Annotated in this window: 74 protein-coding genes; 50 read left to right on the top strand and 24 right to left on the bottom strand. The window is 41.8% G+C overall.

The window, feature by feature from the left end:
* The first annotated feature begins 1 nt into the window (after window position 1).
* On the top strand, window positions 2-61 hold the full coding sequence (locus GKR71_RS20490) for a flagellar hook-basal body complex protein FliE (RefSeq protein ID WP_442959404.1): 60 nt from the start codon (window positions 2-4) through the stop codon (window positions 59-61).
* Between the two features lie 20 nt (window positions 62-81).
* Here the strand turns inward: GKR71_RS20490 and GKR71_RS00355 are convergent, their stop codons facing one another.
* From GKR71_RS00355 to GKR71_RS00275, 18 genes are all read right to left on the bottom strand, one after another.
* Window positions 82-1,365: a site-specific integrase gene (locus GKR71_RS00355; RefSeq protein WP_154633741.1), complete on the bottom strand. Its 1,284-nt coding sequence runs from the start codon at window positions 1,363-1,365 to the stop codon at window positions 82-84.
* Window positions 1,366-1,372: 7 nt separating this feature from the next.
* The gene (gene xisR, locus GKR71_RS00350; RefSeq protein WP_006661963.1) at window positions 1,373-1,609 is read right to left on the bottom strand and encodes an excisionase family protein; all 237 of its coding nucleotides are present in this window, start codon (window positions 1,607-1,609) and stop codon (window positions 1,373-1,375) included.
* Between the two features lie 216 nt (window positions 1,610-1,825).
* Entirely contained in the window at window positions 1,826-2,032 is a 207-nt protein-coding gene (locus GKR71_RS00345) for a DUF4060 family protein (protein ID WP_154633740.1), read from the bottom strand.
* 54 nt (window positions 2,033-2,086) lie between these two features.
* The gene (locus GKR71_RS00340; protein WP_154633739.1) at window positions 2,087-2,275 is read right to left on the bottom strand and encodes a lipoprotein; all 189 of its coding nucleotides are present in this window, start codon (window positions 2,273-2,275) and stop codon (window positions 2,087-2,089) included.
* Between the two features lie 144 nt (window positions 2,276-2,419).
* Window positions 2,420-2,629, bottom strand: a complete 210-nt coding sequence (locus tag GKR71_RS20265; RefSeq protein ID WP_154633738.1) for a winged-helix domain-containing protein — start codon at window positions 2,627-2,629, stop codon at window positions 2,420-2,422.
* A gap of 157 nt (window positions 2,630-2,786) precedes the next feature.
* Window positions 2,787-3,056 (bottom strand): hypothetical protein, encoded by a 270-nt coding sequence (locus GKR71_RS00330; protein WP_154633737.1) that lies wholly within the window; start codon window positions 3,054-3,056, stop codon window positions 2,787-2,789.
* Complete coding sequence (locus GKR71_RS00325) at window positions 3,049-3,297, bottom strand: hypothetical protein (RefSeq protein WP_154633736.1); 249 nt, start codon at window positions 3,295-3,297, stop codon at window positions 3,049-3,051. Before GKR71_RS00325 ends, GKR71_RS00330 begins: the two co-directional genes overlap by 8 nt.
* Window positions 3,298-3,331: 34 nt before the next feature.
* A complete protein-coding gene (locus tag GKR71_RS00320) occupies window positions 3,332-4,024 on the bottom strand; it encodes a hypothetical protein (protein WP_154633735.1) in 693 nt (230 codons plus the stop codon).
* 115 nt (window positions 4,025-4,139) lie between these two features.
* Window positions 4,140-4,304: a hook protein gene (locus GKR71_RS00315; protein WP_195848944.1), complete on the bottom strand. Its 165-nt coding sequence runs from the start codon at window positions 4,302-4,304 to the stop codon at window positions 4,140-4,142.
* A 60-nt stretch (window positions 4,305-4,364) separates the two neighbouring features.
* Window positions 4,365-4,817 (bottom strand): single-stranded DNA-binding protein, encoded by a 453-nt coding sequence (gene ssb, locus GKR71_RS00310; RefSeq protein WP_154633733.1) that lies wholly within the window; start codon window positions 4,815-4,817, stop codon window positions 4,365-4,367.
* Complete coding sequence (locus GKR71_RS00305; protein WP_154633732.1) at window positions 4,811-5,506, bottom strand: lambda exonuclease family protein; 696 nt, start codon at window positions 5,504-5,506, stop codon at window positions 4,811-4,813. The genes ssb and GKR71_RS00305 overlap by 7 nt, the downstream gene beginning before the upstream one ends.
* Window positions 5,503-6,429 carry a recombinase RecT gene (locus GKR71_RS00300; RefSeq protein ID WP_230084980.1) on the bottom strand — a complete coding sequence of 309 codons (927 nt, stop codon included), beginning with the start codon at window positions 6,427-6,429 and terminating at the stop codon, window positions 5,503-5,505. The genes GKR71_RS00305 and GKR71_RS00300 overlap by 4 nt, the downstream gene beginning before the upstream one ends.
* A complete protein-coding gene (locus tag GKR71_RS20260) occupies window positions 6,426-6,632 on the bottom strand; it encodes a hypothetical protein (RefSeq protein ID WP_154633731.1) in 207 nt (68 codons plus the stop codon). Before GKR71_RS20260 ends, GKR71_RS00300 begins: the two co-directional genes overlap by 4 nt.
* Window positions 6,629-7,102: a class I SAM-dependent methyltransferase gene (locus tag GKR71_RS00290; protein ID WP_154633730.1), complete on the bottom strand. Its 474-nt coding sequence runs from the start codon at window positions 7,100-7,102 to the stop codon at window positions 6,629-6,631. The genes GKR71_RS20260 and GKR71_RS00290 overlap by 4 nt, the downstream gene beginning before the upstream one ends.
* A gap of 10 nt (window positions 7,103-7,112) precedes the next feature.
* On the bottom strand, window positions 7,113-7,289 hold the full coding sequence (locus GKR71_RS19845) for a hypothetical protein (RefSeq protein ID WP_195848943.1): 177 nt from the start codon (window positions 7,287-7,289) through the stop codon (window positions 7,113-7,115).
* A gap of 207 nt (window positions 7,290-7,496) precedes the next feature.
* Window positions 7,497-7,922 (bottom strand): hypothetical protein, encoded by a 426-nt coding sequence (locus GKR71_RS00285; protein WP_154633729.1) that lies wholly within the window; start codon window positions 7,920-7,922, stop codon window positions 7,497-7,499.
* Between the two features lie 91 nt (window positions 7,923-8,013).
* Window positions 8,014-8,280 (bottom strand): hypothetical protein, encoded by a 267-nt coding sequence (locus GKR71_RS00280; RefSeq protein ID WP_154633728.1) that lies wholly within the window; start codon window positions 8,278-8,280, stop codon window positions 8,014-8,016.
* A gap of 1 nt (window position 8,281) precedes the next feature.
* Window positions 8,282-8,497: a hypothetical protein gene (locus tag GKR71_RS00275; RefSeq protein WP_154633727.1), complete on the bottom strand. Its 216-nt coding sequence runs from the start codon at window positions 8,495-8,497 to the stop codon at window positions 8,282-8,284.
* Between the two features lie 349 nt (window positions 8,498-8,846).
* Between GKR71_RS00275 and GKR71_RS00270 the strand changes: the two genes are divergently transcribed.
* A complete protein-coding gene (locus tag GKR71_RS00270) occupies window positions 8,847-9,242 on the top strand; it encodes a hypothetical protein (protein WP_195848946.1) in 396 nt (131 codons plus the stop codon).
* A gap of 269 nt (window positions 9,243-9,511) precedes the next feature.
* Here GKR71_RS00270 and GKR71_RS00265 read toward each other — a convergent pair whose 3' ends face one another.
* From GKR71_RS00265 to GKR71_RS00250, 4 genes are all read right to left on the bottom strand, one after another.
* The gene (locus tag GKR71_RS00265; protein WP_154633725.1) at window positions 9,512-9,682 is read right to left on the bottom strand and encodes a hypothetical protein; all 171 of its coding nucleotides are present in this window, start codon (window positions 9,680-9,682) and stop codon (window positions 9,512-9,514) included.
* Between the two features lie 694 nt (window positions 9,683-10,376).
* Window positions 10,377-11,195 (bottom strand): DUF6414 family protein, encoded by an 819-nt coding sequence (locus tag GKR71_RS00260; protein WP_154633724.1) that lies wholly within the window; start codon window positions 11,193-11,195, stop codon window positions 10,377-10,379.
* Window positions 11,158-11,325: a hypothetical protein gene (locus GKR71_RS20255; protein WP_154633723.1), complete on the bottom strand. Its 168-nt coding sequence runs from the start codon at window positions 11,323-11,325 to the stop codon at window positions 11,158-11,160. Before GKR71_RS20255 ends, GKR71_RS00260 begins: the two co-directional genes overlap by 38 nt.
* A gap of 236 nt (window positions 11,326-11,561) precedes the next feature.
* Complete coding sequence (locus tag GKR71_RS00250) at window positions 11,562-12,272, bottom strand: LexA family protein (RefSeq protein WP_154600359.1); 711 nt, start codon at window positions 12,270-12,272, stop codon at window positions 11,562-11,564.
* 107 nt (window positions 12,273-12,379) lie between these two features.
* Between GKR71_RS00250 and GKR71_RS00245 the strand changes: the two genes are divergently transcribed.
* The 10 genes from GKR71_RS00245 (at window position 12,380) to GKR71_RS00200 (ending at window position 16,851) form a co-directional block, all read left to right on the top strand.
* Window positions 12,380-12,565, top strand: coding sequence for a Cro/CI family transcriptional regulator (locus GKR71_RS00245; protein ID WP_036960722.1), 186 nt, complete (start codon window positions 12,380-12,382; stop codon window positions 12,563-12,565).
* Between the two features lie 105 nt (window positions 12,566-12,670).
* The gene (locus GKR71_RS00240; RefSeq protein ID WP_154600358.1) at window positions 12,671-13,015 is read left to right on the top strand and encodes a hypothetical protein; all 345 of its coding nucleotides are present in this window, start codon (window positions 12,671-12,673) and stop codon (window positions 13,013-13,015) included.
* Between the two features lie 21 nt (window positions 13,016-13,036).
* Window positions 13,037-13,726: a phage antirepressor KilAC domain-containing protein gene (locus tag GKR71_RS00235; protein WP_154633722.1), complete on the top strand. Its 690-nt coding sequence runs from the start codon at window positions 13,037-13,039 to the stop codon at window positions 13,724-13,726.
* Window positions 13,723-14,430: a helix-turn-helix domain-containing protein gene (locus GKR71_RS20250; RefSeq protein ID WP_230084982.1), complete on the top strand. Its 708-nt coding sequence runs from the start codon at window positions 13,723-13,725 to the stop codon at window positions 14,428-14,430. The genes GKR71_RS00235 and GKR71_RS20250 overlap by 4 nt, the downstream gene beginning before the upstream one ends.
* Window positions 14,430-15,158, top strand: coding sequence for an ATP-binding protein (locus GKR71_RS00225; protein ID WP_154633721.1), 729 nt, complete (start codon window positions 14,430-14,432; stop codon window positions 15,156-15,158). The genes GKR71_RS20250 and GKR71_RS00225 overlap by 1 nt, the downstream gene beginning before the upstream one ends.
* 25 nt (window positions 15,159-15,183) lie before the next feature.
* Window positions 15,184-15,387, top strand: a complete 204-nt coding sequence (locus GKR71_RS00220; RefSeq protein ID WP_036976922.1) for a hypothetical protein — start codon at window positions 15,184-15,186, stop codon at window positions 15,385-15,387.
* 11 nt (window positions 15,388-15,398) lie between these two features.
* The gene (locus GKR71_RS00215) at window positions 15,399-15,647 is read left to right on the top strand and encodes a hypothetical protein (protein ID WP_154633720.1); all 249 of its coding nucleotides are present in this window, start codon (window positions 15,399-15,401) and stop codon (window positions 15,645-15,647) included.
* 50 nt (window positions 15,648-15,697) lie between these two features.
* Entirely contained in the window at window positions 15,698-15,946 is a 249-nt protein-coding gene (locus GKR71_RS00210; RefSeq protein WP_154633719.1) for a DUF551 domain-containing protein, read from the top strand.
* A gap of 171 nt (window positions 15,947-16,117) precedes the next feature.
* Window positions 16,118-16,369, top strand: a complete 252-nt coding sequence (locus tag GKR71_RS00205) for a DUF4752 family protein (protein ID WP_195848942.1) — start codon at window positions 16,118-16,120, stop codon at window positions 16,367-16,369.
* Window positions 16,370-16,377: 8 nt separating this feature from the next.
* Window positions 16,378-16,851, top strand: a complete 474-nt coding sequence (locus GKR71_RS00200; protein ID WP_154633717.1) for a recombination protein NinB — start codon at window positions 16,378-16,380, stop codon at window positions 16,849-16,851.
* A gap of 202 nt (window positions 16,852-17,053) precedes the next feature.
* On the opposite strand, the gene GKR71_RS00195 is transcribed toward GKR71_RS00200, so the two are convergent.
* On the bottom strand, window positions 17,054-17,359 hold the full coding sequence (locus tag GKR71_RS00195; RefSeq protein ID WP_154633716.1) for a hypothetical protein: 306 nt from the start codon (window positions 17,357-17,359) through the stop codon (window positions 17,054-17,056).
* A gap of 26 nt (window positions 17,360-17,385) precedes the next feature.
* On the opposite strand from GKR71_RS00195, the gene GKR71_RS00190 reads away from it, so the two are divergent.
* From GKR71_RS00190 to GKR71_RS00010, 38 genes are all read left to right on the top strand, one after another.
* A complete protein-coding gene (locus GKR71_RS00190) occupies window positions 17,386-17,979 on the top strand; it encodes a recombination protein NinG (protein WP_154633715.1) in 594 nt (197 codons plus the stop codon).
* A complete protein-coding gene (locus tag GKR71_RS00185; protein WP_154633714.1) occupies window positions 17,969-18,169 on the top strand; it encodes a NinH in 201 nt (66 codons plus the stop codon). Before GKR71_RS00190 ends, GKR71_RS00185 begins: the two co-directional genes overlap by 11 nt.
* Complete coding sequence (locus tag GKR71_RS00180; RefSeq protein WP_154633713.1) at window positions 18,166-18,765, top strand: DUF1133 family protein; 600 nt, start codon at window positions 18,166-18,168, stop codon at window positions 18,763-18,765. Before GKR71_RS00185 ends, GKR71_RS00180 begins: the two co-directional genes overlap by 4 nt.
* A gap of 484 nt (window positions 18,766-19,249) precedes the next feature.
* On the top strand, window positions 19,250-20,023 hold the full coding sequence (locus GKR71_RS00175) for a KilA-N domain-containing protein (protein WP_154633712.1): 774 nt from the start codon (window positions 19,250-19,252) through the stop codon (window positions 20,021-20,023).
* Window positions 20,024-20,162: 139 nt separating this feature from the next.
* Window positions 20,163-20,579, top strand: coding sequence for a putative holin (locus GKR71_RS00170; RefSeq protein ID WP_006659511.1), 417 nt, complete (start codon window positions 20,163-20,165; stop codon window positions 20,577-20,579).
* A complete protein-coding gene (locus GKR71_RS00165) occupies window positions 20,579-20,947 on the top strand; it encodes a hypothetical protein (RefSeq protein WP_154633711.1) in 369 nt (122 codons plus the stop codon). Before GKR71_RS00170 ends, GKR71_RS00165 begins: the two co-directional genes overlap by 1 nt.
* Entirely contained in the window at window positions 20,944-21,300 is a 357-nt protein-coding gene (locus GKR71_RS00160; RefSeq protein ID WP_154633710.1) for a D-Ala-D-Ala carboxypeptidase family metallohydrolase, read from the top strand. Before GKR71_RS00165 ends, GKR71_RS00160 begins: the two co-directional genes overlap by 4 nt.
* Window positions 21,301-21,519: 219 nt before the next feature.
* Window positions 21,520-21,831 carry an Rz1-like lysis system protein LysC gene (gene lysC, locus GKR71_RS19840; protein WP_195848941.1) on the top strand — a complete coding sequence of 104 codons (312 nt, stop codon included), beginning with the start codon at window positions 21,520-21,522 and terminating at the stop codon, window positions 21,829-21,831.
* A 555-nt stretch (window positions 21,832-22,386) separates the two neighbouring features.
* Window positions 22,387-23,238, top strand: coding sequence for a KilA-N domain-containing protein (locus tag GKR71_RS00150; RefSeq protein ID WP_154633709.1), 852 nt, complete (start codon window positions 22,387-22,389; stop codon window positions 23,236-23,238).
* Window positions 23,239-23,271: 33 nt separating this feature from the next.
* Window positions 23,272-23,424, top strand: coding sequence for a hypothetical protein (locus GKR71_RS00145; protein WP_154633708.1), 153 nt, complete (start codon window positions 23,272-23,274; stop codon window positions 23,422-23,424).
* Window positions 23,425-23,482: 58 nt separating this feature from the next.
* Complete coding sequence (locus GKR71_RS00140; RefSeq protein ID WP_154633707.1) at window positions 23,483-23,884, top strand: terminase small subunit; 402 nt, start codon at window positions 23,483-23,485, stop codon at window positions 23,882-23,884.
* Window positions 23,877-25,226 (top strand): PBSX family phage terminase large subunit, encoded by a 1,350-nt coding sequence (locus GKR71_RS00135; RefSeq protein WP_154633706.1) that lies wholly within the window; start codon window positions 23,877-23,879, stop codon window positions 25,224-25,226. The genes GKR71_RS00140 and GKR71_RS00135 overlap by 8 nt, the downstream gene beginning before the upstream one ends.
* Entirely contained in the window at window positions 25,226-26,758 is a 1,533-nt protein-coding gene (locus GKR71_RS00130; RefSeq protein WP_154633705.1) for an anti-CBASS protein Acb1 family protein, read from the top strand. Before GKR71_RS00135 ends, GKR71_RS00130 begins: the two co-directional genes overlap by 1 nt.
* A complete protein-coding gene (locus GKR71_RS00125) occupies window positions 26,730-27,521 on the top strand; it encodes a phage head morphogenesis protein (RefSeq protein WP_195848940.1) in 792 nt (263 codons plus the stop codon). The genes GKR71_RS00130 and GKR71_RS00125 overlap by 29 nt, the downstream gene beginning before the upstream one ends.
* Window positions 27,522-27,533: 12 nt before the next feature.
* Window positions 27,534-28,748 carry a DUF2213 domain-containing protein gene (locus GKR71_RS00120; RefSeq protein ID WP_154633704.1) on the top strand — a complete coding sequence of 405 codons (1,215 nt, stop codon included), beginning with the start codon at window positions 27,534-27,536 and terminating at the stop codon, window positions 28,746-28,748.
* 12 nt (window positions 28,749-28,760) lie between these two features.
* The gene (locus GKR71_RS00115) at window positions 28,761-29,246 is read left to right on the top strand and encodes a structural cement protein Gp24 (protein ID WP_230084979.1); all 486 of its coding nucleotides are present in this window, start codon (window positions 28,761-28,763) and stop codon (window positions 29,244-29,246) included.
* 9 nt (window positions 29,247-29,255) lie between these two features.
* Complete coding sequence (locus GKR71_RS00110) at window positions 29,256-30,254, top strand: DUF2184 domain-containing protein (RefSeq protein ID WP_108477888.1); 999 nt, start codon at window positions 29,256-29,258, stop codon at window positions 30,252-30,254.
* A gap of 59 nt (window positions 30,255-30,313) precedes the next feature.
* Window positions 30,314-30,631, top strand: coding sequence for a hypothetical protein (locus GKR71_RS00105; protein ID WP_154633703.1), 318 nt, complete (start codon window positions 30,314-30,316; stop codon window positions 30,629-30,631).
* A gap of 8 nt (window positions 30,632-30,639) precedes the next feature.
* Window positions 30,640-31,116, top strand: a complete 477-nt coding sequence (locus tag GKR71_RS00100; RefSeq protein ID WP_230084978.1) for a DUF4054 domain-containing protein — start codon at window positions 30,640-30,642, stop codon at window positions 31,114-31,116.
* Window positions 31,109-31,669: a hypothetical protein gene (locus tag GKR71_RS00095; protein ID WP_154633702.1), complete on the top strand. Its 561-nt coding sequence runs from the start codon at window positions 31,109-31,111 to the stop codon at window positions 31,667-31,669. Before GKR71_RS00100 ends, GKR71_RS00095 begins: the two co-directional genes overlap by 8 nt.
* A complete protein-coding gene (locus GKR71_RS00090; protein ID WP_154633701.1) occupies window positions 31,656-32,039 on the top strand; it encodes a hypothetical protein in 384 nt (127 codons plus the stop codon). Before GKR71_RS00095 ends, GKR71_RS00090 begins: the two co-directional genes overlap by 14 nt.
* Window positions 32,024-32,512 (top strand): phage neck terminator protein, encoded by a 489-nt coding sequence (locus GKR71_RS00085; RefSeq protein ID WP_154633700.1) that lies wholly within the window; start codon window positions 32,024-32,026, stop codon window positions 32,510-32,512. Before GKR71_RS00090 ends, GKR71_RS00085 begins: the two co-directional genes overlap by 16 nt.
* Before the next feature lie 9 nt (window positions 32,513-32,521).
* Window positions 32,522-33,982 carry a DUF3383 domain-containing protein gene (locus GKR71_RS00080; RefSeq protein WP_154633699.1) on the top strand — a complete coding sequence of 487 codons (1,461 nt, stop codon included), beginning with the start codon at window positions 32,522-32,524 and terminating at the stop codon, window positions 33,980-33,982.
* A gap of 13 nt (window positions 33,983-33,995) precedes the next feature.
* Window positions 33,996-34,442, top strand: coding sequence for a phage tail fiber protein (locus tag GKR71_RS00075; protein ID WP_154633698.1), 447 nt, complete (start codon window positions 33,996-33,998; stop codon window positions 34,440-34,442).
* Entirely contained in the window at window positions 34,442-34,852 is a 411-nt protein-coding gene (locus GKR71_RS00070) for a hypothetical protein (protein ID WP_154633697.1), read from the top strand. The genes GKR71_RS00075 and GKR71_RS00070 overlap by 1 nt, the downstream gene beginning before the upstream one ends.
* Before the next feature lie 195 nt (window positions 34,853-35,047).
* Complete coding sequence (locus GKR71_RS00065; protein WP_154633696.1) at window positions 35,048-37,357, top strand: hypothetical protein; 2,310 nt, start codon at window positions 35,048-35,050, stop codon at window positions 37,355-37,357.
* 64 nt (window positions 37,358-37,421) lie between these two features.
* Window positions 37,422-37,886, top strand: a complete 465-nt coding sequence (locus GKR71_RS00060) for a hypothetical protein (protein ID WP_154633695.1) — start codon at window positions 37,422-37,424, stop codon at window positions 37,884-37,886.
* 232 nt (window positions 37,887-38,118) lie between these two features.
* Window positions 38,119-38,928 carry a hypothetical protein gene (locus tag GKR71_RS00055; protein WP_154633694.1) on the top strand — a complete coding sequence of 270 codons (810 nt, stop codon included), beginning with the start codon at window positions 38,119-38,121 and terminating at the stop codon, window positions 38,926-38,928.
* A gap of 11 nt (window positions 38,929-38,939) precedes the next feature.
* Entirely contained in the window at window positions 38,940-39,377 is a 438-nt protein-coding gene (locus GKR71_RS00050) for a hypothetical protein (RefSeq protein ID WP_154633693.1), read from the top strand.
* Between the two features lie 134 nt (window positions 39,378-39,511).
* Window positions 39,512-40,264 (top strand): phage baseplate protein, encoded by a 753-nt coding sequence (locus tag GKR71_RS00045; RefSeq protein ID WP_195848939.1) that lies wholly within the window; start codon window positions 39,512-39,514, stop codon window positions 40,262-40,264.
* Window positions 40,261-40,533: a phage baseplate plug family protein gene (locus GKR71_RS20485; protein WP_108477903.1), complete on the top strand. Its 273-nt coding sequence runs from the start codon at window positions 40,261-40,263 to the stop codon at window positions 40,531-40,533. The genes GKR71_RS00045 and GKR71_RS20485 overlap by 4 nt, the downstream gene beginning before the upstream one ends.
* A complete protein-coding gene (locus GKR71_RS00040; protein ID WP_154633692.1) occupies window positions 40,523-41,410 on the top strand; it encodes a baseplate hub protein in 888 nt (295 codons plus the stop codon). The genes GKR71_RS20485 and GKR71_RS00040 overlap by 11 nt, the downstream gene beginning before the upstream one ends.
* Window positions 41,397-42,083, top strand: coding sequence for a phage baseplate protein (locus GKR71_RS00035; protein ID WP_154633691.1), 687 nt, complete (start codon window positions 41,397-41,399; stop codon window positions 42,081-42,083). Before GKR71_RS00040 ends, GKR71_RS00035 begins: the two co-directional genes overlap by 14 nt.
* Window positions 42,084-42,086: 3 nt before the next feature.
* A complete protein-coding gene (locus GKR71_RS00030; protein ID WP_154633690.1) occupies window positions 42,087-42,440 on the top strand; it encodes a hypothetical protein in 354 nt (117 codons plus the stop codon).
* The gene (locus GKR71_RS00025; RefSeq protein ID WP_154633689.1) at window positions 42,437-43,627 is read left to right on the top strand and encodes a baseplate J/gp47 family protein; all 1,191 of its coding nucleotides are present in this window, start codon (window positions 42,437-42,439) and stop codon (window positions 43,625-43,627) included. Before GKR71_RS00030 ends, GKR71_RS00025 begins: the two co-directional genes overlap by 4 nt.
* Window positions 43,627-44,259 (top strand): DUF2612 domain-containing protein, encoded by a 633-nt coding sequence (locus tag GKR71_RS00020; protein WP_154633688.1) that lies wholly within the window; start codon window positions 43,627-43,629, stop codon window positions 44,257-44,259. Before GKR71_RS00025 ends, GKR71_RS00020 begins: the two co-directional genes overlap by 1 nt.
* A 7-nt stretch (window positions 44,260-44,266) precedes the next feature.
* Window positions 44,267-45,679, top strand: coding sequence for a gp53-like domain-containing protein (locus GKR71_RS00015; RefSeq protein WP_154633687.1), 1,413 nt, complete (start codon window positions 44,267-44,269; stop codon window positions 45,677-45,679).
* Between the two features lie 8 nt (window positions 45,680-45,687).
* Window positions 45,688-46,116 carry a tail fiber assembly protein gene (locus tag GKR71_RS00010; RefSeq protein WP_154633686.1) on the top strand — a complete coding sequence of 143 codons (429 nt, stop codon included), beginning with the start codon at window positions 45,688-45,690 and terminating at the stop codon, window positions 46,114-46,116.
* On the opposite strand, the gene GKR71_RS00005 is transcribed toward GKR71_RS00010, so the two are convergent.
* Entirely contained in the window at window positions 46,113-46,340 is a 228-nt protein-coding gene (locus GKR71_RS00005; protein ID WP_154633742.1) for a DNA polymerase III subunit theta, read from the bottom strand. The two genes, GKR71_RS00010 and GKR71_RS00005, sit on opposite strands and share 4 nt — an antisense overlap.
* Window positions 46,341-46,646 lie beyond the last annotated feature (306 nt).

Raw genomic sequence — 46,646 nt, 5'->3', positions numbered from 1 at the left:
CATTCAGGTGCGTAATAAGCTGGTAGCAGCGTATCAAGAGATCATGTCAATGCCAGTGTGATTGGTTTATCTATTTGAATATTATGAATTAACTGCCTTGTCATTGCCTTTGTGGGGCAGTGATGGGGCATTTCTATTCAAAATATCAATTTGGCTAGCATCATTTTCTGTCATCCATGCGCCATATACATCATGAACCATTTTTGATGATGCGTGTCCCATTTGCGTTGCAATGAATGCAGGGTTGGCTCCAGCCGATAGCATCCAGCATGCGTATGTGTGCCTTGTCTGATATGCTTTTCTGTGTCTAATTCCTGATTTTCTTACCAGATAGTTCCATATTTGACCAAACCCACCCGGAGAGTAGAATTTTGTTTTCAACCCATTCGCTGCAACGATGTTTGGTTGAAAAATAAAAGTGCATGTATCCTCTCTTGATTTACCGAATTCCCTTGTTGATACATTAACAATCTCTGGTTGAGTCATTCTAGTTAAGACCATTTGAGATTTTAAGCACTCAATAACAGGGTCAAGCATATAAATAACCCTATCTGTTCCTGCCTGAGTTTTTGGAAATGTAAATTCACCCACTATCGATAGATTTCTTCTTACTGTTAGTGTTTTCTCAGTGAAATCTATATCTTCCCAAGCAAGCGAACAAAGTTCCCCCGGTCTCAACCCTGTATACACAGATGTAATTAACATGTTTCTAGACTGCTCATTGTTAGCGGCGCTCAGAAGTCTAGGAAACTCATTTTGTGTTATTGGGTCTGGCTTTGGTCTATCTTTTTTCAATGGCTTTATTGATGAGAATATATTTGTGTTTATATATCCATTATCAAAAGCAAAATTAAAAATATGCCTAAGCAATCCAATGTAATTATTTACTGTTGGAACTGTTCTACCTATTTTGTTTGTTTTATGCCCTCTATCCAAAGTTGGCGATGTTAATAAGTTATTTCGTATTAATAAAATATCCTCAGTTTTAAATGTTGATACGTTTCTTTTTGTATTAATAAAATTAGATACTGCATTTAAAATAGTGATGTACTTTTTTAATGTGCTTGACGATATTTCAACGCTTTTAATTTCTATCCACTTGTTAGCTAATTCACCATAGGTTATCACTCTATCGCCAGAGCTATATGTGCTGATATTTTTTGACTCAGGGAATTCAACCGAGTAATCAAAAGCGCCAGTTTTTATTTTGTAGCAGATGGCTGTCCTTAGCTCACCTGCTAACTTTCTGTTTTTTGTGGTGTCAGGTATGCCAAGAGTTTCCCTTACTCTCTTTCCTTTGTATGTAAATGATATACGAAGGCTTTTACCATGTACTTCAACACCTGTTGGGTATTTTATTTTCATAATGCACCTATTGAGGTTGTGAATTTCTTTGCTTCTCGATCCAGTTTATGATCGCCTCATGATTGTACATGCATTCTGAATTTTCTTTAGGGCTTCCGTCCGGTGAAATGTGAAGATATTCCCTGCCAGCAGCCCAGGACTTTTTCCGCGCTGATTTGATTGTTCCTGAGCGCATGCCAGTAATCATCATAAGCACATCTTCAGTAACCCACTTGCTTGGGGTTAGAAGAACAACATTATCCATTATTAATCTCCCTATCTATCGTCATGACGTAGTGATTGAGCCACATATTAGGCGTGTACTTTAGTTTCTTATCGGGTGGTAAATATTTAGTGAATTCGGGTAGGTGCTTGAGTAGAGTTTTGGTTGATATTTCGTTGGTTACTTTGTCGTAATTTTTTAGTTCCGTGTGGCATTTCCTTGCCACTGCTCGCAATCCGTTTTCATGTTCCTATGGTGTCATATCCTCTGCCTTTTATTTCTCATTGTTACCATATAAGACTTTTGACAGTTTTGAATTTCGACAGGGTAGATATTCTTTCCTATCTTTATTTTGTGATTAACGATTATTCCGGTTCGACTATGATTCTTTTTGTGGGCTTCCAGTGCCGCATTAATAGCAATCCTTTCAGTGGGCGTGACTTCGCCGCGAATGATGAGTTTCATTATCCGCTCCGTTTAATATGCTATTTAATTAATTCCGATATTTTACTTGATAAGTTACTTACTATAATTAGGCAACTGATCATCAGGGATGCAAGAAATACCTCCTGCATATCCTGACTTATACACATAGCATGTAACATGTCTTTGGTCATCATGATACATGTCGATAGCAGAGCCTTCTTTTAGCTCAGTACAACCAGATAAGAATAATATTGCAACAGCAGTAATTATTAATTTATTCATTGATTAGCTCCAAATTATAAACACTACATACAATCACTAATCCATCATCAAATATTATGCAAAGCCTTTTATGTTCATGGTTAGAGTCTGAAACGCGACCACTGCCAAAATATACATGAGATACCCTATCGCCGACTTTAAATTTCATTTAACCAACTCCCAAAATATAGAATTACTTCGTGAATAAAGTGGGTCACGTTTAACAATGCCTTTATTTTCTAAAGTGCTTAAATGCCTCCTCAGAACTTTATTAGTAATTTTAATGTCGTAACGCTTTTCCAATCGATGCCTTAAAAGCCAAGAGCATAACCAGCGTTCTTCTGACAATAATTTTATAATTTGCTCTTCATACATTATCTAATCACCTCGCTACAAACTATCTCAACATCCCGCACCTGCATTATCTGCATAGCACGGCTCTAGCATTCTTGCTGTGTGTATATTCTCTCTGTAACAGGCACAGCAGAACCCTGTATTAGCATGAGTAATACATATCCGATTATTTGCATGATTATTTATCCAGGCGGTAGAGTGGGGTTACTTTAAATGGTGAACCATGAGATTGAAAATGAATATCTATATTTTCAGATGTAACAGCATCAGTGGTGAATTGCATTTTATCATCATGAAATACAGGGTACATCCAAGCAACAGGCTCTAAATCAGTTATTCGCTCTAGCTCATCACACAAAGCAATAATGACATTCTTTTCTTGCTCCTTGTTATCTGCAATCATACCTTTAACATAAGAAGTCAAAACTCTAATTTCGTTTTTATCCATTTTTTATTTTCACTCCGTCTTCATTGGCTTCAATTAATATAACTAGTTCATGATTACTTTGATTAAAACCATTTATATTGCCGAATATTCTATGGTGTGGGTCGGTTGGTAAATTTAAATCAATAGAAACCTCAGTGCCGATTAAACTCTCGCGTGATGCTTGCCATACATCGAATAGATTTATCGTTGATGATTTATTCTTACTGCGCCACTCTTCAAATTGCTGCCTTGATTTATCCATGCTTATTCCTGAATTTTAGGTATAAAAAACCCTGCTAGTGCAGGGTGAGTTTTGATAAGTTATCTTTTATTTCTTCTTGCCTTTCTAAAAATGAATCACAAGCATTATTTAAATTAATTACTGTGCTATACAAACTATCTACTTTATATTCACTTGTTATTTTTTTAATAAGAAGTGTTGAGTCGTATAGTATGTCATATGCGTCAATTATAAACTCACTAAACAAATCGATTAAGAGTTGGTTATTTGATAATATAGTTAACTCTTTATATATGACTTCTAATTCTTTAGGTGATATTTCAATTATGGAAAATGGTTCATAAGGATTCTTCCATATAAGATTAAGCCTTTTGTCTCTTGTCGCGACAAGTAAAAAATTATTTGTTATATGAAATTTAATATCTAAATATTCTCCGTTATTGATAATGTTTTCACATAGAGATTTCAATTGCTCCGTTATATGTGTGTTTATTTTAATTTGATGATTTAATCTAGTGCTAATCGATTTTAAGTTTATTTCATTTGAGCGTTTTTCTTTTTTGTCTAAATCTGCTTTACCTAGCCAATAAACAACAATGGTAGCTACTATACCAAATGTAGATGTAAAGCTAAAAAATGTACTCCATTTATTATTGTTATCAATATTCCAATAAAAGAAAATTGCGTAAGTTATAGCAAAAAAAATAGCGACTCCCAAAGCTATGTATAACAACCAACTTCTATTCATAACCACTCCTTACTTAAAGCTGGAATCATACTCACATCCATGTGACTAATCCACTATGAAAAGACTGAATCAATACATATGTGTCTTCACTTTCATTGCATCCCTGCGAGTTAAATTATTCCGTTGGCTCCACTAACTCATACGCATCATTAACGTGGTCTTGTTCTACTGCATAATAAGTTCCGCTTCCGTCAAATTCACATTCTTCACAGTTGCGGTAGATATCAGTAATGGCTTGTTTCAACTTCGCGTTTTCTTCTTGTAACTGTTCAATGTTCATATCTATCTCCTGTTTGCATCCTTGCAAATATATCCTTTGGTTAAATCACATAGGGAAGGGTTAGAATGGGATATCGTCATCAAAATCTAATGGTGGTTCGGGAGGTTGTGTCTGTGGTTGTTTTGGCTGTTGCGGTTGCCCCCATCCACCTTGTTGTTGCGTGGATTGTGATTGTGGTTTCTTGTCTAGAAACTTCACGATGCCATCCATGCCCACAGTGACCTCAGTCGAATATCTATCTTGTCCTGACTGGTCTTGCCATTTTCTAGTTCTGAATTTCCCTTTCACAAAAACTAGCGAGCCTTTTTTAAGGTACTCACCAACGTTTTCAGCTAGTTTTCCGAACACAACAACACGTATCCATTCAGTTTTTTCTTTTTGCTCACCCGTTTTTTTGTCTTTCCAACGCTCGGAGCATCCGATGGACATAGTTGCGATAGCATCGCCGCTAGGTTGGTATCGAATTTCAGGATCATTACCAAGATGACCAATAATATTTACTTCGTTTAACATGGCTTACCCCACTGATTGCCAAATTGAATGCCTAATTTATTTAAACCCTGATCCATTACTTCAATGAATTCGGGTACTGATTCGTCGAATTCTTTCATCATTTTTTCGTCACGCTCCACAGGGAAATATGCGATTTCTTTTCCTGCTGGCATTCGTGGGTCAAAATTTGCAAAGTGCCAGATATCCTTACCTGTAACCCACATGGAATATTGAACTTGAGCCACATATTCCTTTTTCATTGCATCGATTCCGTTCAATGCTAAGTCGATAAATACGTCCGTGTTATTCGGGCATTTAAGCTCTAATCCTGAGCCATCACTGCAAATGCCGTCGGGTGAGCAAGCTATCCGTAGTTGCTCGTCTTTGAATATTATTGGCACTTCCTTTGCCGTTAATCCGGTGTAAAACTCGAATGTCATCCTTGCTTCTAATTCGTAGGTTTTACCCCATTCCAGCGTCCTTGCTGATACTTCCTTGTAAACTCCCGTACAAACTTCACCAATAAGGGTGTTTAAATATGTTTTCTTTGTGTCTGACCATTTAGTGCCAGACCTTGGTTTAGAGATGACTTTCCATGCCTCAGAGGCGGTTACAACTCCGAGTCTGATTGACAACCACTCTTCGCTTCCTTGCTCTACTTTGGTTAAATCGATGCCTGTTTTGCTTAGAATGATGTCATTGTTAATCATTTTCCTTCTGCCTTTTTCCTTAGCATGTCGATGATTACGTTCGCTTCAAACACAGTTATTTGTTCAGGGTGGGTAATCGGGCGATTGAATTTCTTGCTGATGAATTCCATAAATGTATCGCTCCATTCACCATCAACCTTAATCATTAGGTCTGTGATATCTTCCATTTGCTGTTCGCTTGCGGGAGTGACATCACGAGGCTGTGACTGTTCGCTTTTAAAGTCGATACCTTCGCCAGCTTCGGTGTTAACGTAGTCAATTGCTTGGTCTAGTCGTTCTCTGCGAGGCCAGTATTTAGCGGCTTGTTTAACAACAGTTTTCAGAATCATTTGTTCTTCATCTGTAACCCAAGGGCATTTTGCCTTTTTGGATATCCAAGCTTTCCAAGCTGATGACCTATCACGAATTGCATAAATATCTGCAATAGCCATTGTATGAGTTAAGTAGTCGCCATCTTCTGTTTTAACTACCGTGTAAGCTCCGACTATTTCACCTCTTTGCTCTTGTGTGGCAAAGGCGTTGTATTCGTGGCGAGGTGCGGTATCTATTGATGTGAGCTGAAAGTTATCATTCTGGCGTACAACGCTTGATTGGCACCACTTAATGGCACCTGACTGCTGGGCTATATGCATTAATCCCATGTAGCTAATATCTAGGCATACTTTCTTATCACGAGGTACTAAGTAAGCTAGTTTTTGCGCTGGGTTTAAGCTAATACCAATCGCCGCAATGTTCATTACAGCACTTCGAACTGAAACAACGTTATTCACTGCGACATTCGCCAGAAAATCATTATTAGCAAATATCTGCATAGCAAATTCAGACTCCCTTTTAAATGCTATGCTGGGTTCGCTGCATACCTGCTCAAATTCCGTTTTGAGCGGGTTAATAATTTCATATACCTTTTGAACTGCTGTACTCACAATAGCCTCCTTTCGCTTTTTGCAGCCTCAAAAAAAGCGTTCCATGCTTCATCTGATTCTTGAGTGCTCATTTTCTGTATTACCGATGAGGGAAGGGCATCATAAAACCTCTGAGCCATTTCATTAGTTAGCTCATCATCCTGATTTGCTAAGTGCTCACGGTCTGGAATGGTGACGAAATTTTCATACTCTGAAATTCTCATGCGGCGTCCTTAATGAATAATATCCAGTGAGTCTTATCGTTCTTGCCGACGCGCTGAACTATCGTTGGTTTATAGTCAGTAAGGGCTAATACTTGCTTTGTTGGGATTTGAGTTTCGTTCCACTTGAAAGCCAATGTTCCGTTTGTCCGCAGCACTCGAAATGCTTCACTAAATCCTTTCGCTAAATCCTCTTTCCAAGATTCTTTATTTAATCGACCGTACTTTTTAAACATCCAACCATTGTGGCCAGCGCGAATTAAGTGAGGTGGGTCAAATACAACTTGATGGAATGAGTTGTCAGGGAAGGGGAGGTTTTTAAAATCAGCGATAATATCTGGTGTTATATTTAGCTTCCTGCCATCACATAGAATGTGTTTTTCTACCCTTATATCGCTGTAAATTGCTCTGTTGTCTTGCCTGTCAAACCAAAACATGCGACTACCGCAACACATATCCAAAATAGGACGCATGACTATCTCCTTACGTGAATGCTTTTGCTCCACGAGTGTTAATTTCATGCTGAATGAGATTTGTGCGCTCCATCGATGCTTTCATTTTCCATTGGAAAACTAAGTCGTCGATTTGCTCATTTGTCATTTCAGACTCGCGAAGTAGGGTGAATATCTGCTGTTTTGCGTGCTTCTGCTTTGCGTTCATGTTGTACTCCGTATGCTGTTTTTAATGTTTCGTTTGCTTCGCTCCATCCGCTCTCATCCTTGAGATAACGTGCAATTCCAGCTTGTGATTGAGCTAAACAAAGTTTGTATTTATCAATATTCATGCTTACCTCTGGATGTGCGAAACCTGCGCTAATCTTGCGATAGCGATTGTTATTTAGGTTCTGGTGTTGGTGCGGTGGGTTACTTAATCCGTGTAGGCTATATATTTAAATTTTCCATTGCCAAAGTGCTCAAACCTACCGCCAAACGTGCCAATAACTTCTTTCCTAACTTCTTCTTTATCCATTCCGTCTGGATAAACGCCTTCTTTAATCATTGAGCAGCTTGAATGTGGCTTGCTGTGGTAATCCAGTTTTGTCGGGTCTAATTTTCTAGGCTCCCATGAGCGATAAGCTCCAGTAGCTTTGTCTGTACTGACAACATAGTCATTAATGATTTCATCTTCTGATTCTTCCCATCCGCACTCATCGCAGTATCCGCTAGGCTCTGTACAGGCACTGCAAGGAGCGCTTAAATGACAAGAGCAATTATTCACTGGATGCCGTTCTATGGTTCCTTGGCACCCATTACGCAAACAGGTGTCTCCTTCGCAATATCCGAAGTTACTCATAATTAATTCCTTATGTGCGTATTCCTCACTATTAATAGCGATATGAATGATTAAGTGGTGGGTTACTGCTGACCGATGGATTTTGCGATTGCTAATAAATACGCTTAATGAAGTCTTGCAGAGATGTTGACTGGTTTAATTCATTTAAGTACTTTTCAGCTCCAGCCTTGATTTGCTCATAGTTATTAAATGCATTATCAAGGTCATCCTCATTGTTCATTACAATACCGAAATCTACTTCTGCACCATCATATTGGGTGATTAGTGATAATTTTGGCTTACCATCGCCACTTTCGGTCTTTTTTACAAGTAACTGGTAATTTCCACTTTCAAATAAATGTACAAATTTATTCTGCATATCACCCCCTAGCCTTTAACATTGCATCTGCCATGCGGTAGTAGAAATTAGCCCTGTTAACTAAGTGCTCATCTGAAATATCATTTGGGAAATGACCGAGTTCTGCGCTTTGTGAAGCTAAATCGCCTTGCATAGCCGCGTTGGCGAAATAATCCCTGATAGTCGCATCACTAGCCATTTCTACGCGAATCGATGCATATTCGTATTGTTCTGTCATACTCCCTCCTAAACTATTTCATCAGTCCGTATTCATAATTGATATCGTTAAGGGCTTCCCTGTCTGAATCTAGGTAGTAATCCCATCTATCTAGATCCTTATGATTAGTCCTGACCAACTGCCAGCGCCAACCATCAGCGTGTTTAACTCGTCTTACATACCTGATTGTAGTAACCCAATGTTCATATCCACCATAGCCGGTCAGCGAATCAAACTCGACTCGAATAGGTCTAAATAACTTCGGCATGGGTAGATTTCCATTGTGATACTCATGTATTGTCATGCTCCCTCCGTTATTAACTAAAATGCTGGTATACTCCATTTAACTTAAATAAATGGATTTATGATTATGAAACTAATTACTGTTGCTGCGCTCTTATTCTCTACATCTGTAATGGCTGCTAATCAGTGCAAGCCTGATGATGTTTGTATGTCATTTACGCCAGACTCTAGTGGTGAGAAAGGATTCTCTGTTGAATGTAAGGATATTTACTTTACTGAGCTAAAAAATGACATATATGACACAAAGAAATTGAGTGTAAAAATGACAAGGTCAATAGATGTGAAAAATGAAGCATCTTTGACTGGTTATAGTTACGGTGTTATTCGCATACTAAGTTATGAATATGGTCATGTTAGTGTAGATGACATGGTTAAAGATAAAATATATCTATCAATAAACGATGAGCAAATTGATGCAGCTAACGCGCTAATAAGTTGCGTTGATTCGCTTAAATCTAAGTAGCCCTCTACTATCTATTAATCAACTCACCACAGCCCACTAAGTAATAAACTCTGGTTAGTTGCCTAGATATCGCTCTAGGCTGCGGGTCTCACAGACCATGGCACCTGCATATTTAATTTATTTAGATACGTTAAGTTTAATCACTACATAAATCCTCCGATTCAAACGGTACTTACATCTATGGCGAGACCGATTTATCGCCTTTGGTTTATTGTCGTGCTGTCAAAAAAGCTATCTCACCACAGCCCACCTTGATGGACTGTAATTAGTTAACTAGCGAACACTTCCTCATCATCCCAATCGACAATATTTGCCTCCACGGTGAATCCTGCATAATCACGATGAGCATCAAGGGCAACAACTATCGAATGTTCCAGTTGCTCAACTGTTAGCTCCATCTCCATGAGTTCGCCATCTGTTACTTTTACTGTAATTTTCATGCTCATCCCCTTGCTGTGATGCTTCCATCACTCATAATCGGCTTGCGTAGCCGTGGTTGCTTGCGTGTGTCTGGTGCTGATTTTAGTTCAAGTACCAAGTTTGCTATCGGGCAGTCCGTGCCGTTATATGCCGTATGAGGCTTATTTGTACGCTCAGCAATCCATGCCTTGCGTCGTCTTTCCTGTCGTTTCTTAGAGTTCATATTTCCTCCTAGTTAACTTTGGTGATTGGTGGTAGGCACTGAACTCCTACGTTACGGTTTGCATTTTTATCGTAATCGCTGCACATCGAGTAACCGCAAAATCTTGCTAATCAGCCTTAGCATTCACCAATCCCAAAGTTAGCTCACACCCGACACTGTCCGCCGCTTGCCCGAGAATGCCATGCCCCCTTGAAGGCTGGGGATTGTCAGGGAACTGAGTTACGCAGATCTCTCCGCTCAGCATCAGGTGTGATATCCAAATTGTTAAAGAACTCGGCGTATATTTCATGCTGCTTGCCTTTGATGAAATTAATAATACTAAAGGTATTAATCACAGTCAATACTAATGATATTAAAATAAATACCAAAAGTATTACTTGATTGAATTTAAACAGAATTTATTTTCAAAAATTATTTATCTTGCGATGAAAATCACACTTACGGGGAATTGCGGGCACAAAAAAGCCCTCGCGGGGAGGGCTGTGTAGGACTTAGGATATTGACCTGAAAATTATTATAGGAGTGATGCCATAAGCTTCACTAGGTCTTCCTGCCATAGATTTTATTAAGTCAAACATCTCAACAAACCCACTTTTCAGGTCATTGTGATGAATGGCATTATCAATAAAGTTGTCATCATCGTCATATTGAGTATCTGGTTTCGCGTCTACAATACCTAGCATATACCATGTGCCTGGTATCTTGGCTCCGTATTTTAATACAATATCGCCTGTATTGATCGTCAAATTATTAGCATCAACAGACATCCAAACAGAATTTTTTTCTGTATCAACCAGATCTATTTGGGTCGATGTCGGAAGTATAGACAACATATCGACAGAGTGCTTTATGGCATTCTCCATCTCTTTATCTCTTTTTCCTTTGTTTGCCCCATTAACAGTTGTCATCATCTTTTTAAGAAACGGCATTGCATCAACTGCCATCTTTGTATCAAAGACACTTATGGAACCATTTATGAGAACCACATCCCCTAAGGCACACGTAGATAGACTTGTCTTTAGCATTTCATTTTTTTGAAGAATACTAAGTAAATTCAGGGGGTGATTAAAGGTTGAGTCATAAGATTTTTCGCTACTTTTTGCTGCTGAATCTTCTGCTGATAGCCCAGCTTTAACGAACGGAATCTTTACAGATGCATTATGAGATGATTTATCTGATGAAGTTTTTACTGTTTTAAAGGATATCTGAAGACCGCCATTATCCATTTGCGAAATTAAAGATTTAATTCGTTCTGAATCTTGATAAAAATAATCATAGAGTAAATCTATGCTTTGTGATTCTTGACCCACGCTCAATATCCTCCTCGACATCCTTTTGAGATTTTTTCACTTTTTCTTTAGTCTTGTTAATTTCTGATAAGATATCTTCAACATCATCAAGATGTTGTTTTTTATCTTTCCTTTTTAATAAATTAAACATGGCTAAACCTCATTGCGTGGGTAAATATAATATATGCCCTCGCAGTATAAAAATCAACCTAATGAGTAAGCTGTAAAATAAGTAGTACCACACCCTAAAACGTGCCGTCAGCCATCAAAAACAATCAGTAACAATAGAATGATATCCAGCACCGCTATAACAACTAGCAGTATCATTATGTTAGCGTTGGATATCAGCTCTAGCAGTCTCTTCATATTAAAACGTGTCGTCAGGCACTAGACAAGCTTCATCATCATCTGAACAGCCACGCCGATGATCTTACAGTTTCCGTTTATTGGCGTTATAGGCCACGCAGGATTTAATCCCTTTAAGAATTTCTGACCGCCATCAATAACTAGTTTTTTGAATGTGGCTTCGTTTGAGTCAGTCAGTTTCGCTATTACCAAACTGTTATTTATTGGCTCTCTGCCAGTGTCCACTAAGACCAGTGAACCCTCTGGCACACTTTGTCCTGATGATGCCGTCATTGAGTCACCTTCAACTCTCAGCCAAAACGCAGCGCCTTGCACGTGCACTTCTGATTCATACCACTCATCAATCTGATCTAACGTGTAAGGCTCACATGCTTCGTTCCATGACCCAGCTTGCACCCAGCTAATTACAGGGTATTTAGGTGCAGGTCTATATGGTCTAGGGTTTGACACGTTAGGCGATAGCGCATTTGTGATCATCTCTGCTTCTTTAGCTAAAACCGGACTAAAGTCACTGATAGGGACTTGAAGTATATTAGAGAAAACAGAGGCAATCTGAACATTAAGTGGGTTTCTTCCATTCAGATAATGACCAACACCACCCTGGCTAATATCCAACATATCAGCAATTTGCTGTTGAGTAATGCCTAGTGTTTTTTTCTTGGACTCATACAAAGCTTTTAGTCGATTAGCATCGGCAAGCTGTTCTGTCGTCAATTTATTTTTAGAACTCATAGCGTCAATTCTAATACCAATGCTATTAAAAGTGTTAATACCATATGTATTGACCTTTATTAATACTTTCAGTATTATTGTGTTGTGGAATAGAAAGGAGATTAACCATGGAAAGAATTCCCTTATCTGAGTTTGTAAAAGAAAACAGTCAGGAAAAAGCAGCATCTTTAATTGGGGTTCATCAGACCGCAATTAGCAAAGCCCTAAGAGAGGGTAGAAATATTTTATTAACATCAACAGAGAATGGTGTTCAGGCAATTGAAATTAAACCATTCCCTAGCAGTAAAAAGTAATTCACTCGCTCTTTAACAATATCGCCCAAAGCACATGCATCGTGTGCAAACTTAACTCACAGGATCGTGAGCAACGGACTAACTACGTCAAAAGGAATTTAACAAATGGACACAGCAAAAAATATCAAAATCACATGTAAACCAGAAACACTCGAAACCTATTTCTTTCAAATGATGTTTAAAGATGGAAATGACGGGTTCGCTAAAGCAATGGGTATTCACCCGAGTTCAGCTAGTAGAGAGAAGAGTCGCATATTCAGCTTGGCTTGTAAGGCTATAGCTCGTTATGGCTTACCTACTGAAGCTGTATCAATGCCTGAGAAGTCTAGAAGCGTAGTTATTGAAGGTGACTATGCAGAAAGGTTAATTCAGGTTCTGGAAGGGAAAGGAAAGCTAAAAAGAAAAACCTCAAAGGCGGCAACCGATGAGGCTCAGATGGAACTTATTTAAACAACAACTAATGAGGTAATTATGAACCAAATAGCCAATTTAGTAAACACATACAACGGCGAAGTGACCATGAGCAGTCGTGAGATTTCAGACCTAACAGGCAAGAGGCACGACAATGTAATGACTGACATTCGCAAGATGTTGGTTGAAATTCAATCTCCTGAAAAGCTAGGAGATTACACAGACACCAAAAACCGAACGCAGCAAATGCTTCTACTCAACAAAGAAGAATGTCTATGTTTGATTTCTGGCTACAGCATCAAGTTAAGAATGGCGATTATTAAACGCTGGCAAGAACTTGAATCTCAAAAACCTCTCATCCCTCAAACGCTGCCAGAAGCTTTACGTCTGGCGGCAGACTTAGCAGAACAGAAACAAATCGTCGAGCAACAATTAGCAATCGCAGCGCCTAAAGCTGAATTTGTTGATCGCTACGTTCAGGCTACTGGCTTACTTGGATTTAGAGAAACAAGCAAGTTATTAAAAGTTAAAGAAAACTTCTTTAGAGACTTTTTAATCTCAAAACGAATTATGTATAAGTTGGCTGGAAAATTAACACCTTACTCAGAGCACCTTGAAGCAGGTAGATTTGATGTAAAAACAGGTGAGAATCAAATAAATGGTCACGCTTATACGCAAGTTAAATTCACGCCTAAAGGAATTCAGTGGATCGCTGGATTACTGGCAATGGAGCAATTGGAGGCAGCGTGAGCATGATATTAATGGCGAAAGCCATGCAGTTAAAAGTTGGTAATCCATCAAGAAAGCTTGTTCTGATAAAGCTAGCTGATAATGCCAATGACAAAGGAGAGTGCTTCCCATCATATCAACATGTAGCTGATCAATGTGAAATAAGTAGACGAAGCGTTATTAATCACATCGATGCTTTGTGTGAACAGGGATTGGTCAGAAAGGTTTACAGAAGTGGCGAAAAAGGTAATTCATCTAATGTTTATATTCTTAATTTAGATGGTGCAAAAATTTCACCCCATAGTGAAAAATCTGCACCAGAGGTAGTGAAACAGTTTCACCAACCTAGTGAAAAATCTGCACCACCCCCTAGTGAAAAATCTGCACCCAGAACCAGTCACTCTTTTGAACCAGTCAATGAACCTAAAGATAACACCCAGCCTTTGGCTGTGACAGCTAAATCAAGGTATGCATTCGAAGGTGAGGTAATCAGATTAAACCAAAAGGATTTTACTGAATGGCAAAACCTGTATTCAAACATCGACCTCGAACATGAGTTGAGACGATTGGATATTGAGTTTAGAGCTGACAAGCCTAAAAACTGGTTTATCACTGCTAGCCAGAAATTGAATTACCAGAACAAAAATACCAAGCCAGCTTGGACGCCATCTAAGCGAGTTATGCCACCTAGCCGAACCCAAGAATTCATACCGGAGAACTTCTGATGAGCACAGGAATGCAAGCACTGGCTCGGTTTAGAAAACTGATGCCGGAACACATCAAGCCAAAGTTTGAAACACCTGAAGAACTCATGGCATGGCAACGAGAGCAGGGCGAAATTGATTCAAAGCGGATCACTGATGCAAACCGTGTTACTCGATTGAATAAAATCATGGGTCGATCTGGAATAAACCCGCTTCACATAGATTGCACATTCGATAACTACCAAGTCACCACACCTGAGCAGCAAACCGCATTACGTAAAGCCAAAAATTACGCTGAGAACTTTGGCAAAAACTTTGGTGGGTTCATCTTCAGCGGCAATGCAGGAACCGGAAAGAATCACTTAGCAGCAGCAATCGGAAATCACCTCATACAGCACGGTAAGAGCATCCTAATCGCTACATTGCCAGACCTGATGATGCGAGTACGAGAAACCTACCAGAATGACGCCAAGACATCAGAATCGAAATTAATCGATGACCTGTGCGAGGTTGATTTATTAGTGCTTGATGACGTTGGCGTGCAACGTGGAAACCTCAACGAGGATTTGATTATTTTCCAAGTTGTAGACCGTAGGTTAGCCAACAAAAAGCCAGTTGGAGTACTGACTAACTTAGCATTCGCAGAGCTTTCAAAGGTACTGGGTGAGCGAGTTATAGACCGTTTAAGAATGGGTAGCCCGACAACGATTAATTTCGGATGGGAAAGCTACCGTAGCCAAGTTAAGTAACACACCAAATCATAAGGACTTCTAGATGAATTTATTAACACATACCGTCACCAAGGTATTAGGTGATCCGGTTCGTCACACTTACAAATCGGATGATGGAACAGAAAATGAATATTACCTAACGCCAGTTGAGTGTGATTGTTGGGGCGATATTTCTAACACGAAAGTGATGACAAATACTCTCGAGCAAGCCAAAGCAATTAAAGTTGGCTACGAGTGGGAATCATAAGGACTTCTAAGATGAAAAAATGCGAATCAAACGGAACAAAATACGCAAGCTATCTGTGTGACTTTATGCGCAAAGCAGCAAAGATAAAATCACCACATGGTAAGACCAAGGGGATATTTAAATACTCAGCTGTCGATACATGGACAGGAGATAGCCTTGGCGAAGCGGTTTATTACGATGAAGGCAACGGAAAACGAACACACCTAAACTTCTGTCCGTTCTGTAGCGGAAAGTTACATAGCGTAGATATCGGAAATTAAGCGAGGTGTTGAGTGATGAAAGGAACAACGTTAACAGATGGAGGCATCTAATGCAGGGAACTAATTGGGTTAAGTGTAGTGATTCACTACCTGAACTAGACACGGCAGTGTTCGCAGGATGGTTTTGGAATGGCAAGTTTGTATGGCATGTGTTCATGCGTTCAGACTCAGGTTTTGAAGGTTGGGTCTGGTCGCGTTCTTACTGCCATTATATCAGCGATAACGATGAGTTTTATGAAGATGACGATTATCCAATAACTCACTGGATGCCACTCCCACCAATGCCAGAGGGTGAATGATGAGCAAAAGGATTAAAAACTGCCCAATGTGCGGCAATGGCGATATCACATTGGCATTACGTAATTCAGAGAAGAGGCAGTATTGGGTTGTTTGTTGCACGTCATGCCATTTAAATATTGACAGAAGCCTAGCCCATTTAGCGATAGATGCATGGAACAGGAGAGCTAACAGTGAGCGATGAAACATACAAATGGATAGTAGCCACGCTATCAATGATGGGCTACGTGTGGATTGTTACACAAGCGTTTTGCTGGTTCGTAAGTTTGATATTCAGCAAATTATTTAAACGCAAATCAAAGGAGCGAAAGCAAGCGGCAGTTGATGAATTGTACGATGCGTTTGAACTGGGCGAAATTAAAGATAACCAGACTATTAAGGTCGCAACCAAAGGCGGTTTAGTCATTATGATTTATCGTCAATAGGAGGTTAAATGTCACTAAAGACATACTATCTCAGTAGCAAAAACATCAGACAGAACGCCATCGAAGCAATACAAAACCTACCAATAGATTCAGCCAAGCCCTACGAAGTAAAACTCTCCGAACCCAAACGAACCAAAGCACAAAATGACCGCATGTGGGCAACCCTTACTGATTTGTCTGAACAGGTCATATGGCATGGTCAAAGGTACGATAAAGAGGATTGGAAGGATTTAATCACCGTACTGAATAAACAGGTCAACGGTGGTGCTCAACGGTCGGCTATCGGGCTAGGTGGCGGCATTGTTTATTTTGGTGAACGCACTAGCAAAATGCGAGTAAGACAAATAGCGGATGTTATCGAATGTGCTCACTGGTTCGGCTCACAAAATGGCGTGAAATTCACTGATGACGCTAAAAGAGAATTGGAGTGGGCGCAACGCATCGGTGACAAACAGAAACTCAAGGAGCAGCAAGAGAGATGAACATCATATCAAAAATGGCGCGTTTTCTTGCGTCACTGTCAATACATGACACGCAATGGACTAACAACTTCAAGCATCAACGTAGCTACCAAACATCAACCAAGCGCATCACAGGTCACGCAAAGATAAACCGAGCTGCCAAGAAGCGGAGGAAGAGAGAGAAAATTGTTATTTAATTAACTCCCTCTTTTTATTAAAAAACTTAATTAAGTAAATTTCCCGCGTCGTAACCAAGAGTTTTAAGCTGGTCTCTTGACTCACAAGCTATTGCTGCTGAGCTGTGAACTCCAATTCTAACATTGTGAATGACCCCTTCAGTAGATTCAGAAAAGCTCTGAACATAAACACGTATAGGATTCCAAAAATAATTAACTTCTTCACCATCTTTTGGTCCGTAAAAAATATTCAGCTTATTTTCAATAGCCTTGCATTCTGACTCTAGATTTTGAAACTCAGCTTTAGAAAAATTACCAGATATAGGGTACAGCTCATCTCTACCATTGTTCATATATAATCCTTATTATTGAGGTCATTATGTTTAAAAAGTATCGCCGAAAGTGTAAAACATGCTACAAGTGGCATTACCCTCAACTTACCAATATTGAATGGTGTAGTCCAGAATGTGGAGCTAAATTAGCAATCAAGCGACGAAGTAAGGAGAGAGAAAAACTAGAAGCAAAACTCAAGAAAGAACAGAAGCAAAAAGAAGTAAAAGCCCGCGATAAACTCAAAGCCCGCAAGTTAGCAGTAAAACCCCGCAGTTATTGGATTAAACAAGCACAACAAGCCGTCAACGCATACATCAGACAAAGAGACCGTGATTTGCCATGCATATCATGCGGAACGTTTCAATCTGCTCAGTGGGATGCCGGTCATTATCGGACTGCCGCTGCGGCTCCACAACTGAGATTCGATGAGCGCAACATTCATCGTCAATGCGTTGTTTGTAATCAGCATAAATCGGGGAATCTAGTTCCATATCGCGTTGAGCTTATTAATCGAATAGGGCAGCAAGCTGTTGAGTCCATCGAGTGTGATCACGAGCGGCACAAATGGACTATTGATGAATGCAAAACCATCAAAGAGGTTTTCAGGAAGAGGCTGAAGGAGCTGAAAGATGCAGGCTGAAATTACGACCATCCCTGAGTTGCTGATTAAGCACTACGGGAATATGACCGCTGTTGCAAGAGAGCTTGGCGTTTATAGGGCGACAGTAAGGAAGTTCGCAAGGGATCTGAATGGTAGTGAGCATTTGGTATCGCGCGGGCAGTTATTCACAATGTGCAGGCAGCGTGGAACATCGGGTAATAAATTATGAAAAGAGATGAGCCATTCTATTTGTTAACTCAGTACGCCAAAAAAAGCGATATTCGTAGGGTATGGTTTGGGCATCGTAAAAACATCAGTGACTCTCAACGTGTTTGGGTTAGATATATGCTTCTCTTGTGGGGGAAGGTCTATGGGGGTGATGATTACGCAGAAGGTGGCGAGTGTAGTGTCATCGGTCGGCTCATGGTTCGCTCGGATTGGAATGAAAATGAAGGGAAACGTATTATTCAGGTAGTTAATGACTTACATAAGATGGGTTACAAAGGTGATGAGCTTTTTAAAAAGTCACACGAAATCCTAAATCCAAAAAGTAGTTTAAGCGACCTCATCGCTCTCGCCAAAGAACAAGATGATGCCGCTTTTATTGAATCAGTCATTAACAAGACGTTTAAGCTAAGCAACCCAATTCGTCATGTAGCTATTAAACGATATTGTGATCGCAAATACCCGCAAAAAATGGCTCGAGAATTAAGGTTTGGGCAAGAGGTTAGTATTCAGCAATGCACTCGGCGCATTGAGTGGGCGCTTGAAATATTGGAGGAAGAGTTATATTACGCAATAAAAAGAGCGGAACCGGAACATTAGCAATCAAACGATGCAATGTTGGCTGTTTTCGCAGAAGAAAGACTAGATATCGCGAAATTTACATGTAATATCTGTGATAAGCTCACGGCATTAAAACACAGAGCGGTTAACAAGTTCAAAATAGAGCCTCTACTTCGGTAGGGGCTTTTCTGTAATGGTAAGGTGCGTCTTGGTTAGTAACATCACCCTTGCTTAGCATGGAGGACGCATCTTAACCATTGTGGAGAATGCTAAAGCCAGTTAGCACCAGTAATAGCCTGATGCTCGGGAATAGGAAACTTGGGAATGCGGTAGAGCGCATCGAATACCGAGATTGCAGGGATTGGCTCCTGCCTCCACAGCTAATTCAACCTGTAAGTAATCCTTACAAGTTCACATTCAATAAGTCGCATAGTGCGGCTTTTTTCGTATATACATTAATTTCACTTTAGTTTTAATCTCGCTTGCCATAAAGTATATGTGGACTTTTTTGCGAGGAGATGTAATGAATCAACTAGAGTTAGAATTACCATTAATTTCTAGGCAAGAAAATAATGTTGTTATTTCTCAAAGGGCGCATGATGGATATATTAATGCTACAGCCATGTGTCAGGCAGCAGGCAAGCGGCTTAATCATTACCTTGATAATGCATCATCAAAAGCTTTTATTTCCGAACTGTCTATCGACACCGGAATTCCGGCATCGGAATTAATTCAAATAGTTAGGGGAGGAAATCCTTATATCCAAGGGACTTGGGTTCATCCTCAAGTGGCTATAAATCTTGGTCAGTGGGCATCTCCAAAATTTGCAGTTCTTGTATCAAAATGGGTATTTGATTGGATGTCTGGTGGTAAGCAGAGTCAGTCTGCGATGCCATACCATGTCCGACGATATATGATTAACAGAGAAAAAATACCTCCAACCCACTTTTCTATGCTTGATCAAATGACGCTTAAGCTTCTTGCTCCCCTTGAAAGTAGAGGGTACATGTTGCCTCAAAAATTAATGCCAGATATCTCGTTAGGTAGATTTTTTAGTGACATCCTAAGAGCCAAAGGGTATGACCCAGATTCATTTCCCACCTATGAGCATGAGTTTGATGACGGAAGAAGGCCAGTGGTAGAGGCTAGGCTTTATCCAAATGAGCTGATAACTATGTTTAATTATGAAATCAATAACTGGATAAAAAACAAATCTATAACTTATTTCAAAGGTAGAGATGCAGAGGCGTTACCCCTTCTAAATGATATTATCTTAGCTTTACCCTCACCAGAGTAAATTATGAATTATTTATAACAAGCCTCACTTTATGTGGGGCTTTTTCGTATACGCCGCCACAGAATTCTAATCACACACACTTAATTGACGCATAGAGATTGTGCGCGGCTATCCATTAACTAAAACACAGGTGTTATATATGCCAAGTACCCTGACAGGAGTAGCCGTTAGTGCTGCGGGCGGTGGCGCTATGGGCGGTGTCCTATTGGGTGCTGATTATGGCGTGATACTTGGTGCGATCATTGGGGCATCTGCTTCTGTCATTGCATCTAAGGATAATAACCTTCAAAAGGTCATCCATTTCTTTTTGGCTTTAGGGTCTGGGGCGCTATTGGCTCATCCATTCTCTGAGATGGTGCAAGAGTTCTGGCAGAAGGATATAAGCCCGAAAATAACTGCGATCATCGTTTCTGCTTTACTAATTCCTATTCTGGTTTTAGGTGCCAACAAAGATAACCTTAAAAAGTTATTTGGTCGTGTAGGCGCATCGATTGATAAGAACTTCAGTAGCATTACTCAAGCCATAAAGGACTGGCGCAACAAAGGAGGTAACTAATGGAAACCTTCCTTGACCGCATTAATCAACTAATGGATTGGATGTATTTGAATCCTTGGGATGCAGCTGATGTTGGCTTAATGATGGCGTCAGCGTTGATAGTTTTCTTTTGTCGCTATGAAAAGCGAAGAGATTCAATAGTTGGAACAGTTTTGTTCATCTGCTGGATTTACCAGATATATGAAACGGTAATGGGTAAGCGTGTATCAGCTCCGTCTGACGTTGTGTTTGATGGCGCTCTCTTCATCGTTATTTTCTCAGCAGGTGGCAACATCATGTCCATTGTTGTCATTAGTAAATTAGTGACCCGAGTCAAATCAATCTGGCGGCTAGTTAAGCAGCCTTTTACTTTTATGGTGAAGAAATGAAATTAAGTGAACATTTCGATAGCAAAGAATTTGCATGTAAAGATGGGTGCGGAGCAAATCAAGTTGAATCAAAGTTGGTTGAAATTCTTGAAGGCGTTCGCGCTCATTTTTGCAAGCCAGTAGTGATTGTCAGTGGTCGTCGCTGTGCTAAACACAACAGTAAAGTAGGTGGTGCTCCTAAATCTCAGCACTTGCTAGGCACAGCGGCAGATATCAAGGTTAAAGATGTAGCGCCGAAAGAAGTTGCTGATTATTTGGAATCTCAGTTTCCTGATAGCTACGGCATTGGTCGCTATAAGACATTCACGCATATCGATGTGAGAGGATATAAAGCACGATGGGGCAGCAACTAAAAATACTCACGCATCCGCTCACTGGTTGGCTTGCTGCATTTTTGTTTTTCTCCATTTGGATTCTATCAGCACTATCCCATGAGAAGCAGTTAAGCGACCAGAAAGACCAAAAGATTATAGAGAGTAACCGCATTGTATTTAATGTGTATCGGACGCTCTCTATATTTGACCGAATTTCACAAGCCAACGTCAAAGCAAAGCAATTAGAGGACTCAGAACATGTCACAGTTAAGACTGTTATCAAAACAGTGCTCAAAGACAATGAGTGCGCTAATACTGCTGTGCCCGATGATGTTGTTAGTGAGCTGCGCAAGTACAAAAGAGAAACTGGTTCCCGTTCAGCCGGTACCACTTCCCCCGCACTTAATCGCTGATTGTTCGGTTCCTGTTATCCCTACTGAACTAACTTACGGTGATGTAGTGATGCTACTGGCAGATAGTCTGAATGAGTTGAATAAGTGCAACTTGGACAAGAAAGCAATTAGAGAGATTGAAGCGGAGAGGCTAGGCGCTAAGAATGGCAACGGCTAGAGCGATGGCGTGTTCTGGATTTGATTCTTGCAAGAATAAGTAAACACCAGTAGCAGCAACAAGTTTAATCAGTAATGCAGTAATTCGTACCATGTAAATCTCCTAAGTTAAGGTGTCGGTAGGGTGAGCTTCTCTATATGGGCCCCTATATGAGCACCTGTTTTTAACTTGTTGATTTAACGTGATGCGTAGATTTTTTGAGTGTAACGGGAAATTGAACAACAACGAGCCCTGCAATAGCAGGGCTTTTTAATGGCAAAAAAATAGCCCCGGACAGGGGGCTTAAAGGGTAGGAATATTTATGAAGGTAATAACTTAGCGATGTAATAAACATACCCCTATCAACGTGATGTTACGAAAGTAAAGTTAAAAGAAAGTTACATTTATTTAAGTTTTGTAATCAGTAGTACGCATTTCACTCTGTGCCACGCTCGGCACACACACACCAAAGAACCTTTCAGGATAAGCCTTGAGGATAACCAGTAGTGGTTTGGTTAACCCTCTTTGGGCTGGTTACTCCTGAGCGCAAGGTTTATCTCTAAAAGGAACTAACTAATGACTAATATTATTCCTCTCGAATATTACGGACATCCTATTCGTTTTAATGATGGTGGATGGATCAACGCCACAGACGTGGCAGCTAAGTTTGATAAAGAGCCTACTGCATGGCTGAGGCAAATAGATGTGCTGGAATATCTTTCGGCTTTAAGCAGGAAGCTGTTTTCCAATTCTGGTTTTGTGACAGAATTAAGTGAAATCAAAAGGTTAGATTCAACATCTTCGGCATCGAGAACTAAGGTGCTTAGATTTGTTAAAAGAACAGGGTTAGTCAAAACAAAGGCTGGGTCTCAAGGTGGAACATGGCTGCATCCAAAACTAGCAGTGCGTTTCGCTCGTTGGTTGTCTGTTGATTTTGAAATATGGTGTGATGAACAAATTGATGCTCTTATCCGTGGCAATATGCCAGTTTATAACGATGAGAGAATCAATGCGATATTCTTACTTGATAAGCCAACATCATGGGAAAAGCGTTTTCAACAACCTTTCTATCAAGCATTAAGCCGAATGTCTGGCTTGCCTTATTCTGGTCATGTCGGCGGTTGTCCATCGTTATTCGGGATGATAACAGCTAAGTGGGTATACCAAGCCGTGTTGCCTGATTCTGTTTATGAAGAAGCTAAGCAGATGGCAAAGGATAGTAAAGATAAAATACATCAATACCTAAAGCCGGAAGCCTTACAGCTGGTGCAGGATCAATTAGTCGCTGTCACTACCTTAGCCAATGGTTGTATTGATTATAAAGACTTTGAGGCTAGATGCGTTCAGGCTTTTGGAAAGTCAGGAATGCAGGGACTTCTAGTCTTTCCAAGCAATCGGCAGTCATCACACGCTGTAACATTACAATAGGTCGCTCAGCGGCCTTTTTTATGGAGTTAAGTTATGACCAAAGAACAAGAAAAGGAAATGCTAGATTACATAGCAACAGCCAAAGCAGAAGGCTATCCCGGCACTATCCCTGACCAGTTAACAGGTCACGCTCAGATAATTGAATACCACGGTAGAGTGTGGGAGTGGTACAACCTACAAAAATAACCAATCACAAAGCCAGTTCGAGTGAGCCGGCTTTTTAATTTGTTATGAGGATATGAATATGGCACTGACACTAAAGCAAGAGGCTTTCTGTCAGGCATACATAGAGAACAAAGGTAATGCTTCGGAGGCATACCGAACTGCGTATGCTACTGGAAAGATGAAGCTAGAATCAATTCACGTTAATGCAAGTAAGTTACTAGCAGACACTAAGGTTGCACTAAGGATTTCGGAGCTTCAGCAGGAGCACAGAAACAAACATGATGTAACTGTCTCTGGATTACTCGAAGAATTAGAAGAGGCTCGGCAAAAAGCATTGTCCGCTGAAACCCCGCAAGCATCAGCAGCAGTAGCGGCAACGATGGGCAAGGCTAGATTAACTGGCTTAGATAAAGTCCTCATTGATCTAACCGCTGACGTGAAAGTCGAGAATCGTTCTATCAAGGATATATTCGATGGCTAACCCTTACTTTAAACCATTTGCAGCAAGCGCCCCATACAAGGTGGCTTACGGTGGTCGAGGTAGTGGTAAGTCATATTTCTTTGCAGAGCTAGCGATTGAAGTATCGCGCAGAATCAAAACAGTCATTCTTTGCACTCGTGAGTTTCAGGGTTCGATTAGTGATTCAGTACATAAACTGCTTTGTGAAACCATCGACCGACTAGGTTATGAGAAAGAGTTCGAGATACAAAAGAACACGATCATTCACCTTGGCACTGGCGCTTCATTCGTATTCGCTGGAATCAAAAATAACGTCACCAAGATTAAATCAATTCAGGGTGTCGGTATTTGCTGGATTGAAGAGGCTGAGGCGGTAGTTAAAGATTCATGGGAAGTATTGTTGCCCTCAATTCGTGGAGATAAAAACGCCGAGATATGGGTTAGCTTCAACCCGAAAAACATTCTTGACGACACTTACCAGAGGTTTGTTGTTAATCCGCCAGAGGGTGCAATAGTCCTCAAGGCTAATTACGACGTAAATCCCCACTTCTACGACACGCCACTCCCTCAGCAAATGGAAGAGTGCAAAGAGCGCGACCCTGAGCTATACCGCCATATCTGGCTAGGCGAGCCAGTAGCGGATTCTGCACTGGCAATTATCAAGCCTGCATGGATTGAGGCAGCTGTCGATGCGCATATCAAGTTAGGATTTGAGCCAAGAGGTAAGCGAATTGTCGGGTTCGACGTTGCTGATGATGGCGAAGATGCTAACGCGATAGTCCTACGTCATGGCTCGGTTGCTTTGTCTGTTGAAGAGTGGCGAGGGCAAGACGTCATATTTAGCGCTGACAAGGTCTATGCAGACGCTGTTAAGAATAATGTAGATACAGTTATCTATGACTCAATCGGCGTAGGTGCTGGCGTTAAAGCTCAATTTAACCGCAAAGATAACCGCATTGTTACTGTCGGGTTTAATGCTGGCGCTTCCGTTGAGAAGCCAGAAAGCAACTACAAGCCCGGCAAAACAAACAAAGATATGTTCTCCAATTTGAAGGCTCAGCAATGGCAATTAGTTGCCGACCGCTTCTACAACACTTGGAGAGCTATCGAGCATGGTGACAAATTCACCGATGACCAGTTAATCAGCATATCCAGTGATATGAAAGATATCGAATACCTCAAAGCCGAGTTATCACGTCCTCAAGTCGATTATGACAATAACGGACGCGTAAAGGTTGAGAGCAAAAAGGATATGAAGAAACGCGGCATCCCTAGCCCAAACAAAGCCGATGCGTTCATTATGGCGTTTGCCGATGTTCGTGGTGGTCTACGAATTAACCCCGCAGCACTTGCAGGTATCTAATGAAATTATTCAAATGGAAAAAACGCCTGTCAAAGCGAGAGGCGGAGCTTGCTATTGAGCAAGAAAAGACAAGGCAGCTTGAGTTAGAGGCAAAAAAAGCCGCATCTCAAACGCAGCTAATGCAGATGATAGTCACTGAGGAAACTAAGCGGCAGCAGCCAGTTAAGATTAAAGCTCCTGAGCTTCATCCGTTGGTATTGCCTGAAGGTAAGAAATCGCCTATCGCAATGGATAGTTGCGGGACATATGAGTACGCCAATCAGTACGCTAGCCAAGATGTGGGATTCTACACTGGATTTCTTGGTTATCCTGCGCTGGCGATCATGTCTCAGTCTAGTGACTATCGCAGCGTTCCTGAAACCACAGCCAAAGAAATGACGAGAGAGTGGGGTAAGGTCAAATCACGCGATGACGGTGAGAATGCGGCCAATAAGTCAGACATTGTTTCTCAAATTAACCAAGCGCTTGAAGATTTCGGTATTCGTGACATTTTCAGGCGTCACATTGAGAATGAAATGATATTCGGGCGCTCTCAAATTTATCTCGATATCAAGGGGCATGATGATAAGCGTGATTTACCGCTACTTATCAACGAGGCAGGAGTAAAGGCGGGCGAGTTAAACGGATTTGCAGTCATTGAGCCTATCTGGTCAACGCCTAGCATGTACAACTCAACCGACCCGACTAGCCCTGATTTCTTCGAGCCTACTCAGTGGTTTGTGTTAGGAAAGAATACTCACGCTGATAGATTGCTAACCCTAATCATGCGACCTGTGAGTGATATCCTGAAGCCAGCTTATAACTTTAGCGGTTTATCCATGCTTCAGTTAATGAAGCCGTATGTCGAACGGTGGCAGCGTACAACTGACTCTATTAGCGACCTGATTCACTCGTTTTCGCTAACTGGTCTAGCCACCGACATGGAAGATATTCTTTCTGGCGGTAGTAACGCAAATATGGTTTTGCGTGCTCAGATGTTCTCGCAGATTAGAGACAATCGCGGGTTGATGCTTACGGATAAGCAGAAAGAAGAATTCTTCCAATTCAACACTCCTCTGTCTGGCTTGGATGCGTTACAGCGTCAAGCTCAAGAGCAAATGGCTGCGCCTAGTCACACGCCATTAGTTAAGTTGTTGGGTATCACGCCAGCAGGGTTGAACGCAAATAGTGATGGTGAAATTCGGATTTATTACGATTACATCTCATCACTTCAAAATGCTCACTTGTTGCCACAGCTAAACAAAATCATCGACCTTATTCAACTTCATCTATTTGGTGAAATTCATGACGGAATCTATTTCGAGTTCACACCACTTTATCAGTTGGATGAGAAAGAGATTGCTGAAGTAAATCGCACTAATGCGGAAACGGCTGAGAAGTTGGTGAATATCGGCGCGGTTGACGGTGAAGAGGTGAGGCAGACACTTGCAACGGACGAATCAAGCAAGTTTAGCTTTATCAACCCCGACAAGATAATCCCATCACCTTTTGGAGTTCCTGACTATGGAAGTGCGGAGGAAGAAGCCGAGTGATGCGGTGATGCCTGAAATTAAGACGTCAGAGGCTATACATGCGTGGTATTACAAAGAGCTAATGCAAATCCTCAAGGATATTCGAAAGGAGCTTGATGAGGCTCTCATTAATGAATATCACGGGAAAGCTAAAAAGGCTCTAGCCAATGACGGGATTTCAGACTGGATAGCCCATATCGCTGATTACATGCTGGATAAGTGGAATAGGCGACTTAACTCAATATCTGAAGAGGTCGCAAAAGACTTCATCGATAAAACGGTTGGCAACTACGATACTCGCTTTGCGGCAATGTTACGGCGCAAGGGGTTCACTGTTCGGATGCAAAATAGCGAACGAACACTCGACGCCTTGCGTGCTGCGATGGGTGAAAACGTTTGTCTCATCAAGTCAATCGGCACTGAGTACCTAAGCAAGGTTCAGATGCATGTCTGGCAGTCAGTAACGGGCGGATATGACCTCGCAACACTAACCGATAACTTGGCGCATGATTTTCATATAGCCAGAAACCGAGCAAGAACAATAGCGCGTGACCAAGCCAATAAGGCTCATGCAGTTATTGAACAAGCAAGGCGAAAAGAGCTAGGGATTAAAGAGGCTATTTGGATCCACTCTCACGCAGGTAAGCAACCACGAGAATCACACGTTAAGGCTCACGGCAAGAAGTTCGACATTGAAAAAGGTATGTATATCGATGGCGAATGGATATTGCCGGGTGAAAAAATAAATTGTCGATGTGGCAGTAAGGCAATTCTTCCATTTTAAATAGGGGCGGTCATGAAGATGACAGATAGCCTCGCTTTCGACAGTGGCACATCAATGCGGAGTAAGGACGCAAACGGACACCTAACCGTTGAGCGTACTGTGATATCTAAAGCCGCAGTAAATCCCTATTACGGTAGAGAGATACCAGATAGTGAAAGGCTTGGTTTAGAGCCTGAGCGGATTTACTACATGCTGCGTGACCCTGTCGAGTTAGAGCGAGCAGCAAACACATTCAGCAAAAAGCAATTACTCATCAAGCATATCCCCGTCGATTCAGACGAACCACAGAAACAATCAACCATTGGCACTATCGGCTCAAATATCACATTTGAGGACGGACGCCTGTTCGCTGATTTGTGCGTGTGGGATGGATATGCAATCGGGTTAATCGAAGCAGAAAAAATGAAAGAGCTATCCGCAGGTTATGGATATACAGCAGATATGACCAGTGGAGAGTTTGAAGGGCAGTATTACGACGGAGTTATGCGAAACATTATCGGTAACCACGTTGCATTAGTCGAGCGCGGCAGAATCGGGCGAGACGCTATTATTTCAGACCATCAAACAGTTGATTTGGAGAAATTAATGAAACTGAAAAAAGGTGCGCTTGCTAACATTGCCGCACAAACAAAAACAGCGTTAGGAATGGATTCAGACCTAACAGAAGCGCAACTTCATGCGATTGTGAATGCGGTTGCACTTGGCATGGATGAAGTATCTACCGAAGCGTTGGTGGGTGCTAAAGACGAAGAGGCTAAAAAGGCTGAAAACGAGAAAGAGGAAGATAAAAAAGCCTCTGACGAAGATGACGCTAAGAAAAAAGCCGAAGATGAGCAAACGCAAGCTGAACGAGATAATGAATCAGAAGCTATGCGCATCAAAGAGCGTGAAGAGCGCGAACGCAAAGACCGTGAAAAAGATAAAGCGATGGACTCGGCTATCAAGTTGGCTGAAGACCAAGCCGTTGCACGTGTGACTAAGTTATTTGAAGCGCGTGAGGAAGTTAAATCTCTGGTCGGTCAGGTTGCCATGGACAGTGCAGATGATGTCTACGCATATGCATTAAAGCAGTGTGGTGTGGATATCTATGGCGTTCATCCTAGCGCATTCAAAGCAATGGTTGGCATGGTTAAGCAAAATCGCGCTCAACCTCAAAAAGCAAGTCTAGGCATGGACTCTGCGGCATTCGCTGAAGACCCGTATACCACTCGCTTCAAACAGGCTTAATAAGGATAAATCATGACAGGTTTTCAAACTCGAATGAATAACGACTTGCCACTAGGTGTGGCGGGTGACTTTGCTTCAACTAACCCGCATTTCTCAATGCTGGCTGGTGAGGGGCAGTTAAAATCAGGTGCTACAGGTGTAACGGTTGGTTTATTTGCATGGGCTGACGAAAAAGGCTTAGTGACCAACGCTAAAACAGCAGGCGCATTGATTGGTTTCGTTCACCGTAACAATCAGGCGATCATCTCTGCATATGGCGAAGGTGCGACAATGTTAGTACCTAAAGGTCGTGAAGTCACCCTAATGACTGGCGGTGACTATTTCGTCAATCTCGAAGCGGGCGGTACTCGCGGTCAATTTATTGTTGCTGATGTAGCAACAGGTAAAGCAAAAGCAGTTGATTCCATCGACCCTGATGACGCAACAGTCGAAGCGACTCCGTTCCGTGTGGCCAAAACGGTTACTTCTGGCTTAACTAAAATGTCTAGCTCACTGTAAGGATAAGTAATGACACAATTAAATTTTAATGCGCTTGAGCAGCGAGCTGGCATTGTCTTTGCTACAGGTTACAACCCTCAAGCATTAACGCCGCTTGCTAAACAAATGGCAATGGATAGCGAGTTAGTGACCACGCCTAACGCTGGTGTGTTATCACTATTCACTACCTACGTTGATCCGAAATTAATCGAAACGCTTGTTACGCCAATGCGTATGGCTGAGATTTTCGGTGAGACCAAAAAAGGCGACTGGACAACTCAGACCGCGCACTTCCCAGTGATTGAATCCACCGGTGAAACGTCAAGCTACGGCGACTACAGCAACAACGGTCAAGCGGGCGTGAACGTTAACTGGCCTATGCGTCAACCTTATCACTATCAGACAATTATCCGCCTGGGTGAGAAAGAAATGGCGATGGCTGGTGCGGCTAAAATTGACTGGTCTTCTCGCAAGCAAATTGCAGCGGCACTGACGCTGAATAAGTTCCAGAACAAATCCTACATTTACGGGATTGATGGTCTGCAAAACTACGGCATCCTGAATGACCCCGATTCACTACCTAATGTGACGTCAACTCCATGGGAAGCAATGGACGGGCAAGGTGTTTATGACTCCATTCAAGGCAAACTGTATGGCGAGCTAATCAAGCAAACCAATGGTCACGTAGAAGCCTCTACCCCAATGGTGCTGTTATTATCACCGAAAAACGAAGTTAACCTGCACAAAACAAACCAGTACAACGTTAACGTGTATGACCAGTTGAACAAAAACTTCCCTAACTTAGAAATTCGCAGCATCCCTGAGTTTTCTACTGATGCGGGTGAGGTTGTTAAGCTGATCGTTCGTGAATATGAAGGTCAAGAAACATTAGACCTGAGCTTCACTGAAAAAATGCGCGTTCACGCGATGATCCCCGAACTGTCATCTTGGAAGCAAAAACGCTCTCAAGGTACTTTCGGCTGCATCATCTATCGTCCGATGTTCATTGCATCAATGCTGGTTTCTTAATCATTATCCTCGTTGTTAATCCTTGCCACCTTCGGGTGGCTTTTTTATAGGTGAATTTTATGTCTGAAGTAACAGTAGCGTGCAAATTGGCTAATGGCTTGTATCTGGATGTTGGTAATCAGCGAGTAACTGTAAAAGGTTTCGCTAATGGCATTCAGGACGAAAACGGCTTTGGTCTAACTCATGGTGTCGATAAGTCTATTTGGGATGCATGGCTAGAAGAGAACAAAGGTCGTGACATCGTTAAAAATGGTCTCATCTTCGCTCACGAAAAATTGAAAAGCGTTGAAGCTGAGTCAAAAGAAAAGAAAGACATTAGGTCAAAAACTGAGCGACTGAAGCAAGACTCTGATGGTGTGCAGACTGCCAAAGAGTAAGGGGTAACATGAATAATCGCGAACTGATGAAATATCGCAGCCAGCAAGCAGCCAGTAACATCAACGATGGCGTTGTGGAGTTTAACGTAGCTAAGTTTCGCGAGATTTATCCCAACACCAAAGGCACTGATGCACAGCTAGAATCAGCGTTCGTTAAAGCTGGACTACTCTTGCGTAATGATAGGTTTAGCTGCGTTAAAGACCTGAAAGAACGTGAAATGCTTCTATTCTTACTGGTCGCTCATATGGCCATGCTTCAATCCAATATCGAAGATGGCAACAGCGCGGTAGGTCGAGCATCTAGCGCAACCGAGGGAAGCGTATCTGTATCGCTGGACTATGGCACAACAACCAATGCCGAAAAGTGGTACACGCAAACGCCTTATGGTGCCGAGTATTGGGCTTTAACCAGTCAATACCGCTCATTCCTGTACACGCTTGGTGTTATGCCAATGCCTGTTTGGAGAGGTGGTTATTATGGCTAAAAGCAAACTTGAAGAAGCGTTGGAGAAATATCTAAACGGTAACTTGGAGTTGCGAGCAGGTATACTGGATGGAGCCACTTATGATGATGGAACGCCAGTAGCGCACGTTGCTTACATTCAGGAGTTTGGAGCAAGCATAAATCAAGCTGAAAGGACTGGGACGATTTACAGAAGCATTAGAAAGGATGGTGCTTTCAATAAAAACGGTAGGTTCGTTAAAGCAAAAAATGCCAATTTCGCAACAGAGCATAGTATTCCAGCTCACACCATAAACATACCCCCTAGACCATTTTTCCGGTCAGTAATTGCCAATGGGAAAACTACATGGTCGGCAATATTATCCAATGGCATTAAAAATAGAGGAAGCATAAAGGGCGGTATGGAGTATCTAGGCGGGGCAATAGTTGAAGAGTTGCATGCTTCAGTAATGACTTGGACTTCACCACCTAATGCGGAATCTACAATTGCCAAGAAAGGGTCAAATAGCCCACTACGTGACTCAATGAGGCTATCTAGATCATTTAGTTATGAGGTAAACGATGATCAAGGTTAGAGCTATCGCCAACGCGGCTGTTCAGGTGGTTAATAAAAACTTGCCTGCGACTCTGTTAGCCAATGAAGGTTTCGACATTGACGATGCTGGATATCAAACCCCTAAGTATTCCGAATATGAAATCTCCATGCAATTGCAAAGCCTGAGCACTCAAGACCTTGAGCATTTAGGGGTTGTAAATCAGCAAGGGGAATTTATCTACGGATATGCACGCGGGCAGATTGAAGCTATTCGTCGAGCGAAACAAAAAGGCGCAGATAAGATTAGCTTTGTTGCTTATGGCGAATCTGAGGTGTCTGAGTGGCTAGTAACCAAGGTCATAGAATCGTACCCATCATGGGTTAAGGTGCTTTTATGGCGGCAACAATAAGTGTTACTGAGCGCGATATATTCGTTGAACTTAGGCGTTATCTCATCGAGTTATTCTCGTGTCCTGTGGTAGTTGGGTATCAGAATAATGAAGCTATCCCTATCGACGGTATTGTCATGCACATGTTGTTTGAGCGCAATCTTGATTACACCTCTGATTACTGGAATCCAGCGATAGAAGAGATGGCGTCTCAGTCTTCAGTCGAGGCAACATTTCAACTGGATTTTTATGGTGCCGAGGCAAACTTACGCTCTCGTGTTGTAGCGAATCTTTGGCGAAGTAACTATACAACCTCGCGAATGACTAAATGCCAGCCACTTTATTGTGGTGAGCCTAGAAAAAATATCCTCGTTAACGAATCAAATCAGTACGAAAACAGGATGATGCTTGAAGTTAAACTTCAATATAACCCTGAAACAACATATCACGTCGATGGTGTCGACGAAATATCAATTACCACCACAAATATCTAAGGTAAAAATATGAAATCTATTCCGGCAAGCGATATCGTCCAGATATTGCCCGGTGTCGTTGGCACTGGCGGCAATCCACTGGCTCTTAACGCATTGTTTATCACCAAAAAGCAACCAGCATCGATGCTAGGCGTGAAGGCTTTCGGCTCTGCTGATTTGGTTGGTGAAGTGTTCGGCAAAGACTCTAAAGAGTATGAGGCTGCGCAGGTGTATTTTGCAGGCTTTGATAACTGCACAGTGTTGCCTGACACGCTATTTATCGCATCAATGGTTACGACAGCCCAAGCGGCTAAGTTAGTCGGCGCTAAGCTTCCAACTCGAACCGCTAGCGAATTTGCAGCGTTACCACAAGGTCTGATTTTAACAATCGATGGTCAGGTTACATCTGTGAACTTCGAAACTGAGGTTAACAGTTATTCATCTCTGGCGGCGGCAGTCACTACGGCTTTAGGCGCTGCGGCAACGTGTACCTATGACACAGGCGCTAAAGTGTTTGTCATCGAAGGGGTAACAAAAGGCGCAGTTGGCTCAATCTCGTTTGCTGAAGGTGATTTAGCAACGTTCATGGGATTAACTGAAGCATCTGGCGCACAAGCTAACAACGGCATCAACGCTGACACTATCGAAGAGCTACTGCCTCGCATCACCAAAGAAACGACAAACTTTGTTTCTATCGCGGCGATTGATTTTACCGCAGAAGAAAAGCTAGCAATTTCTCGCTGGGTCGCTCTGCAAAAAGACCGCTATATGCACGTTCTGTATCAAACAGAAAACGGAGAAGGTGAGCTAGAGACGATCAGCTCAGCAATTAAAGAATCCGATATCGGCGGCACGTGCCTGTTTTACGGTAGCCACAAACACGCAGCCTTTGTCTGTGGATTTGCAGCAAGCCTGAACTTTGATGAGCTGAACGGTCGCACAAACTTGGCATTCCGTGGTCAGGAAGGGTTAACGCCTTCAGTAACAGATAAAGCACTGGCAGATGAATTAATCGCGATGGGCTTTAACTTCTACGGTGCATACGGCACAGCCAATGACCGCTTCATCTTTGTTTATCCTGGTTCCGTATCAGGTAAGTTTAAGTGGGTTGATAGTTATGTGAATCAGGTGTTCTTCAATAACCAGCTCCAGTTAGCGTTAATGACGATGCTGAAAAGCTTTAATTCTGTACCGTACAACGAAACAGGTAAGGCAATTCATCGTTCTGCTGTGGCGGATCCGGTATTCCAGATGATTAATTTTGGCGGCATCCAAACTGGCGTTGAACTATCAGAGCAGCAAAAGAAACAAATCAACATTGAAGCTGGATTTGATGCGGCATCTCAAATTAATACGGCAGGTTGGTGCATGAAGATTGAAGACACACCAGCTCAAACACGCGGTCTTCGCAAATCAATGCCTCTGAAACTGTGGTACGCCGATGGCGGCAGTGTTCAGCAAGTTAATCTCCCATCAATCAACGTCCAGTAAGAGGTAAAACATTATGCCAATGGGACATAACCCAAGAACATTAACATCGGCAAATGCCGTTTTGATGATCCGCTGTAAGGGCGTTTATGACGAGTTCGTGAAGTTGCAAGGTTTTCAGGCTGATAACGCGTGGAACTTTGGTGACGCAAATATCGGCGAGACTCGCATGGGTGTCGATGGTAAACAGTCCATCGGCTACACGCCACACGAAACGCAATGGACGCTTTACTTGGAAGCAAACAGCGTATCTACGCAAATTATGGAAAACATTCGCAAGGACTTTAACGCGAACATGGAAGCCCGATTTGTGGATATCGTTGTCGAAATTCCATCAATCGGCAAACGTTACAGTGGCACTGGCGGGTTTACAACTCTGACAGGCGGGGCTAGTGGCAAGAAGCTACTCGACGGAACAAGCTACAACTTCAACATGGTCTTCGAAGGTGCTGAGGAAATCTAATGACGCTGAAATCAAAAACTATCACGATTGAAAAAGGTCGTGATGCTGGAATGATGTATCAAGTTACTGAAATGCCAATTGCCAAAGCGGATAACTGGGCGATGCGAGCACTGTTCGCTATTGCCAATGGCGGTGTGGACTTGGAAGGCGTCAGTCCAAATATGGGAATGCTGGGTATGGCTAATGTCGCAATCAAGGCGCTGGCAGGTATTGACCCAAACGTCGGCATCCCTCTGCTTGATGAGCTTCTGGATTGCGTGCAAACCATCCCGTCAGGTGGTACCGCTCGACCTCTGCTGCTGGAATCCGACGTGAAAGACCTCTCGACCATGTTCGTTCTTCGTAAGGAGGCGTTAGCTATTCACTTGGATTTTTTAGTGAACGGCGGTGGCTCCAGCTCGAACGATTAAAAGCAGGGTTACCGCTTCGTGATGGCGTTTTAGCTGAAACAAATAACGTATCTACTGTTGCGTACCAAGTGATAACCGCGAAGTACGCAACGCTTCACGAACTCCACACGATTTACAGTCTGGAAGATGTTTTAAACCTCCTAGAAATCCATCAGGTCGAATCGTACAACAAGCAACTAATGAGTGAGATAAACGATGGCAACGCTAATTGATACGCTTCTTGTTTCGCTAAAACTCGATAGCGGCGGTTTTGCTAACGATGCGAAAAAGGCGACAACTGAAAACGATAAGTTAGCGGACTCTATCGACGCTCTGAATGAAACGCTCGGCGGCGTAAATGAGACCCTAAAAGGTACGAGAGAGCAGCAAAAGAAAGCCAAGGAGCAAAGTGATAGCTTCACAAAGTCGATTAACAATGCGACTAAGGCACTAGCTGGACTCTTCACGACCATATTCATGTCAACGGGATTAACTAAGCTTATCGAAGATACGGCACGGTCAAATGACCAGCTTAATTTTCTAAGTAAAAATCTCGGCATGAATTCCACGCAAGTTAAGCGCTGGCAGGGTGCCGCCGAGCTGTCGGGTGGAAGTGCTGAGGGCATGGCTTCCAGTATGGCTAACCTGAACAAGTCTCTTTGGGATTTGGTGACGGTAGGTGATACCTCAATTCTTCCTTACTTTAACGCGCTGAACGTAGGTGTGGTTAAAAACAACGGGGAGCTGAGAAACCTCGATGATATCTTGCTGGATGTCGCCGATAGTCTGTCTCAAATGTCCAGACCTCAAGCCTATAACTTCGCTAAGAATATGGGCTTTGATGAAGGCACGATAAATATGTTATTGCAAGGTCGCCAAGAAATGGAGCGGCAACTTGCACTACAAAAAGATATCGTTGTTTCGTCTGAGCAAGAGTTAGAAATAAGCCGCCAGTTACAGCAACAAAATGCGCTGGTCGGGATGCAATGGGATGGGCTGAAAACGTTACTCGGTAACTACCTCATCCCTTATGCATTAAAGCTATCCGCTACGGTGACGGGCTTCCTTGGTTATCTGAACAAGAACAGAGATACCGCTATATTCATCTTCAAGGCGCTTGGAACGGTAATCGGTGTCACGCTAATACCGATTGTACTAAAAGCGGCTACGGCATTCTTGGGGCTGTTTGGTGCGATTGGTTTACTGCCTGCTCTTCTGTTGTTGCTCGGTGCCAGTTTATGGATGCTGTATGACGACTTCAAAAAGTGGAAGGAAGGCGGAGAATCATTACTCGGTGAGTATTGGAAAAAGTGGGATAGCACGATTACGCCGATACTTGAAAAGCTTGATGAGTTTAAAGACTGGTTCAAGGAAACCACAGTAGGTAAGTGGTTCACTGACCAAGAAGGTAATCTTGAAACTTGGAAAGTAGCACTGGGCGGTTTTGCTTTGTGGTTCGGCGGTAAATGGGCGATTGGAATTCTCGGTACATTAACAAAAGTTAGTGCTGGATTCATCCGTCTCTTCGGTTTGCCGGGCTTGCTCGTTGCGGGTGCGGTTACTGCCTTTGGCTTGCTGATTAAAGAGATTAGCGACGGTTTCGATAAGCTTGATGAGCTACTCGATACTGTCGGCGAGAAAACTGGGAATATCGCTAAGGCTGCTATTGTCCTGAATGATCCGAATGCGTCTGTAAAGGATAAGGTAAACGCAGGTCTTGAAGCATCAAAAGGTATTATTCCTGGTGCGGATATTGCTAGTGAAATTTTTAGCGGAAGAGCTGAGAAAGTATTTGGTAACTTATTTGGGGCAGGTAGCTATTCAGCTAGTGATGTTGATGTTCCTCGCTGGGATAAGAGGGTATTCAAAACTTCGAAAGGTGAAGTGGTTCGTGAGGGTGGCTCTAGAGCATGGCGCAATCATAATGAGGGGAACATTGAATATGGTAACTATGCAAAAAGACATGGAGCTATAGGAACAGATGGTAGGTTTGCTATATTTCCTAACGCTGAAACAGGCAGGAATGCAAAGAGAAACTTATTATTTAATAGCAGCTCATATAAAAATCTAACCTTATTTGATGCCATTAAACGTTACGCTCCTAAAGGAGAAAATAAACCTGTTCAATATTACAATGCTGTACGTGGCGCTGTTGGTTCAGATAAAAAAATGGGCGATTACTCCGATAAAGAGCAAGAAGTAATCCTTGAAGCATTTAAAAAAGTGGAAGGGTGGAAGGCTGGCAAGGAGTACAGCACGAGCCAATATGAAGGGTTGAGCAGTACAAAAGACTTTTTCTCGTCACTATCCAAGCCTTTAATTGGCGGAGTTAGCAGCCATGCTAGTGATTTTTTAAATCAAACCAATAAACTAAACTCTCAGCCTAAGACAGTAAACAATCGAACTGATGTTAATGTTGGCGGGATAACCGTTAATACAACATCAAGCACTATATCTGGAGTTGCTGAGGATGCGACTGATTCAATAGTTAATAGGGTGTATCAGTTAGTGCCATCCCTAAGTTAACATTTGCTTTAGTTTGCATTAAGGTAATGGCACAATAATTTAAATTATATTTTGAGGTTAGATGATGTTTAAATATCTTTGTGCCATACCTATTATCTTTTCATCTTACTGTATTTCGGCGGAAAATAATAACGACCGCGGACTTTATCGCGATAATAATTACAATGTGTTGGCACTGGCGGGTGAGTACACTTGCGGTGTTTATTCCTTACCGAATGACGTATCAGACTCCACTAAATATAACGATATTAGGGTGGGAACAGCTAAAGCTGAAGTAACCCCTGACATGTCGGATAACAGCGTTTTAATTTACATAGATTTAGACACAGGCGTTAAGATATCCACTCCTAGAATGCCATTGGTAAAGAAAGGCTCTGAAATGACTACTTATTTATCAGAATCTAAATCTGGAATTTTTGCTTATTTGGTATCTGAAAGCCACGGATGGAATGCGTTAGTTCAAAGTAAAGAAAAAGGCAATGAAGTTAGCATCAGGCTAGCCGATTGCAAATACGATAAAGCGCAGTAACCAGTAAGCCCCGAGGGGCTTTTTTGTTGGGTGAGCACCAAGTTTTTGTGTATGTATACAGTGGTTTGGTGAGTAAAAATGATCTTTACAACTAAAGCGCTTACATTATACTGTATATAAACACAGTTATGTTTGGTGTGATTTGTGATCATAAAACCAGTGTTTTTATTCACAGATGTATAAATTTAATTTATGTCCTAAAATTACGTAAAAAATTACGTGGATATTAGGGATGAAAACAAATTATTTTACTTACAGATATCTTCCTGTTGATGGTTACGTGCCATCAGAAAGCCTAAAAGACACAATAGATTCAATGATATCAAGTGGAAATAACACAGCAAATATGGCTGGAGAGTACTATGTCATTCAGCCTGTTGCTGGTGATGTATATACATTCATAAAGACTAACAGTAGAGATGTATTTAGAAAGCTGGATCTTAGTAATAATATATGTGTGGATTTATCTCAGATATTAACCGCAAATGAAAAGATAGCCTTCGCTTCATTCTTCATTATTAAGAGCAATTTAATTGGTTTTAGCAATACTTTGTACTCACCGAGAATAGGTAAGCTAGCTGAAATTTATGACTTGGTAATGTTAGCAAGAAACAATAATCACAATATAAATTTTGAACCGATAGCGAATCAGGTAACAGAACAAGAAGTACTTAACTATGCTCACGTTGGTAGAATAACAATGAAGTTAGATAAGTCTCAGAATCTGATTGATCGCCTAGGAACATTATTTGCGGGTAACGTTTCATACGATGATGTTGATTCTTTTGAGATAAAGATAATACCAAAAAGAACAAAAGACATTAAAGACACATTCTCAGGAGTGATGAACGCAATGCCTCAGGAAGTAACATCGGTTGCAGTGTCCGCTAAGGAACATATCGGGGATGTGGCTACTGATCTGAATGTAATCATGTCCAATACCGTTTGTGACTTTGTAAATATAAGTAGCACAACAGCCATAAACATACAGATGGAAAACAACTACACTAACAACTCAACTCTAAGAAACTTGGGTTATTAAGAGATAACTATATGAAAATAAAGGATTTAATTACAGGTCTCACTGTGGTCGCACTCTGCAATGGAGTGGGATTTGGTGCGCTTTACCTGTCAAAAAAATACCTTTTCCATACGGTTACCTTTAAAGACAACTTAGGTAACCTAGGCTCGTCTCTGGTTACCTACTCAACAGCAATGATGGCATTACTTATAGCTATGGTTGTTGTGATTTTTGGATTGGATGGGCCGAGATTAGATAACTTTAAAAAAGGTGGTTATCTACACACAACTTATTTTATTTATATGATAACTTTTCTTGAGCTTGGGGTTACAATGTGCCTGTCCCTGCTTTGCTTGTCTAACATACAAAGTATTAAGGTTGCATCATACTCATTAACTTTCGCAATGATAACTTTTTTACTTATAGGTTTCCTTGGGATTCAACTCTTGAACATAAAGAAAAATAATTAACTTTTTGTTTTCAGAAGGTAATACTGCCTTCTGCGGGGTTTTTATTGCCTGAACTCTGCATAGACGCCATTAAATAGACTTCAAATAATCACGCCACGCCTCTTAACTGAGGTTTTTCACGTTGGAGAAAAATCATGTTCGGAATGCCAGATATACCAAACTGGAAGAATATTCCTGACGCTGCCATTAACGCCGGAATTAGCTTAGGAGGCGGTGCGTTAATCAATACTCTATTCGGTAACTACTGGGGAATATTCAACGAGTTCGGCGTTCCATTGCTATTAGCTGACAACGTGATATCTCTTCAGTACCAGAATCAGAGTCGCGTAGTGAACGCACCGATTGAGAAGGGTTCTTTCACGAGCTATAACAAAGTAGCCGACCCATACAAAGCTACCGTTCAATTAAGCAAGAGCAGCGGTGGAACATTAGAGCGCGGGGCGTTTTTAGCGCAATTGGAAATACTCGCCAAGAGCACGCTCAAGTTTTACATCATCACGCCGGAGTATGTTTATAAGGGCGCAAATATCGTCGGTTTTGATTTTGCTCGGGAGGCTCGAGATGGCGCAACGCTGATTAAGGTGAACGTACATCTGGAGGAAATTCGCGAAGTAATCGTTAAGTACGACGAAGAAGAAGTGACTAATCCTGATGATGCGCGAATCAAGGACACTGGAGACAAAACGCAGCAAGTGTCATCCATGTTTTCTGGTGAGACGCTTGATGAATTAATGAAGATTATTGATGACCCCACCAAATCAGCATTACTGAAAACAAAAGAAGTGGCATCGGTACTTTATAAAGCAGTCTCTAATCTTGGCGGCGACCTAACTCAGATACAGCAACAAGCTGAGATGATAGTAGAGCAAGGAGTTAGCCTCCAATGATGACGATAATTCCAACCTCTCCAATTCCCAATCAAATTCTAACCTTCACGCTTGATACTGATGAATACGAGATAGAGCTAAATTCTCGTAGGAATAACCTGTACGCGACAGTGAAGAAGAATAACGAATACGTGGTTTGCAATCGGATATGTCGAAACATGACGTACATCTGTCAGTGGTTAATATTTGCAGACCAACAAGGTAATACAGACCCGATTTACACTGGATTGGGCGCTAGATATAAGTTGGTGTGGGCTGATGGCATTTAATCGAAAGAGGATCAGACTAACGCTGAAATTGAATGGTAAAGACGAAGTATTTACTTCTGATAACCAAAATAAGCTATCAGCCGTCGGTTTGCGTATTAGCGCTGATGTGACGTTTGGCTATGGCTCTCCGGCTCCATACGCACGAATAAGAGTTTATGGTCTACCTCAAGAGACGATGAATAAACTCATCACTGCAAAGTGGCAGAACGTGAAGGCGCTTAGAACATTAATCACTATTGAAGCCGCTGAGGGCAACGGTGATTTTGCTCAAGTGTTCAGCGGCGGGATATTCATGGCATTACCAGAATACTCAGAAGCCCCTAACGTATCGATTGTTATTGAGGCAATGTCGGCTGTTTTTGAAAGCAAGTTAGCGACAGCGGCAGAGAGTTATGAGGGTATTCACTCAGTCTCTGAAATCATTGCGGGGATATGCCAGCGCATCGGCTTTTCGTTTGAGTCAAACGGTGTTAGTGCAGTTGTTGATAATGCTTACCTGACTGGTTCCGACTTAGACAAAATCAGATGGCTATGCGCTAACACTGACCTAGACCTCTACCTTGGTAATAACAGCGTGGCAATAACCCCGAAGGGGGCAGTAAGAAAAATCAAGATTGCTGTCATATCCCCTGATACAGGACTCATCGGCTATCCAATTATCACAAATATCGGTGCAACATTCCGGTGTCTGTACGACCCGTCTATCCAGTTTGGTGCGCTAGTTCGCGTGAAAGGAAGTGAGATTGAAATGTGTAACGGGGATTGGCGAGTCTATGGAATGCGAGCGCAATTAGAGACTGAAATGGATTCTGGTCGCTGGTTCATGGAAATCGTCGGCTCAAACCTGAAGGACAAAAACGTACATGTCGCAAAATGAAACGGTATTACCGTATAACCCTGAAGACTTGGCGGGCGGTGCCAGAACGCAAGAGTTCATCATTAACAGCCTGATTGGAAAAATTGGTACTGTAACAATTTGCCGGGTTGTGAAGGTTAAAGGTGGCGGGGTAAATCCGGTCGGGTTTATTGATGTCAAACCAATGGTTCTTCAAGTGGATGGCGGCGGGAATATCTTCGATAGTGCCACTATCTACAATGTTCCATATTTTCGCTATCAGGGCGGCGACAACGCTGTAATCCTTGACCCAAAAGTTGGTGATATTGGGATTTGCCTAGTTGCGTCACGAGATATCTCACAGATAAAGCGCACCAAGAAGGGCGCACCGCCATCGACCAAGCGACAATATGATATTGCAGATAGTTTATACATCGGAGGCATACTCAACGGAACTCCATCCCAATACATTCGCTTCCTCGAAAGCGGAATTGATATTGTTGCGACAGGGGTGATTAAAGCCAAGGGCACAAAAATAATCTTTGATGCCCCAGTAGAAGCCACTTCGACGATTAAATCGAAGGGAGATATCACCGACAACACGGGCAGCGGAAATACTCAAACCATGGCGAGTATGCGCACTACTTATAACGGCCACACGCACAAAGCTAATGCCGAGTACGCCAATACAGATAAGCCAAATCAGCAGGTATAACCAATGAAAACACTGTTTCTATTGCCTGATACGTGGGACTTAACCCTAGACGTATCGGGTAATATTGCTATGGCTTCCGATCAGTATGCTATCGCTCAGTCAGTTGCAAATAAATGCAAGGTATTCATGCATGATATGTATTACGCACAAAATGAAGGTATTCCTTACTTAGAGAAAATACTGGGTAAAAATAGGTATTCATTATCTCTGTATCGCCAGCATTTAGAAGATGCGGCAATGTCAGTTGATGGTGTGGTGTCGGCTAAAGCTGAGTTAAGCACTGCGAATGATAGGGTGGTCAGAGGGAGGTTGATTTTCACTGACAGGCAAGGCAGAGAAGGAGCGATAGAATTATGATCCCCAAGCTAGAAATAACGCCAAATGGCATTATCACACCTACGACACAAGAGGTGATAAGCGGGCTGTGGTCGATGATGAGAGATACCTTTGGTGAAGGTCTAAACGAAGATATGGACACGCCGCAGGGGCAACTAGTTACAACGCTTGCGGCTATTATTACGGATGAAAGAAATCAGCTGGTTGAGTTATTTAATCAGTTCGACCCGAGATATGCCGATGGTCAAATGCAAAATGCCATTGGCTATATCTACTTTTTGCAGAGAAAGAAAGCAACGAAGTCAGTAGCCGAGTTAACTTTTAACGGTCTATCTGGCGTGTCGGTTCCAGCAGGCTTCAAAGTCCAAGATGACAATGGCAATACATGGTCAACATCGAGGGATGTTTTCATTATGAGTAATGGGCTAGCTGTCGTCGAAGCAACCTGTGATGTTGAGGGTATGATTTACGCTCAGCCAAACACAATTAATCGCATTGTTAGAAATGTTGGCGGCATTGATAGCGTAACAAACGTCAAGGCCGCGATAGCTGGGAGAAATACGGAAACACGACAAGAGTTTGAGCTTAGAAGGTCATTATCTGTTTCTCAAAATGCTAAGAACACAAACGACGCTACATACGGAGCTGTTTCCAATATCAACGATGTCATTGACTGCTATGTGATTGATAACCCTAGTGATGTCACCATTGCGGTAGGTAAAACTAACTATTCACTGATTAGAAACTCAATCGCGGTATCAGTTGTAGGCGGTGATGATAATGAGATTGCCAAACAGATTTTAACTAAAGCTGGTACCGGGTGCGCATTTGTTGGTAATACCACAGTGGCTTATGAAGACACAACTAACTTTCCGTATATGCCTCCGACCTACAGCGTTAAATTCATTCGACCAACACATATCCCCGTTGAGTTTAATGTGAAATTTGAGAATAAAGATTTGCTGACATTACAGGATAAAGAGGCAATTAAAAACGCAATCATTAATGAATTCAACACTGGAATAGGTAAGGGGCGAATAGCTAAGCGGCTAATTGCGAGTGATTACATTTGCTCTGTTGCTCAGTCAACTAGAAACAGATTGATATCTATTCAAATAGGAAGAAAGGGAGGCGCTTTAGGGAATTATATTGATTTTGGGATAGATGAGTTTCCAATCTTATCTCCCGATGACATAAGGATGACGTGATGGATAGCATTAACCCAACCTTAATGAGTCAATATGCAAACTCCCCAATTATCACTTCCATTCTTAAATCAGCAAACGAATCAATAGACCCATCGAATAATATAGATGACTTCTATTCCCTTGTTTTTAATGTTCATACAGCGCAGGGGTTCGGGCTGGATATTTGGGGGAGGATAGTTGGAATTGATAGGGGAATTTCTATTCCAGATCCAGACGAAGATTACTTCGGCTTTGATGGTACGGAAAAATATCTACCATTTAACCAAGCACCATTTTATAACGGCGATAGTAGCGAAAGCGCTTACATGATGTCTGATGAATCGTTTAGAGAAGTCATTATCATGAAAGCTTACGCAAACATCATCTACGCCACTGCACCCAATATTAACGCATTTCTGAAGGATTCATTCACAAGAGGAAAAGCGTATTACCTGATTACGGGGCATATGAAAGCGAGGTATGTGTTCGAGTATCGTCTATCCGAGTTTGAAAAGAATTTAATCTTTAACCACAACATCTTACCAAAACCTTGCGGCGTTGAAGTGAGTATCACAGAGCTGCCAGTGAGTGAATATTTCGGTTTTTATAAAACTGGATTCCAACCTTTCAATCAAGCGCCTTTCATAAAATAGGTACGAAATGAAAAATCCAAAATTAATAGTAAAGCCTTTCGCTAAGAACGGGCAGAAAAACGTCATCCCTGAAAACTATGAAACTAGCATGGATTCCAACCAAGCAACGTGGGATCAGGGTTTCGGGCAAATCACAATGCTACCTGTCGCAGCAGGTGGTTTGCCACCAAAAGGGCAGGACTTTAACGGAATTCTCAACCAGATTTCAGAGAATATTGTTTATCAATCTCAAGGTGGACGTTTTAAATTTTCTCCTGAATACGCCGAGTCAATTGGTGGATATCCGAAGGGGGCAATACTTCAGTCCGATGATGAAAAGAAAGAGTATCAAAGCTTAATCGATAACAACAAAGTTAACTTCAATACAACATCCAATATCTCAGCATCGTGGGAGTTGGTTGGCGCTAAGTACGCAATTAAAACCGAAGTTGATTTGGCTTTATTAAAGAAATTCGATAAAGAGAACATCTCTGGAATGCTAGGTAACGATCAAAGCAAGGTTCCCAGCCTTGGCTTATTGACCAATGAAGTTGGTAAGTTACAACCAAAAGGAAATTATCAGCCAGCGGGTGACTATGCGACGAATACAGCACTCAATAATGGGCTTGCATTAAAGTTTGATAAAACAGGCGGTGCAATCACAGGGAATGTGAGTGTAAGATCTGAATATATTGAAGTGGTTGGAAGTAATTCAACGATTCGAATTTCTCCATACCAGACCAGACCGATGATTAGTACCAGCATAGATGGCGGCGGCTGGGTATCAAATGAACTTCCAAAAACCGCAGGAGTTCTACTTAATAGCTCTAATATATCTCAATCAACAGGACAGTCCACCGAACTAGTTGTTAGCCAATCTGCGCTAACCAAAATGTTAGGTGAAAAACAACCAGTGGGCAACTATGCAACAAGCCAAGCATTGAGTGACGGGCTTGAATTAAAGTTTAATAAAACAGGCGGGGTAATCACAGGGAATGTGAGTGTAAGATCTGAATATATTGAAGTGGTTGGAAGTAGTTCAACGATTCGAATTTCTCCATACCAGACCAGACCGATGATTAGTACCAACGCCGGAAATGGATTTAAATCTCATGAGTTTCAAGATAAACCAGGGGTAATCGCTCACGTTAATACATTATCAAAAGGTGATAATGGCTACGAAGTTGATAACAACACGGGGTTAATCACGCAGTGGGGGAGAGTTAGTAACTTATCAGCGGGGGATGGTATTACCGTTCAGTTCCCGATCCAATTCACATCAAAATGTGTAAACGTATCAGCAACACTTATTCGCACGACACCATCTGCAACGACTGCTCATGAGTCAGTTTTTTCAAGCAACCCATCTACATCGGGGTTCACAATTTACAAAAGCGGAGGTGTAACACTTGACGCATTTTGGATAGCCCGTGGATACTAGGAAATACAATGATGAAACAAGAATATCTATTCAGTGCAACGACAGCTTCATTTTACCTGGCTGAATTAATGCAAAATTACATGGATGAGGGTTCAATTCCTGAAGATGCCACCCCTATTGACCATGCAGCATTTGTCGAATTTTCTGGAGAGCCACCTGCGGGGAAAATTCGAGGAAGTAATAAAAAAGGACATCCGGCGTGGGTTGATGCACCTCCGCCAACTAGGGAAAGTTTAATCGCATATGCAGAGCAACAAAAGCAAATATTCGCTGGCGAAGCTGAAAAAAACATTACTATGTTAGAGCGTAAAGTACGCTTAGGCATGGCAGAAGACGGTGAGAAAGATTTACTGACTGAATGGGAAATATACAGCATCAAAATTGCTGATATTGACACTTCACTAGCACCTGATATTGATTGGCCACAAAAACCTTAACTCTCTTTGTTGTACTCATACCCCTGCGGAAATCGCTTGCTCAATTCTCTGTAATGAACTAAACGCTCACGAAAATACTCGCGCAAGTGTTCGGGTTGCTGTCGCTCGACTTCAACATCGATAACTGGCTTGCCGAGTCTTTCTTTATATGCGACGCCGGAAGCGGCTAAATCGACATTCACTTTGTCTTTATCTTCTTTTGGTAGTTCTGCGAGATTGTGCATGATGGTTTTCTGTGGGGAATGAATGGCAGGAGTATAGCACGGAGGGTGAATCACTGTGACGAGCTGTGCCGAAATTGTGACGTGAGGATGAGAGGATTTTGTGCATGGGGCATATTTGGGGCAAAAAATTACCGCAAATGAACTCGAACTATCCAGCAGTTCTAAATCAGCTTGCGGTAATTGTCTGTATTTCCACGCTGTAACGCGAATATGCTAGCTTCCTTATTTGTATGCCGTCATATTATGTCAATGCCAGTGTGATTATCATTCTTTAATATTTATGTATTGATACGAAACGCAGGCAAT

This window comes from Providencia sp. wls1922 (genome assembly GCF_009706505.1).
GTDB classification, from domain to species: domain Bacteria; phylum Pseudomonadota; class Gammaproteobacteria; order Enterobacterales; family Enterobacteriaceae; genus Providencia; species Providencia lanzhouensis.
The sequence above is the reverse complement of the archived record's forward strand: the minus strand, read 5'-3'. Positions and strand labels throughout refer to the sequence as shown.

What these genes read in the sequence shown, in the direction of transcription:
- GKR71_RS00195 (WP_154633716.1), bottom strand. Translation starts at nt 17,359, where the DNA reads ATGAACAATGGTAGAGATGAGCTGTACCCTATATCTGGTAATTTTTCT.
- GKR71_RS00200 (WP_154633717.1), top strand. Translation starts at nt 16,378, where the DNA reads ATGTCACTAAAGACATACTATCTCAGTAGCAAAAACATCAGACAGAAC.
- GKR71_RS00105 (WP_154633703.1), top strand. Translation starts at nt 30,314, where the DNA reads ATGTCTGAAGTAACAGTAGCGTGCAAATTGGCTAATGGCTTGTATCTG.
- GKR71_RS00120 (WP_154633704.1), top strand. Translation starts at nt 27,534, where the DNA reads ATGAAGATGACAGATAGCCTCGCTTTCGACAGTGGCACATCAATGCGG.
- GKR71_RS20485 (WP_108477903.1), top strand. Translation starts at nt 40,261, where the DNA reads ATGATGACGATAATTCCAACCTCTCCAATTCCCAATCAAATTCTAACC.
- GKR71_RS00165 (WP_154633711.1), top strand. Translation starts at nt 20,579, where the DNA reads ATGGAAACCTTCCTTGACCGCATTAATCAACTAATGGATTGGATGTAT.
- GKR71_RS00235 (WP_154633722.1), top strand. Translation starts at nt 13,037, where the DNA reads ATGAACCAAATAGCCAATTTAGTAAACACATACAACGGCGAAGTGACC.
- lysC (WP_195848941.1), top strand. Translation starts at nt 21,520, where the DNA reads ATGTCACAGTTAAGACTGTTATCAAAACAGTGCTCAAAGACAATGAGT.
- GKR71_RS00110 (WP_108477888.1), top strand. Translation starts at nt 29,256, where the DNA reads ATGACACAATTAAATTTTAATGCGCTTGAGCAGCGAGCTGGCATTGTC.
- GKR71_RS00115 (WP_230084979.1), top strand. Translation starts at nt 28,761, where the DNA reads ATGACAGGTTTTCAAACTCGAATGAATAACGACTTGCCACTAGGTGTG.
- GKR71_RS00290 (WP_154633730.1), bottom strand. Translation starts at nt 7,102, where the DNA reads ATGCGTCCTATTTTGGATATGTGTTGCGGTAGTCGCATGTTTTGGTTT.
- GKR71_RS00015 (WP_154633687.1), top strand. Translation starts at nt 44,267, where the DNA reads ATGAAAAATCCAAAATTAATAGTAAAGCCTTTCGCTAAGAACGGGCAG.
- GKR71_RS00305 (WP_154633732.1), bottom strand. Translation starts at nt 5,506, where the DNA reads ATGATTAACAATGACATCATTCTAAGCAAAACAGGCATCGATTTAACC.
- GKR71_RS00345 (WP_154633740.1), bottom strand. Translation starts at nt 2,032, where the DNA reads ATGAAACTCATCATTCGCGGCGAAGTCACGCCCACTGAAAGGATTGCT.
- GKR71_RS00090 (WP_154633701.1), top strand. Translation starts at nt 31,656, where the DNA reads ATGATCAAGGTTAGAGCTATCGCCAACGCGGCTGTTCAGGTGGTTAAT.
- GKR71_RS00190 (WP_154633715.1), top strand. Translation starts at nt 17,386, where the DNA reads ATGTTTAAAAAGTATCGCCGAAAGTGTAAAACATGCTACAAGTGGCAT.
- GKR71_RS00050 (WP_154633693.1), top strand. Translation starts at nt 38,940, where the DNA reads ATGAAAATAAAGGATTTAATTACAGGTCTCACTGTGGTCGCACTCTGC.
- GKR71_RS00125 (WP_195848940.1), top strand. Translation starts at nt 26,730, where the DNA reads ATGGAAGTGCGGAGGAAGAAGCCGAGTGATGCGGTGATGCCTGAAATT.
- GKR71_RS00035 (WP_154633691.1), top strand. Translation starts at nt 41,397, where the DNA reads ATGTCGCAAAATGAAACGGTATTACCGTATAACCCTGAAGACTTGGCG.
- GKR71_RS00095 (WP_154633702.1), top strand. Translation starts at nt 31,109, where the DNA reads ATGGCTAAAAGCAAACTTGAAGAAGCGTTGGAGAAATATCTAAACGGT.
- GKR71_RS00065 (WP_154633696.1), top strand. Translation starts at nt 35,048, where the DNA reads ATGGCAACGCTAATTGATACGCTTCTTGTTTCGCTAAAACTCGATAGC.
- GKR71_RS00325 (WP_154633736.1), bottom strand. Translation starts at nt 3,297, where the DNA reads ATGGATAAATCAAGGCAGCAATTTGAAGAGTGGCGCAGTAAGAATAAA.
- GKR71_RS00070 (WP_154633697.1), top strand. Translation starts at nt 34,442, where the DNA reads ATGACGCTGAAATCAAAAACTATCACGATTGAAAAAGGTCGTGATGCT.
- GKR71_RS00055 (WP_154633694.1), top strand. Translation starts at nt 38,119, where the DNA reads ATGAAAACAAATTATTTTACTTACAGATATCTTCCTGTTGATGGTTAC.
- GKR71_RS00265 (WP_154633725.1), bottom strand. Translation starts at nt 9,682, where the DNA reads ATGAAAATTACAGTAAAAGTAACAGATGGCGAACTCATGGAGATGGAG.
- GKR71_RS00170 (WP_006659511.1), top strand. Translation starts at nt 20,163, where the DNA reads ATGCCAAGTACCCTGACAGGAGTAGCCGTTAGTGCTGCGGGCGGTGGC.
- GKR71_RS00020 (WP_154633688.1), top strand. Translation starts at nt 43,627, where the DNA reads ATGGATAGCATTAACCCAACCTTAATGAGTCAATATGCAAACTCCCCA.
- GKR71_RS00145 (WP_154633708.1), top strand. Translation starts at nt 23,272, where the DNA reads ATGACCAAAGAACAAGAAAAGGAAATGCTAGATTACATAGCAACAGCC.
- GKR71_RS00245 (WP_036960722.1), top strand. Translation starts at nt 12,380, where the DNA reads ATGGAAAGAATTCCCTTATCTGAGTTTGTAAAAGAAAACAGTCAGGAA.
- GKR71_RS00330 (WP_154633737.1), bottom strand. Translation starts at nt 3,056, where the DNA reads ATGGATAAAAACGAAATTAGAGTTTTGACTTCTTATGTTAAAGGTATG.
- GKR71_RS00180 (WP_154633713.1), top strand. Translation starts at nt 18,166, where the DNA reads ATGAAAAGAGATGAGCCATTCTATTTGTTAACTCAGTACGCCAAAAAA.
- GKR71_RS20255 (WP_154633723.1), bottom strand. Translation starts at nt 11,325, where the DNA reads ATGTTTAATTTATTAAAAAGGAAAGATAAAAAACAACATCTTGATGAT.
- GKR71_RS00025 (WP_154633689.1), top strand. Translation starts at nt 42,437, where the DNA reads ATGATCCCCAAGCTAGAAATAACGCCAAATGGCATTATCACACCTACG.
- GKR71_RS00320 (WP_154633735.1), bottom strand. Translation starts at nt 4,024, where the DNA reads ATGAATAGAAGTTGGTTGTTATACATAGCTTTGGGAGTCGCTATTTTT.
- GKR71_RS00275 (WP_154633727.1), bottom strand. Translation starts at nt 8,497, where the DNA reads ATGACAGAACAATACGAATATGCATCGATTCGCGTAGAAATGGCTAGT.
- GKR71_RS00135 (WP_154633706.1), top strand. Translation starts at nt 23,877, where the DNA reads ATGGCTAACCCTTACTTTAAACCATTTGCAGCAAGCGCCCCATACAAG.
- GKR71_RS20265 (WP_154633738.1), bottom strand. Translation starts at nt 2,629, where the DNA reads ATGTATGAAGAGCAAATTATAAAATTATTGTCAGAAGAACGCTGGTTA.
- GKR71_RS00010 (WP_154633686.1), top strand. Translation starts at nt 45,688, where the DNA reads ATGATGAAACAAGAATATCTATTCAGTGCAACGACAGCTTCATTTTAC.
- GKR71_RS00085 (WP_154633700.1), top strand. Translation starts at nt 32,024, where the DNA reads ATGGCGGCAACAATAAGTGTTACTGAGCGCGATATATTCGTTGAACTT.
- GKR71_RS00210 (WP_154633719.1), top strand. Translation starts at nt 15,698, where the DNA reads ATGCAGGGAACTAATTGGGTTAAGTGTAGTGATTCACTACCTGAACTA.
- GKR71_RS19845 (WP_195848943.1), bottom strand. Translation starts at nt 7,289, where the DNA reads ATGAACGCAAAGCAGAAGCACGCAAAACAGCAGATATTCACCCTACTT.
- GKR71_RS00270 (WP_195848946.1), top strand. Translation starts at nt 8,847, where the DNA reads ATGAAACTAATTACTGTTGCTGCGCTCTTATTCTCTACATCTGTAATG.
- GKR71_RS00220 (WP_036976922.1), top strand. Translation starts at nt 15,184, where the DNA reads ATGAATTTATTAACACATACCGTCACCAAGGTATTAGGTGATCCGGTT.
- GKR71_RS00140 (WP_154633707.1), top strand. Translation starts at nt 23,483, where the DNA reads ATGGCACTGACACTAAAGCAAGAGGCTTTCTGTCAGGCATACATAGAG.
- ssb (WP_154633733.1), bottom strand. Translation starts at nt 4,817, where the DNA reads ATGTTAAACGAAGTAAATATTATTGGTCATCTTGGTAATGATCCTGAA.
- GKR71_RS00250 (WP_154600359.1), bottom strand. Translation starts at nt 12,272, where the DNA reads ATGAGTTCTAAAAATAAATTGACGACAGAACAGCTTGCCGATGCTAAT.
- GKR71_RS00130 (WP_154633705.1), top strand. Translation starts at nt 25,226, where the DNA reads ATGAAATTATTCAAATGGAAAAAACGCCTGTCAAAGCGAGAGGCGGAG.
- GKR71_RS00175 (WP_154633712.1), top strand. Translation starts at nt 19,250, where the DNA reads ATGAATCAACTAGAGTTAGAATTACCATTAATTTCTAGGCAAGAAAAT.
- GKR71_RS20260 (WP_154633731.1), bottom strand. Translation starts at nt 6,632, where the DNA reads ATGAGAATTTCAGAGTATGAAAATTTCGTCACCATTCCAGACCGTGAG.
- GKR71_RS00005 (WP_154633742.1), bottom strand. Translation starts at nt 46,340, where the DNA reads ATGCACAATCTCGCAGAACTACCAAAAGAAGATAAAGACAAAGTGAAT.
- GKR71_RS00030 (WP_154633690.1), top strand. Translation starts at nt 42,087, where the DNA reads ATGAAAACACTGTTTCTATTGCCTGATACGTGGGACTTAACCCTAGAC.
- GKR71_RS00185 (WP_154633714.1), top strand. Translation starts at nt 17,969, where the DNA reads ATGCAGGCTGAAATTACGACCATCCCTGAGTTGCTGATTAAGCACTAC.
- GKR71_RS00100 (WP_230084978.1), top strand. Translation starts at nt 30,640, where the DNA reads ATGAATAATCGCGAACTGATGAAATATCGCAGCCAGCAAGCAGCCAGT.
- GKR71_RS00040 (WP_154633692.1), top strand. Translation starts at nt 40,523, where the DNA reads ATGGCATTTAATCGAAAGAGGATCAGACTAACGCTGAAATTGAATGGT.
- GKR71_RS00225 (WP_154633721.1), top strand. Translation starts at nt 14,430, where the DNA reads ATGAGCACAGGAATGCAAGCACTGGCTCGGTTTAGAAAACTGATGCCG.
- GKR71_RS00340 (WP_154633739.1), bottom strand. Translation starts at nt 2,275, where the DNA reads ATGAATAAATTAATAATTACTGCTGTTGCAATATTATTCTTATCTGGT.
- GKR71_RS00315 (WP_195848944.1), bottom strand. Translation starts at nt 4,304, where the DNA reads ATGAACATTGAACAGTTACAAGAAGAAAACGCGAAGTTGAAACAAGCC.
- GKR71_RS00060 (WP_154633695.1), top strand. Translation starts at nt 37,422, where the DNA reads ATGTTTAAATATCTTTGTGCCATACCTATTATCTTTTCATCTTACTGT.
- GKR71_RS00045 (WP_195848939.1), top strand. Translation starts at nt 39,512, where the DNA reads ATGTTCGGAATGCCAGATATACCAAACTGGAAGAATATTCCTGACGCT.
- GKR71_RS00240 (WP_154600358.1), top strand. Translation starts at nt 12,671, where the DNA reads ATGGACACAGCAAAAAATATCAAAATCACATGTAAACCAGAAACACTC.
- GKR71_RS00355 (WP_154633741.1), bottom strand. Translation starts at nt 1,365, where the DNA reads ATGAAAATAAAATACCCAACAGGTGTTGAAGTACATGGTAAAAGCCTT.
- xisR (WP_006661963.1), bottom strand. Translation starts at nt 1,609, where the DNA reads ATGGATAATGTTGTTCTTCTAACCCCAAGCAAGTGGGTTACTGAAGAT.
- GKR71_RS00080 (WP_154633699.1), top strand. Translation starts at nt 32,522, where the DNA reads ATGAAATCTATTCCGGCAAGCGATATCGTCCAGATATTGCCCGGTGTC.
- GKR71_RS00285 (WP_154633729.1), bottom strand. Translation starts at nt 7,922, where the DNA reads ATGAGTAACTTCGGATATTGCGAAGGAGACACCTGTTTGCGTAATGGG.
- GKR71_RS00215 (WP_154633720.1), top strand. Translation starts at nt 15,399, where the DNA reads ATGAAAAAATGCGAATCAAACGGAACAAAATACGCAAGCTATCTGTGT.
- GKR71_RS00075 (WP_154633698.1), top strand. Translation starts at nt 33,996, where the DNA reads ATGCCAATGGGACATAACCCAAGAACATTAACATCGGCAAATGCCGTT.
- GKR71_RS00160 (WP_154633710.1), top strand. Translation starts at nt 20,944, where the DNA reads ATGAAATTAAGTGAACATTTCGATAGCAAAGAATTTGCATGTAAAGAT.
- GKR71_RS00280 (WP_154633728.1), bottom strand. Translation starts at nt 8,280, where the DNA reads ATGCAGAATAAATTTGTACATTTATTTGAAAGTGGAAATTACCAGTTA.
- GKR71_RS00150 (WP_154633709.1), top strand. Translation starts at nt 22,387, where the DNA reads ATGACTAATATTATTCCTCTCGAATATTACGGACATCCTATTCGTTTT.